General features: G+C 58.4%; 44 protein-coding genes (1 of these 44 only partly in view). 15 read left to right on the top strand and 29 right to left on the bottom strand.

Annotated elements, in window-relative coordinates:
- The 6 genes from L991_RS17730 to L991_RS09590 form a co-directional block, all read right to left on the bottom strand.
- Nucleotides 1–455 (bottom strand): hypothetical protein (locus tag L991_RS17730; RefSeq protein WP_231550526.1); only part of this gene is annotated, 455 nt, incomplete at its 3' end.
- A gap of 39 nt (nt 456–494) precedes the next feature.
- A complete protein-coding gene (locus L991_RS09610) occupies nt 495–1,052 on the bottom strand; it encodes a hypothetical protein (RefSeq protein ID WP_047394584.1) in 558 nt (185 codons plus the stop codon).
- Nucleotides 1,053–1,249: 197 nt separating this feature from the next.
- The gene (uvrA, locus tag L991_RS09605) at nt 1,250–4,108 is read right to left on the bottom strand and encodes an excinuclease ABC subunit UvrA (protein ID WP_052190785.1); all 2,859 of its coding nucleotides are present in this window, start codon (nt 4,106–4,108) and stop codon (nt 1,250–1,252) included.
- A 225-nt stretch (nt 4,109–4,333) separates the two neighbouring features.
- Nucleotides 4,334–6,748 carry a TonB-dependent siderophore receptor gene (locus L991_RS09600; protein WP_197053856.1) on the bottom strand — a complete coding sequence of 805 codons (2,415 nt, stop codon included), beginning with the start codon at nt 6,746–6,748 and terminating at the stop codon, nt 4,334–4,336.
- A gap of 125 nt (nt 6,749–6,873) precedes the next feature.
- Complete coding sequence (locus tag L991_RS09595; RefSeq protein ID WP_081986614.1) at nt 6,874–7,788, bottom strand: DUF4880 domain-containing protein; 915 nt, start codon at nt 7,786–7,788, stop codon at nt 6,874–6,876.
- A complete protein-coding gene (locus L991_RS09590; protein ID WP_047394577.1) occupies nt 7,776–8,294 on the bottom strand; it encodes a sigma-70 family RNA polymerase sigma factor in 519 nt (172 codons plus the stop codon). The genes L991_RS09595 and L991_RS09590 overlap by 13 nt, the downstream gene beginning before the upstream one ends.
- A 134-nt stretch (nt 8,295–8,428) precedes the next feature.
- On the opposite strand from L991_RS09590, the gene L991_RS09585 reads away from it, so the two are divergent.
- Nucleotides 8,429–9,793 carry an MFS transporter gene (locus tag L991_RS09585; protein ID WP_047394731.1) on the top strand — a complete coding sequence of 455 codons (1,365 nt, stop codon included), beginning with the start codon at nt 8,429–8,431 and terminating at the stop codon, nt 9,791–9,793.
- Nucleotides 9,794–10,303 carry a single-stranded DNA-binding protein gene (ssb, locus tag L991_RS09580; protein WP_047394574.1) on the top strand — a complete coding sequence of 170 codons (510 nt, stop codon included), beginning with the start codon at nt 9,794–9,796 and terminating at the stop codon, nt 10,301–10,303.
- 87 nt (nt 10,304–10,390) lie between these two features.
- Here the strand turns inward: ssb and L991_RS09575 are convergent, their stop codons facing one another.
- From L991_RS09575 to L991_RS09550, 6 genes are all read right to left on the bottom strand, one after another.
- Nucleotides 10,391–11,767 carry an MATE family efflux transporter gene (locus tag L991_RS09575; protein ID WP_052190783.1) on the bottom strand — a complete coding sequence of 459 codons (1,377 nt, stop codon included), beginning with the start codon at nt 11,765–11,767 and terminating at the stop codon, nt 10,391–10,393.
- Between the two features lie 58 nt (nt 11,768–11,825).
- Nucleotides 11,826–12,551 (bottom strand): DapH/DapD/GlmU-related protein, encoded by a 726-nt coding sequence (locus L991_RS17925; RefSeq protein WP_028448512.1) that lies wholly within the window; start codon nt 12,549–12,551, stop codon nt 11,826–11,828.
- The gene (locus tag L991_RS09565; protein ID WP_052190782.1) at nt 12,548–13,477 is read right to left on the bottom strand and encodes a glycosyltransferase; all 930 of its coding nucleotides are present in this window, start codon (nt 13,475–13,477) and stop codon (nt 12,548–12,550) included. The genes L991_RS17925 and L991_RS09565 overlap by 4 nt, the downstream gene beginning before the upstream one ends.
- Before the next feature lie 630 nt (nt 13,478–14,107).
- Nucleotides 14,108–14,893 (bottom strand): ABC-2 family transporter protein, encoded by a 786-nt coding sequence (locus L991_RS09560; protein ID WP_047394572.1) that lies wholly within the window; start codon nt 14,891–14,893, stop codon nt 14,108–14,110.
- Between the two features lies 1 nt (nt 14,894).
- Nucleotides 14,895–15,680 (bottom strand): ABC-2 family transporter protein, encoded by a 786-nt coding sequence (locus L991_RS16540; protein ID WP_052190781.1) that lies wholly within the window; start codon nt 15,678–15,680, stop codon nt 14,895–14,897.
- Nucleotides 15,677–16,675 carry an ATP-binding cassette domain-containing protein gene (locus L991_RS09550; RefSeq protein ID WP_052190780.1) on the bottom strand — a complete coding sequence of 333 codons (999 nt, stop codon included), beginning with the start codon at nt 16,673–16,675 and terminating at the stop codon, nt 15,677–15,679. Before L991_RS09550 ends, L991_RS16540 begins: the two co-directional genes overlap by 4 nt.
- A 119-nt stretch (nt 16,676–16,794) precedes the next feature.
- Between L991_RS09550 and L991_RS09545 the strand changes: the two genes are divergently transcribed.
- A complete protein-coding gene (locus L991_RS09545) occupies nt 16,795–17,664 on the top strand; it encodes an AraC family transcriptional regulator (protein WP_047394569.1) in 870 nt (289 codons plus the stop codon).
- Nucleotides 17,665–17,736: 72 nt separating this feature from the next.
- Here the strand turns inward: L991_RS09545 and mgtE are convergent, their stop codons facing one another.
- The 3 genes from mgtE to L991_RS09535 all read right to left on the bottom strand — a co-directional run bounded on the left by mgtE (nt 17,737) and on the right by L991_RS09535 (nt 21,355).
- Entirely contained in the window at nt 17,737–19,113 is a 1,377-nt protein-coding gene (gene mgtE, locus L991_RS09540; protein ID WP_197053855.1) for a magnesium transporter, read from the bottom strand.
- Entirely contained in the window at nt 19,107–19,235 is a 129-nt protein-coding gene (locus tag L991_RS17865) for a hypothetical protein (protein ID WP_255350784.1), read from the bottom strand. Before L991_RS17865 ends, mgtE begins: the two co-directional genes overlap by 7 nt.
- A 518-nt stretch (nt 19,236–19,753) precedes the next feature.
- Nucleotides 19,754–21,355, bottom strand: a complete 1,602-nt coding sequence (locus tag L991_RS09535) for a cyclic diguanylate phosphodiesterase (RefSeq protein WP_047394566.1) — start codon at nt 21,353–21,355, stop codon at nt 19,754–19,756.
- Nucleotides 21,356–21,767: 412 nt separating this feature from the next.
- Between L991_RS09535 and L991_RS16535 the strand changes: the two genes are divergently transcribed.
- The 6 genes from L991_RS16535 (at nt 21,768) to L991_RS09500 (ending at nt 28,197) form a co-directional block, all read left to right on the top strand.
- Nucleotides 21,768–22,679, top strand: coding sequence for an AraC family transcriptional regulator (locus tag L991_RS16535; protein ID WP_052190779.1), 912 nt, complete (start codon nt 21,768–21,770; stop codon nt 22,677–22,679).
- A gap of 131 nt (nt 22,680–22,810) precedes the next feature.
- Nucleotides 22,811–24,790: a TonB-dependent receptor domain-containing protein gene (locus tag L991_RS09520; protein WP_047394561.1), complete on the top strand. Its 1,980-nt coding sequence runs from the start codon at nt 22,811–22,813 to the stop codon at nt 24,788–24,790.
- An 84-nt stretch (nt 24,791–24,874) separates the two neighbouring features.
- Complete coding sequence (locus L991_RS09515) at nt 24,875–26,011, top strand: ABC transporter substrate-binding protein (protein WP_047394559.1); 1,137 nt, start codon at nt 24,875–24,877, stop codon at nt 26,009–26,011.
- A complete protein-coding gene (locus L991_RS09510; protein WP_047394556.1) occupies nt 26,008–27,096 on the top strand; it encodes an iron ABC transporter permease in 1,089 nt (362 codons plus the stop codon). Before L991_RS09515 ends, L991_RS09510 begins: the two co-directional genes overlap by 4 nt.
- A 3-nt stretch (nt 27,097–27,099) precedes the next feature.
- Entirely contained in the window at nt 27,100–27,870 is a 771-nt protein-coding gene (locus tag L991_RS09505; RefSeq protein ID WP_047394554.1) for an ABC transporter ATP-binding protein, read from the top strand.
- A gap of 18 nt (nt 27,871–27,888) precedes the next feature.
- Nucleotides 27,889–28,197 (top strand): DUF2218 domain-containing protein, encoded by a 309-nt coding sequence (locus L991_RS09500; protein WP_047394551.1) that lies wholly within the window; start codon nt 27,889–27,891, stop codon nt 28,195–28,197.
- 24 nt (nt 28,198–28,221) lie between these two features.
- On the opposite strand, the gene L991_RS09495 is transcribed toward L991_RS09500, so the two are convergent.
- The 3 genes from L991_RS09495 to L991_RS09485 form a co-directional block, all read right to left on the bottom strand.
- Entirely contained in the window at nt 28,222–28,755 is a 534-nt protein-coding gene (locus L991_RS09495) for a hypothetical protein (RefSeq protein WP_047394548.1), read from the bottom strand.
- A 143-nt stretch (nt 28,756–28,898) separates the two neighbouring features.
- On the bottom strand, nt 28,899–29,996 hold the full coding sequence (locus L991_RS09490) for an SGNH/GDSL hydrolase family protein (RefSeq protein ID WP_052190778.1): 1,098 nt from the start codon (nt 29,994–29,996) through the stop codon (nt 28,899–28,901).
- A 250-nt stretch (nt 29,997–30,246) separates the two neighbouring features.
- Nucleotides 30,247–30,945 carry a pirin family protein gene (locus L991_RS09485; protein WP_047394546.1) on the bottom strand — a complete coding sequence of 233 codons (699 nt, stop codon included), beginning with the start codon at nt 30,943–30,945 and terminating at the stop codon, nt 30,247–30,249.
- Between the two features lie 110 nt (nt 30,946–31,055).
- Here L991_RS09485 and L991_RS09480 point away from each other — a divergent pair, with 110 nt between their 5' ends.
- Nucleotides 31,056–31,967 (top strand): LysR family transcriptional regulator, encoded by a 912-nt coding sequence (locus L991_RS09480; RefSeq protein ID WP_047394543.1) that lies wholly within the window; start codon nt 31,056–31,058, stop codon nt 31,965–31,967.
- A 41-nt stretch (nt 31,968–32,008) separates the two neighbouring features.
- Here L991_RS09480 and L991_RS09475 read toward each other — a convergent pair whose 3' ends face one another.
- The 5 genes from L991_RS09475 to L991_RS09455 form a co-directional block, all read right to left on the bottom strand.
- Nucleotides 32,009–32,356, bottom strand: a complete 348-nt coding sequence (locus tag L991_RS09475; protein WP_047394540.1) for a gamma-glutamylcyclotransferase family protein — start codon at nt 32,354–32,356, stop codon at nt 32,009–32,011.
- Nucleotides 32,357–32,526: 170 nt separating this feature from the next.
- Nucleotides 32,527–33,057 carry a TIGR00645 family protein gene (locus L991_RS09470; RefSeq protein WP_028448526.1) on the bottom strand — a complete coding sequence of 177 codons (531 nt, stop codon included), beginning with the start codon at nt 33,055–33,057 and terminating at the stop codon, nt 32,527–32,529.
- 300 nt (nt 33,058–33,357) lie between these two features.
- The gene (locus tag L991_RS09465) at nt 33,358–33,918 is read right to left on the bottom strand and encodes a YceI family protein (RefSeq protein ID WP_028448527.1); all 561 of its coding nucleotides are present in this window, start codon (nt 33,916–33,918) and stop codon (nt 33,358–33,360) included.
- A gap of 36 nt (nt 33,919–33,954) precedes the next feature.
- Nucleotides 33,955–34,515: a YceI family protein gene (locus tag L991_RS09460; protein WP_047394536.1), complete on the bottom strand. Its 561-nt coding sequence runs from the start codon at nt 34,513–34,515 to the stop codon at nt 33,955–33,957.
- Nucleotides 34,516–34,665: 150 nt separating this feature from the next.
- Nucleotides 34,666–35,229, bottom strand: coding sequence for a cytochrome b (locus L991_RS09455; RefSeq protein WP_047394535.1), 564 nt, complete (start codon nt 35,227–35,229; stop codon nt 34,666–34,668).
- A gap of 206 nt (nt 35,230–35,435) precedes the next feature.
- Between L991_RS09455 and L991_RS09450 the strand changes: the two genes are divergently transcribed.
- Complete coding sequence (locus L991_RS09450) at nt 35,436–36,089, top strand: carbonic anhydrase (protein ID WP_028448530.1); 654 nt, start codon at nt 35,436–35,438, stop codon at nt 36,087–36,089.
- A 60-nt stretch (nt 36,090–36,149) separates the two neighbouring features.
- Here the strand turns inward: L991_RS09450 and L991_RS09445 are convergent, their stop codons facing one another.
- Entirely contained in the window at nt 36,150–36,686 is a 537-nt protein-coding gene (locus tag L991_RS09445; protein ID WP_047394532.1) for a glutathione peroxidase, read from the bottom strand.
- A gap of 23 nt (nt 36,687–36,709) precedes the next feature.
- Complete coding sequence (locus L991_RS09440; RefSeq protein ID WP_047394531.1) at nt 36,710–37,507, bottom strand: Cof-type HAD-IIB family hydrolase; 798 nt, start codon at nt 37,505–37,507, stop codon at nt 36,710–36,712.
- A 165-nt stretch (nt 37,508–37,672) separates the two neighbouring features.
- On the opposite strand from L991_RS09440, the gene L991_RS09435 reads away from it, so the two are divergent.
- Complete coding sequence (locus tag L991_RS09435) at nt 37,673–38,854, top strand: NAD(P)/FAD-dependent oxidoreductase (protein WP_047394703.1); 1,182 nt, start codon at nt 37,673–37,675, stop codon at nt 38,852–38,854.
- 539 nt (nt 38,855–39,393) lie between these two features.
- Here L991_RS09435 and dapB read toward each other — a convergent pair.
- A complete protein-coding gene (gene dapB, locus L991_RS09430) occupies nt 39,394–40,194 on the bottom strand; it encodes a 4-hydroxy-tetrahydrodipicolinate reductase (RefSeq protein ID WP_047394528.1) in 801 nt (266 codons plus the stop codon).
- Nucleotides 40,195–40,662 (bottom strand): outer membrane protein assembly factor BamE, encoded by a 468-nt coding sequence (locus L991_RS09425; RefSeq protein WP_081986612.1) that lies wholly within the window; start codon nt 40,660–40,662, stop codon nt 40,195–40,197. It lies immediately after the preceding gene.
- 103 nt (nt 40,663–40,765) lie between these two features.
- On the opposite strand from L991_RS09425, the gene fur reads away from it, so the two are divergent.
- From fur to L991_RS09410, 3 genes are read left to right on the top strand one after another with little or no spacing between them, the layout of a single operon-like run.
- Nucleotides 40,766–41,191 (top strand): ferric iron uptake transcriptional regulator, encoded by a 426-nt coding sequence (gene fur, locus L991_RS09420; RefSeq protein ID WP_047394701.1) that lies wholly within the window; start codon nt 40,766–40,768, stop codon nt 41,189–41,191.
- Nucleotides 41,192–41,194: 3 nt separating this feature from the next.
- Nucleotides 41,195–41,905 carry a leucyl/phenylalanyl-tRNA--protein transferase gene (aat, locus tag L991_RS09415; RefSeq protein WP_047394526.1) on the top strand — a complete coding sequence of 237 codons (711 nt, stop codon included), beginning with the start codon at nt 41,195–41,197 and terminating at the stop codon, nt 41,903–41,905.
- A gap of 9 nt (nt 41,906–41,914) precedes the next feature.
- Nucleotides 41,915–42,649, top strand: a complete 735-nt coding sequence (locus L991_RS09410) for an arginyltransferase (RefSeq protein WP_028448537.1) — start codon at nt 41,915–41,917, stop codon at nt 42,647–42,649.
- A gap of 46 nt (nt 42,650–42,695) precedes the next feature.
- Here the strand turns inward: L991_RS09410 and L991_RS09405 are convergent, their stop codons facing one another.
- On the bottom strand, nt 42,696–43,235 hold the full coding sequence (locus L991_RS09405) for an NADPH-dependent FMN reductase (RefSeq protein WP_047394523.1): 540 nt from the start codon (nt 43,233–43,235) through the stop codon (nt 42,696–42,698).
- A gap of 70 nt (nt 43,236–43,305) precedes the next feature.
- Nucleotides 43,306–43,318 carry the final stretch of an alpha/beta fold hydrolase gene (locus tag L991_RS09400; RefSeq protein WP_047394520.1) on the bottom strand. The gene runs 725 nt beyond the window's last position, so the window shows 13 of its 738 coding nt (coding positions 726–738); the start codon falls outside the window, past its right edge; the stop codon is at nt 43,306–43,308.

Raw genomic sequence — 43,318 nt, 5'->3', positions numbered from 1 at the left:
TTGGCAAGGCGCCGCAAAACTCGCTGCGCGCTAGCGTCGCGCAGCTCAAACAGGTTGCGGCTTAAAACCTTGCCAAGTGCCTCCCGAACGGCGCGGCTCCACGGGCGACTCGTGCTAACAAGCACAGGGGTATATCCACCAAACCAAATCCCAACAATGCCTTCAGCACAATACTGCCGCTGGTATTTGCTGCGCTGGTGAAGTTGGGGCTGGGGTTCCCGTGTAGCGAAAACCGCAGCGAGGAGGGAGACGAACGGTTTTATCGTTTGGCTCACGACGAAGCAAGGGCAGCGCGGAGCGCTTTTCGTCCGGCTCGCCTTCCTTTGCTTACTTTCCTTGGCGAAGCAAGGAAAGTAAGTGCCGCGGCGCATAGCCGCCAATCCGTGGTGGATGACAAATTGCAGGCAAATAAAAACCGCCGTGGATGGTGGTTTGGGGGTTGCTGCAAGCGGCATAATGCCTTCGGCGATTAGGCCCTACAGCGCTTAGGATGTTTACTGTACTGGGTGTTTGGAGTAAGTAAGAATGGCTTGCATATCGGCATTCTCGATCTTTGAGGTGGTCGCAAGTAAATGAACTGTAAATGGATCTGCGGCGCTGGATAAAGTGTACCCAACTTGATGGAAAGGCTGCCCCTTGTGATCGATTGAGTCTTGTTCAGTAGTTTTAGCTACTTTGAGCGCTGAATTCGCTTTTTGTAAAGCGTTTGCTAGTTTTGCTAATGTGTTCTCAATTTGCTCGGCATCAGCTTTTCTAGCCCAAACGGAGCATTGGTTGGGCTCTGTGAGTACAAGCAAATATTCTCCAATGCGGTTTGATGCACCGTAAACTACTCCTGTTCTTTCCTTTAAAACTTGTTTGCTAAATTCTGGATTTGCAATTTGCAGTTTACCTGCAGCCCAAGATTTGATCTTGTCATGGTTTCCTGCATGTTCGATGCAGGTCATACTAAAAATGCGAAAGGCTATGTCGGCTTGAATTGCGCTTGGTTTTTCCGTGGCAAAGACATTGTGTGTAAGTGCGAGTAGGGCGATGATTAGCTGTAATTTCATTTTTTCTCCAATGTTTCTATTTGTTTTGGAATGCAGCCATGTAGGGCGGGTCATGACCCGCGCTGAGCTGCTGGTTGAATCAATCACCTAATTGGCGGGTTACACCATCGGCTAACCCGCCCTATGCTAGTTCTGCATGGGTATATGTCTGTGGCCCAATCCAATCAATGGCCACCGCCATATACTGATAAAACAAATTACTTCCGCGCTATCCCCAGCGTCCGCGCCAGATACAACCCTGTATGACTGGCCTGATTGCGCGCTACATCTTCCGGCGTGCCGGTGGCGACGATCTGCCCGCCGCCGGCGCCGCCTTCTGGGCCGAGGTCGACGATCCAGTCGGCGGTTTTAATCACATCCAGATTGTGCTCGATGATCACCACAGTATTGCCGTGGCTGGATAGGCGCTGCACCACTTTCAGCAGCAGGTCGATATCATGGAAATGCAGGCCGGTGGTGGGCTCGTCGAGGATGTACAGCGTGCGGCCGGTGTCGCGTTTGGAGAGTTCGAGCGCGAGTTTCACCCGCTGCGCTTCACCGCCTGATAGTGTCGTCGCGCTTTGGCCGAGGCGGATGTAACCGAGGCCGACGTCGAGCAGGGTTTGCAGTTTGCGCGCCACGGTGGGGACGGCGCTGAAGAATTCGAGCGCGTCTTCCACTGTCATTTCCAGCACTTCGGTGATGTTTTTGCCTTTGTATTGCACTTCCAGCGTTTCGCGGTTGTAGCGCTGGCCGTGGCAGACGTCGCAGGGCACATACACATCGGGCAAGAAGTGCATTTCCACTTTCAGTACGCCATCGCCCTGACAGGCTTCGCAGCGGCCGCCTTTCACGTTGAACGAGAAACGCCCCGGGCCGTAGCCGCGTTCGCGGCTGGAGGGCACGCCGGCAAATAGCTCGCGAATCGGGGTAAACAGGCCGGTGTAGGTGGCCGGATTTGAGCGCGGCGTGCGGCCGATGGGGGACTGATCGACGTTGATGACTTTGTCGAAATGCTCCAGGCCAGTCACGTCGCGGTACGGCGCGGGCTCGGCGCTGGCGCCGTTGAGGTCGCGCGCGGCAATGGTGTATAGCGTGTCGTTGATCAGCGTGGATTTACCTGAGCCGGATACGCCGGTGATGCAGACCATCAGGCCGACCGGTAATTCGAGCGTGACGTCTTTCAGATTATTGCCGGTGGCGCCGATCAGGCGCAGCCATTTGTCCGCATCGGGTACGCGGCGCTGCTCGGGCTGGGTGATTTTGCGCTTGCCGGTCATAAATTGGCCGGTGATCGAGTCGGGATTATTAAATACTTCGTCGGGCGTACCGCAGGCAATCACTTGCCCGCCATGCACGCCGGCGCCCGGGCCCATATCCACCAGATAATCGGCGGCGCGCATCGCGTCTTCGTCGTGCTCGACCACGATCACGGTGTTGTCGAGATTGCGCAGGTGTTTCAGCGTGCCGATCAGGCGGTCGTTATCGCGCTGGTGCAGGCCGATGGAGGGCTCATCCAGCACATACATCACGCCGGTGAGGCCCGAGCCAATCTGGCTGGCGAGGCGAATGCGCTGCGCTTCGCCGCCTGACAGGGTATCGGCGCTGCGCTCAAGGCACAGGTAATCCAGCCCCACATTCACCAAGAAGCCCAGCCGCTCGCTGATTTCCTTGATGATTTTTTCGGCGATTTGCGCCTTGCTGCCTTCCAGGTTGAGCGATTGGAAGAAGTGGAGTGTATCGCGCAAAGCCAGCTTGGATAGGGCGTGCAGGGTATTACCCCCCACCTGTACATGGCGGGCTTCTTTACGCAGGCGCGCGCCGTGGCAAGCCGGGCAGGCTTGGTTATTTTGATATTTGGCCAGCTCTTCGCGCACCGAGGTGGAGTCGGTTTCGCGGTAGCGGCGTTCCAGATTCGGGATAATGCCTTCGAAATTGTGCACGCGCTCGAACTTGCTGCCGCGCTCATTCATATACACAAAGGCGATTTCTTCACGGCCGGAGCCGTGCAGCACGATTTGCTGAATGCGCTCGGGCAAGTCGCTCCAGGCGGTGTCGATATTGAAATCGTAATGCTTGGCCAGGCTGAGCAGCATCTGGAAATAAAACTGGTTGCGCTTATCCCAGCCCTTGATCGCGCCGGCGGCGAGGCTGATGTCGGGGTGCGCCACTACGCGTTTGGGATCAAAAAAAGTGCGCTGGCCCAAGCCATCACAGCTGGGGCAAGCGCCCATCGGGTTATTGAACGAGAACAAGCGCGGCTCGAGCTCGGGCAGACTGTAGCTGCAGACCGGGCAGGCAAATTTGGCCGAGAACCAGTGTTCTTGGCCGGAATCCATTTCCACCGCAATCGCGCGGCCATCGGCGTGGCGCAGCGCGGTTTCGAACGACTCAGCCAGGCGCTGCTGCAAATCGGCGCGCACTTTCAGCCGGTCGATCACGACTTCAATACTGTGTTTTTTGTTTTTATCGAGCTTGGGCAGCTCGTCCATCTCGAAGACTTCGCCATCAACGCGAACGCGGACAAAACCTTGCGCGCGTAGCTCGTCAAACAGATCGAGGTTTTCGCCTTTTTTGCCCATCACCACCGGCGCCAGCACCATCAGCTTGGTGTCTTCCGGCAAGGCCAGCACGTGATCAACCATCTGGCTGACAGTCTGGCTTTGCAGCGGCTGGCCGTGCTCAGGGCAGTAGGGCGTGCCGACGCGGGCGAACAGCAAACGCAGGTAATCGTGAATTTCGGTGACCGTGCCCACGGTGGAGCGTGGGTTATGGCTGGTGGCTTTTTGCTCGATGGAAATCGCGGGTGAGAGGCCCTCGATCAGATCCACATCGGGCTTTTCCATCAGCTGCAAAAATTGCCGCGCATAGGCCGATAGCGACTCGACATAGCGGCGCTGGCCTTCGGCATACAGCGTATCAAACGCCAGCGAACTTTTGCCCGAGCCCGACAGCCCGGTAATCACCACCAACTTGCCGCGCGGGATATCCAGATTGACGTTTTTCAGGTTGTGCGTGCGGGCACCGCGAATCCGGATGAGGGGCTGGTCAGACGACTGCAAAGCGGGGCGATACATGGGCGTAGTCCGGCGAACATGGAACCAAAGATTGTAGCGCGTTCTCTCGCTACTTGATAGTACATAGTACGATTGTTCACCTTGGGCGGTAGGCCGGGCGGCAGATAAAAAAAGACCAGCCGCGAAATGGGCTGGTCTATCAAGGGTATATGCCCCAAGTTATTTTAGATAAATGCTTTGGGGCTCATACCGGTCGGTGGTATATCGGTTTGGCGGTGTGCGGAATTACCAGCGATAGCTGACGCTGGCGCGCACATCACGCCCGTAGCCAATGGTGCAGAAGGTTTGGCCGCCGCGCTGCACGCTGCACTGGCTGCGGTATTCATGATCAAACAGATTGCTCACATTCAGCGCTGCGCGCCATTGTTTGAACTGATAAGCCAGCAGGGCATCGACCACGGTGTAGTTGTCATCCATCGGCTGCTGGCCATTGGCCTGGCGCACATCGCCCGGAATATCGCGCACATGGCGCAGGCCGGCGCCCAATTCCCACCCGGCCCAGCTGTATTTACCCCATACCGAGGCATTGTGTTTCGGCACATAGGCCGGGCTGCCGCCGGCTTCGCCCGGGCGATTGCTGCGGGTCACTTCGGCATCGATGAATGCGTAGTTGGCGATCAGATTGAAGTTCGGCAGCACTTCGCCTTTGGCTTCCAGCTCGAGGCCACGGCTGCGGATTTCGCCAGTTTGCACTTCCAGGCGTGGGTTTTCGGTCGACTGGGTGCGCACATTGCGTTTGGTCAGGTCAAAGTAGGAAGCGGTCAAGAGTGCATTCAAGCCCGCTGGCGCGTAGCGCACGCCGGCCTCAAGTTGCCGCCCGGTTTCCGGCTGGAACGGTGCGCCGTAGGCATCTACCGCCGTGGTGGTGCTGAGCACCGGCTGGAATGAGGTGGAGAAGCTGGCATACGGGCTTAGGCCACTGGCATGCTGATACACCACCCCGGCGCGGCCGGTAAAGGCTTCGTCGTCACGGCGGAACGTGCTGCGCTTGAAGGCATCTTTGGCGGTGAGGCGCGCATCGTAGTCAGTGTCGGTTTTCACCCGATCATAGCGGCCACCGAGGCTAAACAGCCAGTTGCCCAGCCGGATCTGATCTTGCAGATACAGGCCGGTTTGTTGCTGCTGGGCGATGTAATGGTCGGTGAGATAGTTGTCTTGCCAATTGGGCGCGCTGTACGCCGGCTGCACCAGATCCAGCGGCGCGACTTTGCCATTCAGGCTGAAAATCCGCAGATTGAGCGTTGAATCGTAGTAATCCACCCCGCTGGTGAGGGTGTGCTGCAGCGCGCCGGTGGCAAACTGGCTTTCCAGGTGCAGATCGCCCGACCACGATTGCTCGTCATCGGGGCGCACCATGCCCAGACGATTGATGCTGCGGCCGTCGCTGGCCAGCCCGCGGTTGCGGATTTCGTAGCGCTGGTTTTCACCATCCATATAACGGGCTTTGGCGCGCAGTGTCAGGCCCGGTTGCAGCTGATGCTCGCCTTCGGCGGTGAATGACCAGCTTTCTTTATGATGGCCCGAGCCGGGGCCGGCGACATTGAGGCTGTTTTTTGATGGGCCGGCCTTGGTCTCGAGATAGTAGGGGGCAATAAAGCCGCTGTCATCGCGCTGGTATTGCGCCAGAAGGGTGAGCTTGCTGCGCTCGTTCTGCCAGCTGATGGCCGGGGCGACGTACAGGCGGTTGTTTTCGAGGTAATCCCATTGCGTATTGGCCTCGCGCGCCAAGGCGGTGAGGCGGAAGAGCGTGCTGCCATCGCTGCTGAGCTGACCGCCCACATCTACGGCGCCTTGCCACAGCTGATGGCTACCGGCGGTGAGCTGGACTTCGTTTTGCTGCTGGGCATGCGGGCGCTTGCTCACGGCATTCACAATCCCGCCCGGTGCCGATTGGCCGTAGGTGACCGAGGCCGGGCCTTTGATGATTTCCAGCCGCTCTAGCCCATACATTTCCAGATTGGCCATAAAGCCGTTGTGCACATAGCGCATCCCATCGCGATACAGGCCGGCGCCGGTGAGGTTGAAACCACGCACCACCACATCATCATCGGTGAGCGCCGAATCAAACGGCCGCACCCCGGCGGTGTAGCGGGTGGCTTCACTCACGCTTTGCGCGGCCTGATCTTGCAGCTGGTCGCGGGTGATGATCGCCACGCCTTGTACGGTTTCGGTGACATCCTGCTCGCTTTTGCCCGCCGAGCCGGTCTTGCGCGCAACATAGCCGGCAACCGGGCCAGTGGCGCTTTCGGAATTGGCTTTTACCTCAACGGTGGGCAAGGTGACGGCGCCAGCCGAGGCCACCACGGCCAGCGGGCGAATACTGGTGACATTCACCACCGGCAGCGTGACCAGCGGGCGGGCGCGCAGGCTGAGATTGCCGTAGCTATCTTCCACGATGTCCAGCTCGGCATCCTGGATTAATTGTTGCAGGCCGGCGCGCGGTGCTACTTCGCCGTGCAAGCCCGCTGTGGTTTTACCCGCCAGCAAAGCGGCATCAACTGAGAGATGCAGGCCTTGTTGCTGGGCGTAGCGAGTGAGCGCGGGAGCCAATGGGCCGGCCGGAATATCCACGGGCGCAGCCAGCAGTGGCGCGCCCCAGAGCGCCAAAGTGAGGGCAAGGGGTGTGAAACGCAGATGCATTTTGGTGTTTTCCATCAACAGCGAGAAGATCCTCACTGCGCATGCCAGTGGCCGGCACTAAAAAGGGCAAGGCCGGCCGGGACGAATTGGCTAATGATTTGATCTTTAATTGAAAATAATTCTCGTTACTTTGGCTGTAGCCGATACCACCATGGCCAGCGCACCAGCCGCACCGGCAGCGCCAGCGTGAGGCTGGCCAGCGCCTGCTCGGGCTGATCCAGCGGCAACACCCCCACCACCTGCAACTGCGCCAGCTCGGGCGCGCAATCGATGCGGGCGTGGCTAAAGCGATCCAGCGCCGCACACACGGCGGGCAGCGGCATTTGATACGCCACCAATTGCCGTGTTTGCCAGCCCAGTGGGGCAGCCGCGAGGGATTGCGGTGGGCCTAACCCGCTGGCGCGTACTGCGCGCTGCTCGCCGGCTTGCACAAGGCCGCGTATACCAGCCAGGGTATCGACCTGTACACTATGCTCTTCAACGGCTAGCTCGTCATACCCTTCATCAAGGCGCAGGCTGAAGCGGGTGCCCAGCGGGGTGTAGCGGGCGTGCGGCGTACTGAGCTGCCACGGTCGCTGGCCGGTGCGCACGCCCACTTCGCCGGCCAGCAGGCGCAGCTGCACTTGGCTTGGGGTTTCGCTGAGCTGAATCTGGGTGGCGCTGGATAAATACAGCTGGCTGCCATCGGCCAGCGTCAGCGGCAAAATCTCACCACGCGCGGTGCGGTGCGTGGCTTGGGGCTGCTGCATTTCCCAGATCGGCCACGCGCCCGCACCCAGGCCCAGCGCCAGCAGCAGCAGGCGCTGGTTGACTTTGCGTCGGGCGGTACTGGCCAGCAGGCGGCTGCTGCCAGCGGGCAGGGCGGCCATCTGCTGGGTAATGGCTTCGACCTTGGCCCAGGCTGCCGCATGGGCAGGATCGGCCGCATGCCAGGCGGCCCATTGTGCTTGTTCGGCCGGGCTACAGTGTTCGTCTTGCAGGCGGGCAAACCAGTCGGCCGCTTGCGCCAACACCTGCGAGTGAGGGTCTAGTCGTTGCATGCATCCGCCAGACTGAGGCAGGCCAGCATCGCGCGGGCCATATGGTTTTTGACGCTGCGCTCGCTGATCCCTAACTGCGCGGCAATCTCGCGATAGGTCAGGCCATCGAGCTGGCTAAGCAAAAAGGTGTGCCGCACCACGCGCGGCAGGCTGGCCAGCAGGCGATCCACCTGGCAGAGCGCTTCCAAGATCAGCTGCTGCGCTTCTACGCTAGGGTGGTGTGCATGCGGCAGCTGGCTGAGTTCCGCCAGCCAGGCTTGCTCCAGATCGCGGCGGCGGCAGTGATTGACCAAAATGCCGTGGGCAATGGTGGTGAGCCAGGCGCGCGGCTCGCTGACCTGCTGCAATTCCTGCGCCGATTTGCCCAGCACCCGCACAAAGGTATCGTGCGCCAGATCGGCCGCTTGTGCCGAGCAGCGTAATTTGCGCCGCAGCCATTGGCTCAGCCAGCCATGGTGGGCCTGATACCAGGTGTCGATTAAGGGAGGAGGGGCAGACTGCGGCACGGCTTGCTTAATAATTGATAATCATTATCATCTTATCGCGAGCCGGCACTATGCCGCAAGCATGTTGCGTTCGCCGGCGCAGTTGAGCGGGCATTCAGGTAAAATAGTCCGCCTTGGGAGAATAAATCAGCATGATGAGTCGTTTGGAAATGCGCGCCGCCACCAGCCTGGCGGGTTTGTATGCGCTGCGCATGTTGGGCATGTTCCTGATCTTGCCGGTGTTTGCCGTCTATGCCGGCCAGCTGCCGGGTGGGCAGAACCATGCGCTGGTCGGGCTGGCCTTTGGGGCTTATGGCCTCACGCAAGCCTTATTGCAGTTGCCGTTTGGCATGTGGTCCGATCAGGTGGGCCGCAAAAAAGTCATCTACATCGGTCTGGCGCTGTTTGCGCTGGGCTCGGTGATGTGTGCGCTGGCCGATCATATTGTCTGGCTGATTATCGGCCGCGCGGTGCAGGGCGCTGGCGCGATTTCGGCCGCGGTGACGGCGCTGCTGGCCGATTTAACCCGCGAAGAAAACCGCACCAAGGCAATGGCGATGATTGGCGGCAGTATCGCCACTACTTTTGCCGTATCGCTGGTGGCTGCGCCTAAGCTCGCGGAGTGGATCGGCCTGCCGGGGATCTTTTTGATGACCGCCGTGCTGGCGCTGGCAGCTTTGATCGGGGTGTGGAAAGTCATCCCCAATCCGAGCGTGAGCCGCTTTCACTCCGATGCCGAAGCCAATACCCGCCGCTTGCCGCAAGTGCTGCGTCATCCGCAATTATTGCGGCTGAACTATGGCGTGTTTGCGCTGCATGCGGCGCAAATGGCGATGTTTACCGTGATGCCGCTATTGCTCACGCAGCGCGGTGGCCTGGATGTCGCGCATCACTGGTATGTGTATTTGCCGGTGGTGTTGCTCGGCTTTGTGCTGATGGTGCCGGCGATTATTTATGGCGAGAAAAAACATCACCTCAAAGAAGTGTTTCTGTTTGCGATTGCGCTGATGTTGCTGGCCCAGCTGGGCATGACCTTGTGGTTGCCCAATCTCAGCGCCATTGTGCTGTGGCTGGGGCTGTATTTCATCGCCTTTAATATTCTCGAAGCCACGCAACCGAGCCTGATTTCCAAAATTGCCCCGACCGAAGCCAAAGGCACGGCGATGGGCGTTTACAACACCTGCCAGGCCGCCAGTATGTTTCTGGGCTCGGCGCTGGCTGGCTGGTTATTTCAGCATTTTGGCAGCGCCACGCCGGTGTTTGCGCTGTGTGCTGGCCTGATGGGCATGTGGCTCATGGTATCGTGGGGCATGCAGCCGCCGCTGCCGGTGAAAACGCAAATGTTCCACATCGGTGAAGACTGGCAGGGCAATCCGGCCGAACTGTCTGCTAAACTAGGCGCCATTGACGGCGTAAAAGAAGCCGTTGTCCTGATTGAAGAACGCGTGGCGCTGCTGAAAGTCCTGCAAGATGGCTGGGATGCAGCAGCGGCACAACAATTGATTGCGGAGACCCATTAAATGGCATCGTTAAACAAAGTACTGCTGATCGGCAACCTCGGTCGCGACCCGGAAACCCGCTTCCTGCCTAGCGGCGGTGCTGTATGCAATTTCTCGATTGCCACCACCGAAAACTGGAAAGACAAAAACACCGGCGCCAAACAGGAAAAAACCGAATGGCACAACATCACCATGTACGGCCGTTTGGCTGAAATCGCCGGTGAATACCTGAAAAAAGGTAGCTCGGTGTATATCGAAGGCCGTCTGCAAACCCGCAAATGGCAAGATAAACAAACCGGCGCGGATCGCTACACCACCGAAATCGTGGCTGACCAAATGCAAATGCTCGGCGGCCGCGGCGGTGTAGGTGGTGGCATGGGCGGTGGTCAAGGTGGCTATGGTGGTGATGATTTCAATCAGGAATACAGCGCCCCACCACAACAGCAAGCCCAAGCGCCACGCCAGGCCCCAGCGCAAGCCGCGCGCCCAGCGAAAAGCTTTGATGATTTCGAGGATGATATTCCGTTCTAATGCGCCGTGTTTGCGCTTAGACCGCCAACAAAAAGCCCAGCGTTTGCTGGGCTTTTTGTTGGCCGGTGCGCTAGAGGGCGATTCGCTTTACGCAGCCACTAGCCGGTGTAGCCAGCGCCCGGAGGACATGCGCGCGACCGCGCCGCCAATTTTGAGTAGCTCTTCCAGTAGCATCAGCGCGTAGAGCCAGCTGGCAGGCCAATGCAGCGCCACCGATAACCACCACGCTAGTGGAATAATCAGCAGCCATTGCACGCTAAAGTCCAAACCAAGGCAAAAGCCATTATCGCCACCGCCCCGTAATACGCCCGCCAGTAGCATCATGGCGCAGCTTTTCACCACAAAACCTAATAGCATTAGCTGAAACAGAATTTCCAGCTCTGTCACCACCGGTTTGGCCAGGGCCGGGTACTGAGCCAGCAGCAAGGGCCAGGCAAGGCCCACCGCCAGCATGGTGAGCAGCCCCAAGACCAAACCTAGCCACAATGCCGCCCAGCCTTGTTGCTGGGCGAGGGCTTCATCACCCGCGCCCACGGTGGCACCAATCAAAATCGCCGCGGCGCACGTGAGCCCAATCAGCAAGGCCAACGAGAATGATTCAATGGGGGCGAGGATCGATAGCGCGGCCAGGGTCACCGGGTTTTGCCCACCGACAATGGCAAAAAATACCAGCGCCCCAAGCGCCCACAGCGTGCTATTGGTCGCCAGCTGCAGCGACAGTTGCAGCTGTGTGCGCAGTGCGGCCCAATCCGGCCACTGCCGGAGTGGAAGACGCGCTAGCAAATGGCCGCGCCAGCGCAAATGCAGATACAGCAGGCTGGCTTCAACTACACCACCCAGCGCGGTACCTAGCGCTGCGCCTTTGACCCCCAGCGCTTCGATCCCCCAGCCACCAAAAATCAGCCAGGCATTAAGCACAATATTCACCAGTACGCCGATCACCGAATACAGCGTGGCGATGCCCGGTTGCTGCATGGCGCGCAAGCCGCTGCACAGGGTGCAGGTGTAATTAAAGAGTAAAAGGCTAGGGCCCACGATCTGTAAAAACGCCCCTCCTTCATGCAAGAGGGCCGCCTCGGGGCTGACCAGACCGATGAGCCAGGCCGGGCAAAATACCATCAGCGCCACCAGTGGTAAGGTAAACAGCCATTGCAACCATAGCCCTTGCGCCAGCTGGCGGGGTAGCTCATCGGCGCCAGTCAGGCCGGCTTGGCGGGCGCCCCAGGCTTGGGCTGCGAGCTGGCCAGCGCCCATGGCGAGGCCCAGCAGGAAAATGCTGACTACAAACAGGATTTTGGTGGCAATCCCCGCGGCGGCGATTTCCGTGGCGCCCAGCCGCCCCAGCATCATGCTATCGATCATGCCCTTGCTGGAAAACATCAGGGTTTGCAAAGTAATGGGCAAAGCCAAGCTCAGCAGGCGCAGATAAAAGCTGCTCTGCCAGCGTTGCAGAATAAAAGTCATGGTTTGGATGTCCAGCAGGGCATCCGGCGCGGCGGCCGGATGCCATCGGTCAGGCGACTTACAGCGCCATGGTTAGCTCGGCATAGTGCGCGGCATTTTTGCGCTCATGCGCCGTGCTGATGCGTTTCACCAGTCGCGCTGGATTGCCCAGCACCACGCAGTAGGGCGGTACGTCTTCGCTCACGACAGCCTGAGCACCGACAATCGCGCCTTCGCCAATGGTAACGCCTTTCAGAATCGTGGCGCCGGTGCCAATCCAGGCGCCACGGCCAATGCGCACAGGGGCCGAGCGAATTTTCATCGCCTCGCCGGGCTGGCCGCGCCCCAATAGCGGGTGGCCGCTGCTATCCATGATGGTCACCATCGGGCCAAACATCACTTCATCGGCGATTTCAACTCGCTGGTAGGCCACAATGGCCACTCCTTGCAACACCACCCCGTTGCCGATGCTGATTTGCCCGGGGGCTTCATCGTTGATCTGCACACTGGTGAGCCGCGATGGCTGGGTGTGAAAGGCCGGCAATTGGCCTGATTCCAGATAGCAATTGCGCCCGATGCGGATGCTGCCGGCGAAATCTTCTGCGGCGATCTCGCTGGCAATCAGGCCATGTTGCTGCAAGCGGGCATCGGCCACACGGGTAAAGGCTACGCGTGGCGTGCCTGACACCACGGTACTGGCGTGAATCTCCACGCCTTGTGCGCTCAACACCGCGTGCGCATCGTGGACGGGTTGCCCCGCGGCCACCGGATCAAACAGGAAAATATTCTGATAGAGGGTGCTCATGCGCTCACCTCGGCGCTGTAGGCAATATCGCGCAGTTGGGGCGATTTTTTAAACCCTTGTTCGCGGAAAATTTTGATGACTTTATTGAGCGAGTATTTCTGGTCATTCAGATCGCGGCCGTAAAAGCTGGTGGTCCACAGATTGTATTTGGCGTGAATACGCTCGGCAGCGCTGGCGGATTCCTCGCGGTGGTCGGCTACCTCTTTCTCATGCGGCCAATGGAAAGAGCATGCCTCGCGTTCCATGGTGAACAGATTGTTGTTGATAAAGAGCCGCACGCCCAGATCAACGTCTTCGCCGCCCCAGCTGGTGAAAGATTCATCAAATAGCCCGGCTTTCAACAATTGCTCGCGCTCGGCCGAGACATGGCAAGTCCAGAAAATATCAAATGGTGCCGGCCAATTGGTGATGTTCTCACCCAGCTCGTCGTATTGGCGTTGGCGAATATCCAGCGCGCCCAAAGCACGTAGCTGGGCAATCGACGCGTCGGCCGATTTAGGGTTGATGAGCTCGCCCATTTGCTTGCTGGTGGCGTGGTCCACTTCAAAGCCATACACATAGCCAATCATCACGGTAGGGTATTGTGCGGCGCGATGCACGTCGTAATGCACTTGCAGGGTGTTGCTGCCCAGCAGGACGCCGGTATCGACATACACCACATACTGCCCCTGTGCGATGGCCGTACCGATATTGCGGGCTTTACCGGCCCGAAAACCCAAGTCTTCTTGCCAGAAATATTTGATGTTGAGTACTTCGGCGTAGCGATCAACCACCGCCTTGCTGTTATCCGAGCCGCCATCGTCAACCACAATCACTTCAAATAGCTCGACCGGTAGCGTTTGCTGGCATAGGGCATCAAGCGTATAGCCCAGCAGGTCGGCACGATTGTAGGTTGGAATCACAACGCTGATTTGTGGGGATGACATGATCTTTCCTTCTGAGTAATGGAGTTAAATTGCGTCTCCTTGGTGCTGCTTGTGCGTCTTGCGCCACGCAGTCTGTATGGCATCGTGTTGCAGCCGCGCAGGGCTGTTGCGATCACTGACGCAAACTTACCAGAAAAAAACAGATCATTTCTATTAAAGTAATGTGTAGTTTTGTTTCTTACAAAAACTCGATTTTGCGTAGTAAAAAGTAATTTCGCTACAAATTAGCAGTGTGCGGCATCACCATTGCGGGCTGATTCATCCAAAACATGTGAATTCGCTCACAAAATAGGCTGTCGGTGAAAATGTAGTGCGCTCAGCCAGACACCGTGAAATGTGTCGCATCGCAAAATTACTTTTTTTAAAACTTACGGGTAAGTTGTTGTAAATTTGCTGCGCATGCAGCGAAATTGCTTGCGCAAATTCGCGCAGTTTTAATCACAAAACCGTTTGCACCCGGCCTCAGGGGTTGCCGAGCAGCGTGGCCCTGTGTGCCGCTGCGCTGATGCGGTAGGCAGTAAAAAACCCCGCTAGGCGGGGTTTGGGGGCGAGATAAGCAAGTCGCTTGCAGTTTAGTGTTGGGGGTATAGCGCTGTGGCCATTTCTATATATGCCTTGCGAGGTAATACCCTAGCCACCTGCACCGGCGTAGCGCTGCATGCCTGCGCGCCACAGCCACATCAGCGCGGCCACGCTGCCGCTGGCGATCAGCAGCATCAGTGGGGCCACTTGCCAGATTGGCTGTTGGCGTAGCAGCACTTGGCATGGCCACCAAACGATGCCGGCCAACGGGAGCAGCATAAACACCTGCCGAGCCAGTTTGGGAAAAAGCTCAAACGGGTAGCGCGACATATCGGTGAGCTTGCCCACGGTGTGAAACACCGGTGAATACTCGCCAAAGAAAAAGCAGCTGGCGATCGCCATCTGGTTGATCGCATTCAGGGTAATCGAAGCCAGCGGCAGCAAGATCACCAGCTGCAGCACAAAACCTAAGGACCACACGCCCGGCAAATGCGCCAGCGCAAAGCCCATAAAAGCCAGCCCTGTTGCGGCTACCACCAAGCCCTGCGGGTGAAAACGCTCCAGCAGCAGCATTTGCAGCGGGTGAATCGGTCGCAGGTAATAGCGCACAAAATTGCCGTTTTTGAGCCAGCTTTCCAGCATATACATCGCATTGCAGCAGCTGCTTTCAAACACATAGGTTAAGAACATAAACCCCTGCATAAAAATCAGCTCGTAGCGGTTGTAGCCTGCGATCTCGCCGGCGTTGCCCAGCATCAGATACAAGCTGGCGCCGCTGCTCACCGAGGTGAAAAACATGCCGCACACAATCAATGCAAAATCGGCCCGGCTTTCGAGTTTAACCTTGCAATCAGCCAGCGCCAGCCGGCGCCAGGCGGTAAAAAACGCACTCATCTCAGGCTCCAAACACAATCAATTTGCGCTGCACCCAGCGCCCGGCCAGCTGGGCCAGCCCCCAGAACACCACTACCCACGCTAGCTGCAGATACAGCGCTTGCGGGCTTGTCAGCTCGCCGGTGAGGTAGCCCACCGGGGTATTAAAGAAATGCGCAAACGGCAACCAGGTGAGAATGGTCTGGATGGTGGGTGGGAAAAACGCCAAGGGAATCAAGGCGCCGCCCAGAAATTGCACCACCGCATCTTTGCTGGCGGTAATGCCCCATAAATCGGTGGCCAGAAACCCGGCTAGCCCCACCATAAAGCCCAGTGAATACAGCAAGCTAAAACTACACAGCACCGACAGCAGGGCCAGTGGCCAGCTCGCAGGGGTGAGGCTTAGGCCCGACCACAGCAGAAAAACCCCAAACGCCGGCAACATATACAGCGCCTTAGCGCCGGCCACGCCGAGCGAGAGCGCACCATGGCGCAGGGGCAGATTCATCGGTTGTGTGAGCTGGCTGGCTACCTCGCCCGAGCGGATTTCGCGGGCCAGCCGCCAATCGGCGCCGGTGGTGATAATGGCAAACAGCGTTTGCGCCGTAACCACATGCAAAAGCGCACGGGCAAAACTGAGCCCGGCCCGCTGCGGATCATCCTGGTACAGCCCCTGCCACAGCCAGTACAGCAGCCACATGCCCAGCAAATAGCCCAGGCAAATGATCAGCCGGCCTTTGCGATCGGTGGCGGTAATCCGGCCATTGGCCACGGCCAGCGCCCAGCAGGCGCGTAATGTCGCCCTCATAGCCGTTCCGCCTTGCTGGTGAGATAAAAACGGTGCAGCAATTCTTCCAGCGATTGCGCGACCGGCTTGATTTCATGAATGGCAAACGGCGCCAGTAGCTGCAACAGCTCGGCAAAGGGCAGGCTGTCATGTCGGGCCACTTGCAGCCACTCATCCTGAATGCGCACGGCCAGCCCGCTGGGGTGGCCGGCCAAGAGCGCATGGGCCGCCTGCAGATCACCGGCCAGCCGCGCCGCCCACCAGTTGCCATCACCAGCATGCGCCTGAAAGGCCGGCAGGCTGCCATCAAATTTCAGCTGGCCCTGATCGATCAGCAACATGCGTTGGCTAAGTTGCTCGATATCGCCGACATCGTGTGAGGTGATCAGTACCGTGGTGCCGGCTTGCTGATTCAGCCGGCGGATCAGCCCGCGCATCCGCGCTTTCATTTCCAGATCAAGCCCGATGGTCGGTTCATCCAGAAACACCACGGCCGGCGCATGCAGAAAGCTGGCGGCGATTTCGCACAGCATGCGTTGCCCGAGGCTGAGCGTGCGCACCGGGCGTAGCCAGAATTCATCCAGCCCGGCTTCGCGGCGAAACAGCGTCAGCTGCTGCTGGTACACCGCCTCGGGTACGGCAAACAGGGCCTGCAAAATGCGAAAGGAATCTTGGACCGGCAAATCCCACCACAGCTGGCTGCGCTGGCCAAACACCACGCCAATGTGCTTTACGTACTCGCGGCGCTGGCGTTGCGGATCAAACCCCGCCACCTGTACGCGGCCGCTACTGGGGGCCAGAATGCCGGTCAGCATTTTGATGGTGGTGGATTTACCGGCACCATTGGGGCCCACCAGCGCCACACATTCGCCAGCGGCGATTGTAAAGCTGACATCTTGCACCGAATGGGTGGTGATCAGCTGTGGGCGCCATAGGCGCTGCAGACGCTCGCGCCAATTTTGCGCTGCCGCAGGGGATTGATAGATCCGGTTCAGTTTTTCAGCCTCAATTAACATTGATTCATTACCAATCTGGAAAGAATGTTCGTAATATATGCCCACGGCGGGTGGGCTGGAATGTTCCGGTGTCCCATCGCCCTTGTTCAATTCTCTCGTGACCGGGTGGGCCGGATCTGATGGCGGCAATTTATTACGAACGCTTTGATGTGGCGGATGAAGGTGTACCCAGATTGGTGGGCGCGCATGTGTATCACCGCGCGTCTTTTCCGGCCATGCGCCAGCACGGGATTTTTATGTGCGGCGTGGCTACGCCCACCGGCGCCTGTGAAATCGAGCGGGTTGAGGCGCCGTTTCATGTCTTGCTGGTGCCGCTGGCGGGTGAGGCCGAGCTGTTTCAGGGGGACGACATCTGGCCAGTGCGGCCGGGGCAATTTGGCGTGTTGCCGATTGGTGGGCAACGCGGTTTTCGCCGCGTGGGGGCAGCGCCCATGCCGCATGCCTGGGTGATGCTGCGCGACCATGATCGCTGGAATCCGCTGCAACGCGATACGCCGTGGGTGGGCGCTACCACCGAGAGCGCCGCACTATATGAAGCGGTATCGCTATTTCAGCGTGAGGCGGCGCGGGCCAATCAGGGCGAGAGTGATACGCTGGCCATGCCGGCGCTGGATTTACTCAGCCGTCTATTGCAGCGCATGCTGCGTACCGATGCTGCCGTTGACCCACGCCTGGCGGCTTTGCAAAGCTGGCGCGCCGCGGTGCTGCATGCGCCGGCGCAAGATTGGTCGATCGAGCGTTGCTGTGCGCGGCTCGGGCTGCGGCCGGCGCATTTGCATCGGGTGTGTCAGCAGCATTTTGGGCAATCGCCGGGGCAGATGGTGTTTGAGCTCAGAATGCGAGCCGCGCGGGAAATGTTGCTGGCCGGGCAGAAGGTGGCGGTGGTTGGGCCGGCGGTGGGGTATCTGGAAGTGGCGAGCTTTTCACGCCGGTTTCGCCAGCATTATGGTATCGCGCCCAGCGAGCTGCTGAGCGCGATGGCAGGCTGATGAGTTGAGATGATGCGGGGTATATGGTTGTAGGCATTGTTTATATTTGCCTACAGCCATATACCTAGATGATTACTGCAGCAGATGCCCCAAGAATAGATAGGCAAAGCCGAAGTAAATAAACACGCCCACCAGATCCATAATCGAGGTGATCAGTGGTGCAGACAGCGTGGCCGGATCGGTGCCGATTTTGCGCGCGCCAAACGGTAGCAAGGCGCCAATCAGCCCGCCGAGCACCGTGCAGGCCAGCATGCTCAGGCCCACGGTGAGCAAGACTTCGATCCCGACACCTTTGCTGAAATAGGCCAGAATGCATTCCAGCACCGCTACGGTGATCCCCAAGGCCAGCGCCACTGGCAGCTCGCGCAGGATGATAAAGCGGATATCCCGCCATTTCACTTTCAGCTCGCCCAGCGCCATGGCCCGCAGCACCAAGGTGGCCGACTGGCTACCGGCATTGCCGCCCATATCGACAATCGGTGCGATAAAGGCCGCCAGCACAATCGCCTGCGAGAGGATTTCTTCCTGCGCGGCAACAAAGGTACTGGTGAGAATGCCAAAGACCGTCAGTATCACCAGCCAGAAGGCTCGCACGCCAAACATGGTGCGCGTGCTGGCCTGCATGATATCCAGATCGGGGCTGGGGGCGAGCTGGGTGCCGCCAAAGCGCACCAGCTGGCTGGCCTGGCGCTCTTCTTCGATTTCCAGCGCGTCATCCACGGTCACAATGCCCACCATCTGATCGGCCTCGTTGCACACCGGCAGGGCCAGCAGATCGTAATGGCGAATCAGCGCGACCGCCTCGCTTTGCGGCCAGCCCACGCGGGCGTAGACCGGCTCGGGGCGCATCAGCTCGGCCAGCGGCGTGTCATCGCCGGCGGCCAGCAGCAGCGGCAAATCGATGGTGCCGCACAGCTTGCCGATGCTATCGAGCACAAACAGCCCCGGCACCGATTCCAGCAGCTGCGCACTGGCGCGCAAATGTTGCCAGGCTTGCGCCGCGGTCATCTCAAGCGTGGCTGCAACAAAACGGCTGGTGGTCACCGCGCCCACCGTGCCTTCGGCATAGGCGGCCAGCTGCAGTAAATCTTGCCGGGCGGCGGGCGTTAGGGCGGGCAATAAGCCGGCCTGCGCCGGTAAATCCAGCCGCTTGAACACATCGGCGCGCTCATCGGGCGGCATTTGCTCAAACAGCGCCACCGCGGCGGGCTGGGGTAGGGCTTTCAGGATGCCATCTTGCGCCAGCGCTGGCAGATGGCTAAACAGCAGCGCGCGCTCGGCGGGGCTTAGGCGCAGCAGTTCGCTGGCTTGTTGCAGTACCGGTTTTTCCTGCAAGGCCCCGGCTAAATCGGAAGGATGGCATTGATGCAGCAGCCAGCTCCATTCGGCTTGGGTCAGGGTTTGGTTAGGCGTAGCCAGTTGGACTAAGAGGTGGGCGCGATTCAGCATGATTCACCTCCTTGCGTGTGACGCAGGCGGCGTAGCCGGCGGGGCCAGCTTAAGGTCGCCAGCAAATGATCGGGATGATGATAGGCGAGCAACCAGCCCGCATTGAAAGCGTGTAGCAACATTGGGGTACTCCTGCTGGCCAGGCATTCCCCATGGGCGTGCCTAGGCCTAGCGGCAATGAGTCAGATGACTCGATCGAAACAAGATGAGAGCGGGTAGCTGGCGCGTGGCCAGCGGCAGACTCGGATCGGGGTCCATGTTTCCTCCAGGCTGAATGTCAGTCGGTGGGCTAGTTGCGTGCGGTGTGCCTAGCTAGCGCCCAGTGTGCGACGGCCCACCATGGGGCACGACGCAGCTGTAAGTATGCGCGGGGCGTGGGTTCACACCAGAAAGTCAGCAGAGCGGGAAAGGGCAGATTGCAGGGGGCAAAACTGCCGGCGCTTGCCATGCCAAGGAGGGCAAGGCAGCGCAGAAAAGCGCGAGTACCTTGCCGGTTAAATTGCGGCCAGTGGCCGCCAACTAGGCTGTTCCACAGAAAGTCACTCGGATTGATGATGCCCGGCAGTGTAGTGGCGGGCCGTAGCGAGCGGCAACCGGCAATGTGCCAGTGCCGCGCGGTAATTGTGCCTTGCGGTGGCGCTTAATTCACGGCAGGGGCCGGGCGCGGTGGCTGCTGTAGTAGTTGGGCAAACTCGGCCAGTGGCACCGGGCGGCTATACCAATAGCCTTGGCCAAAGCGCACCCCTTGCGCCCGCAGTAGCGCCGCCTGCTGGGCTGTTTCAATGCCTTCGGCCACGATCTCGGCCCCCACTGCCTCGGCAATACTGACGATTTGCGGGATCAGGCTGGCGCGTAGGGTGTCGTCCTCCAGGTCAGCCACGAACGAGCGATCAATTTTCAGAAAATCGGGCGCCAGATATTTGATGGTGCCCAGATTGGAATAGCCGGTACCAAAATCATCGACCGAAATCTGGTAGCCAGCCGCGCGCAACTGTTGCACCTCGGCTTGCAAATGCTCGCTCACGCCGTATTCGGTGACCTCGATATTCAGCTGCCAGCGCGGGTGTTGCCACGGATCGAGTAAGCCGCTGAGCTGGGCATGGCGGATATGCTCGGGGAAGAAATTCAGCGCCACTTTAAATGGGCGGCTGGGCGCGGCCGGCAGCAGCGTCGCCAGCTCCGCCAAGGCGCGCTGACTAACCGCCTGATCCAGCGCCCAGCTGAGCCCCTGCGCCTGCACCAGCGGGATCACCTGATCGGGAAAAATGGTGTGTTCGCCATCTTTGAGCCGCATCAGCACTTCGCAGCCGGCGATCTCGCCGCTGGCCAGCTCAACAATCGGCTGATACATGCAGTGAATATGCGCCGGCTGTAGCAGCTGCGGCAGCCGGTAGGCCAGCGTGCCGCGGCGGCGCAAGCTGCGGCTGACCCAGCGGCCACTAATGGCGCCGAGCAATACCGCCAGTGTGGCCAGCAGCGCGCACAGCGCCCAGTTACTACGCCAAAGCTCGGCCAGCGAGCGATAGTTCTGCACAAAGAGGCCGGTATTGGGCACATTGCTACCGACGACCAGGCGCTGCTGCGCCCAATCGATTTGCCAGCCCGAGCCCGGCCGGCTCAGTGCGCGCCAGCGCAAGTTCGTGGGCGGTTGTGGGTGTGCCGCCAGCGTCGGGCGCGCCCAGATCAGATGGGGGGGCGCGTCGGCGTAGCTGATCCAGACGGCATCCAGCGCTGCGCGTTGGAAAGTTTCAATCGACACATGGCCATCCACCAGCAAGAGCTGCGTGCCGCGCGCGGTGAGGGTGCTATTGACTTGCCCATTGCGGATCGGCAGTGGGTAGTCGTTCCAGATCTGCGTGCCTTGGGCATCAATGAATTGTGCCGGCGGCAATTGCATCGGCGGAGTCAGCTCGCCGTGACTGGTGAGGCAGCGCAGCTGGCGCTGCTCATCCAATAAGCCCACGCTGCGCAGATAGCGAAAATTCAGTAATTGGCTGCGCAAGCGGCTGAGGCTGTCGGCCTGGCAGTCGCGCAGTGGCTGGCGGCCAAGGAAGGCAAAGCCGCGCTGCACTTCGCTGGCCACCGTCGTGAGTAGTGCCCCGGCGCTTTGCTGTTGCAGGCTCAGGCGCTGCTGCTCCTGCTGCAGCACACCGGCCAGCGCCAAGAGCAAAATCAGCGCGGCGAGCAGCACGCCGGCCAAACTAGCAAGTAAAAGGTGAAAACGCGCAAGCAATAGATTCATGATGGAGATTCGCCGATGCAGGTTGGGCCGATGCAATGATGCCGCGATGGGGCTGCCTCATGGTACGCCAGCTCACGCTTGCTGTCAGTTCAATGGCTTTTTTACTGAAAGCTATGGGTGGGCAATCGCCTAGTATGGGCGCGCTATTGTCAGTGTGGTTGCAGTTAGGGGTATATCAGTACAGTTTATATTTCAATTTGTTTGTGGGCTTATACCTGCATTGGGTATATGAGTGCATGGCCGACCGTGTACCTGAGCAAGCGCGATTGCTACACGGAAGTTTGCTTCAAATCAAATGGTAATGATTCTCAATAAGTGGTGAAAATGCTAAGATGCCATTCCTTTGTCATCTTTGAGCGTCGCGCACCACAAGTCGCTGCGGCGCATGCAGCATTGCTGCAGGAGCCATCCCATGCCTGCTACCCGTTCGGCCAGCCCCACACCGGCAAGCTATACCGCCGGCTCGTCCATTTTGTCGTCTTGGCAGCAGCCGCTGGCGGATGGATGTTGTGTGGCAGCCAGTACTTTGCGCGGCGGGCATGCTCACCGTGCGGATAGCGAAGCGGGGCAGCGGCTGATTGTGCTCTTGCAGGGCGAGCTGACCTTGGGTTTTGGCGAGCGCCGCATACAGCTGGCGCATTCGGTGGCGCGGGGCGCGGAAGTCTTGCTGGTGAACCTGACCGAAGCCACCGAATTTGCCCGCGAGATCACCGATTGCACGCTCGAGCGCAAAGTGTGCCTGCATATTCCGGCCGGCTGGCTGGATGCACATGGCCTGCATGGCGCTGGCGAGCAGGAGGCGGCCTTGCAGCAATTTACCCGCCAGCATTTGGCCGTGCGGCAATGGCAGGCCGAGCCGGCCCTGGTGGCGCTGGCGGAGCAACTGTTGGCGGGGGCCAGCGCTTCGCCCTTATTGGCGCGTTTGCAGCGCGAAAGTCTGGCATTTGAATTGCTGGCCATGGCGCTGGGCCAAGTGCAGCCAGCCAGTGCGCCCAGTTTGCCGGCCCACATTAGCCGCCGACTCGAGGCGGTGCGCGCCTTGCTCGATAGTGGCGCGGCGGATGAGCTAAGCCTGAGTGAGATCGCGGCGCAAGCCTGCATGAGTGTGGCTACGCTGCAGCGACATTTCCGTCGCCAGTTTGGTACTAGCGTGTTTGATTATCTGCGCCAGCAAAAACTCTGGCAGGCCCGCCAGCGGCTGCAACGTGGCGAAGTCTCGGTGACCCGCGCCGCGCTGGATGCTGGCTACACCTCGCCGGCCAATTTTGCCACCGCCTTTCGCCGCGCCTTTGGCATGGCCCCCAGCGAGTGTCGCGCCGCCTAGCTTTGCGCATTTGCCAAAGCTGATCACGCCCTCCGCAAAAGTCAGCGGAGCTCGCCCACGGCACAATACGCAAACCAGTTGAGTTTGATTATCATTTCTTGCCCTTGGGTGAGAATTTCAGGAATTCAGTCATGCACACCCGCGCTCCATTCCCGCTTCGCCATCTGGCGGCCGCGATTCCCCTCACTTTGGCGCTGCACGCCCACGCGAACGAAACCAGTACCCAGCTGGCCACGGTAGAAGTCACCGCCAGCACGCCGACACAGGATGACACCTTGCAGCGGCAAACCCTGCTGGATCAGCAAGCCCAGAATCTCAGCGATGTGTTTCAGTCAGATGCCGAGATCAATATCGGCGGCGGTGGCAACCCGATTGCCCAGAAAATGTATATCCGCAGCATGGAAGAATCGCTGCTGAATCTGAGCGTGGATGGTGCGCAGATTAACAGCAAGGTGTATCACCACCAGACGGCGCTGATTCTTGACCCCCAGCTGATCAAGCAAGTGGAAGTCGAAAAAGGCACGGCCGCAGCCAGCGCGGGGCCTGGCGCATTGGGTGGGGCGATTCGCTATCAAACCGTCTCGGCGCGCGATCTCTTGCGCCCCGGCCAAACCATCGGCGGTAGCGTCACCGGCAGCGTCTTTAGCAATGATGGCTGGCGCAGCAGCGCCAATGTGTATGGCCAGGCCGGTAATCTGGATGCACTGCTTGCCGCCACCACCATGCGTACCGATGACTATCAGGCCGGCAATGGGCAAACGATTGCCAATTCGGGCACCGAGCAGGCCAATTACCTGGCTAAAGTGGGGCTGCAGCTCACACCACAGCAGCGCCTGAGCGCCAGTTTTCAGCGCAGTAGCGACGAAGGCGTGCGCACCGCGCGGGCCAATATGGTTGGTTTTGCTCATCCGGTCTTGCCGAACGATCCGATCCCGCAAAGTCTGGCTCGCGATACGGCCACGCTCAACTACAGTGGCCAGCAGTTAGGCTGGATCGACGCCGCCAATGCCACGCTGTATCGCTCCGAAGTCGAGAGCGAGCGCACCAATAAAAAAGGCCGTAGCTGGGGCGAAAGCCTAACCACGCAAGGCGCGGATCTGATGCTCAAGCAAGCGCTGGGCGAGCATCTGCTCAAATACGGGCTGAACTGGCGCGAAGAAAAATCCGCCGCCAATCGCATTGCCAATCCGTATGGCCTCACCGGTACGGGGAGTGAATCGATGCGCGTATGGGGTGGTTTTGTGGAAGGCGAGGCGAATTGGGCCAGCCTGACTTTCACCGCCGGCCTGCGCTACGACGATTACAGCTACACCGATAACCACCGCCAAAACTACACCAGCGACGGCGTAAGCCCAAGTGCTGGCGTGCGCTGGCAAGCCACCGATGCGCTGCAGCTGCGCGCCGGTTATGCCAAGTCCTTGCGCGGGGTGGGGCTGAAAGAAGCCTTTATGCTCGATATTGCCCAGTGGAAAAACCTGCCCAAAATCGAGGCTGAAAGCGCGCATAACACCGAGCTGGGCTTTAGCTATCAGCAAGGTGGCCTAAGCCTGGCCGGGAATGTGTATCGCCAGATTATTGATAACTACATCACCACCTTTAGCTGCGCCAACGCCAAAGGCGGTTGCCGCGGCAATCTGGGCCGCGCCACCATCGATGGCTATGAGCTCAGCGCGCAATACCAGCTGCGTGATTGGCAATTTGGCCTCAGTGTGGCCGATGGCCGCCCCGAGCTGGATGGCCGCAAATTTAACGATGCAGATCTGGGCCTCGGTACCAGCACCGGCCGCACCTGGGTGAGCAAAGTGGGCTACCGCCTGCCGGCGCAGCGACTCGAGCTGGGCTGGATGGGCCGCTATGTCGAGGCGCTGGATTACCTGCCGGTGGGCGGTAAGGCCGAGCAAACCAAGGCTGGCTATGGTGTGCACGATCTCTATCTCACGTGGCGGCCACTGGCGAAAGACACGCTGCGCCTGAATCTGACCGTGAAAAACCTGCTCGACAAGCATTACTACGATCAGGCCACTTATGCCTACAACGGCTGGCAAGGCAAGGTGCTGGGCTATCCGGAGCCGGGCCGCGATGTGCGGCTGGAAGCCAGCTGGCAATTCTAATGATTTTTTAAGTTTGCTCGCGCCACCGGCCTGCCCGGTGGCGCTGGCGTTTTGCTAAAGGAATACAAGATGTCGGAGTGCAAGATGTCGAAGTGGAAGATCTCGCTGTTTCGCCCCGCCGTGCTGGCGGGTTGTCTGTTAAGTAGCCTCAGTGTGGGCGCCTGGGCCGCCAGTGTGACCGATCTGGCCGGGCGCACGGTGGAAATCCCGGCCAAGATCGAGCGGATTATCGTCGGTGAAGGCCGCATGCTGCCGAGTTTGGCGATTTTAGATCGCGAGCTGCCCGCGCAGCGCGTGGTGGGCATGCTGGGTGATTTCGAGCAGCTCGACCCGGGCAGCTACGCCCAATACCGGCAGGTGTATCCCAAGCTCGATCAGATCGAGCGCCTGGGGCGCTCAAGCCAAAGCTTTAGCGTGGAAGAAGCCATTGCCCTGCAGCCGCAGTTGGCGATCTTTAGCCTGCGCGGCCATGGCCCTGATGTGAAAGACACCGCTACTTTGCAGCGGCTAAGTAAAGCCGGCGTGACGGTGGTGTACGTGGATTTCACCAAAGATCCGCTCAAAAACACCGAGGCTAGTATCAGGGTATTGGGCCAGGTGCTCGGTAAACAAAAGGCCGCGGAGCAATACCTCGAGTTTTATCGCAGCGAAATGGCCAAAGTGAGCGCGGGCCTCGCTAAGGTGAAACGTAAAACGCCGATGTTCCTGGAAAGTCGCGTTGGGCTGGGCAATAGCTGCTGCGAAACGCTCACGCACGGCATGCTTGGTACCTTTGTTAGCGCTGCGGGCGGTGCCAATATCGCCGACCCGCTGGTGCCGGGCGCACACGGCACGGTTAGCCTCGAATTTTTGCTGCAAAGCCAGCCCGAAGTGTATATCGGCACCGGCATTGGCAACCCGATTACCGCCCGTGATCGCAATAACCCCCGCATTGCGCTGGGCGCCGGCATTGATCGCGCTACCGCGCAGGCCAGCTTGCGCCATGCGCTCACGCGGCCGGGCTTTGCCCAGCTCAAAGCCGTGCAAACGGGCCGTGCGTATGCGATTTCGCATCACTTTAATTACAGCGCCGCCAATGTCGTGGCGGTGCAAGTGCTGGCCAAATGGCTGTATCCGGCCGAATTTGCCCAGCTGAACCCACAGGCCACCTTGCAAACCTTCTTCCAGCGCTTCCAGCCAGTGCCACTGGCCGGCACCTACTGGATTGAGGCCGGCCAATGAAGGCGGAAACTGCCCAAATCGCTGCGGCTGCCTCCAGTACGGGGGCCGGTGCGGGGGAGTTAGCCCGCCTGTATCGGCGGCAAAATCACTGGCGCTGGCTCTGCCTGCTAGGGCTGGGCGCGGCTTTGTTGCTCAGTTTGGCGGCCGATCTGGCCACCGGCAGCGCGCGCTATCCGCTGGCCACCGTGCTGGCGGGGCTGTTTGACCCCAGCGGGCTGGATGCCAGCTTGCGCGTGGTGATTTTTGATGTGCGCCTACCTTATGCGCTGATGGCGCTGGTGGTGGGCGGCGCGCTGGGCTTGGGGGGCGCGCAGCTGCAAACCGTGCTGAATAACCCGCTGGCCAGCCCGTTTACGCTGGGCGTTGCGGCGGCGGCCACCTTGGGCGCCTCGCTGGTGATCGTGTTTGAGCATCATTTGCCGCTGGTGCTGCCGCATGAAATCTTGCTGCCGGTGGGGGCTTTTGTGCTGGCGTTGGGGTCCACCGGGCTGATCTTGCTGCTCAGCCGCGCGCATGGTGGCGGTAGCGATACGCTGGTGCTGTTTGGGATTGCGCTGTTGTTCGCGCTGGAAGCCTTGGTGTGGCTGCTGCAATTTCTGGCCGATGCCAATGCGCTGGAGCAGATTGTGTTCTGGTCGATGGGCAATCTGGGCCGCGCTACGCTCACTCATGTGCTGATTGTGGCGGTAGCGCTGCTGTTGGGGCTGATTAGCGCGATGCGCCGTGCCTGGGCGCTAACGCTATTGCGCAGCGGCCCGCTGCAGGCGGCGAGCCTGGGGGTGCAGGTGGATAAGCTTAGCTGGCGGGTGCTGTTGGAGGTGAGTCTGCTCACCGCCGTGGCGCTGGCTTTTGTGGGCACCATTGGCTTTGTGGGGCTGGTGGGGCCGCACATCGCTCGCCTCTTGGTTGGCGAGCAGCATCGCTACTTTTTGCCGGCCAGTGTGCTGTGTGGCGCGCTGATGCTGTCGCTGGCGTCGCTGGCCAGCAAGGCGCTGGTGCCGGGCTTGGTGATCCCGATCGGCATCGTTACCGCGCTGGTCGGCGTGCCGGTATTGATTGCGCTGATTTTACGGCGGAGGGCCTAGGGTATGAGTCTGCAGATCAATGATTTACAGGTGATCCGGGGGCATACCCGCATTATTGATGGTTTGGATCTGGCGCCCTTGCCAGCTGGTAGTGTTACCACGCTGATCGGCCCCAATGGCGCGGGCAAATCCACGCTGATTCACGCCATTGCGGGCCTCTTGCCCGCCCGCGGGCAGCTGAGCCTGCATGGCCAGCCGCTGGCCGCGCTGAGCCCGGTGGCGCGCAGCCGGCTGGTGGGCTTATTGCCGCAAACCCTGCCGCAAGCGGCAGGGCTGACGGTGTATGAGTTGCTGCTGGGCGGTTTGCTCACCGGTGGCCTGAGCCGGGCCGAAGCCGAAGCGCGCATCGAGCATTATCTGGCCAGTTTGCAGCTCACCCCGCTGGCCATGCGGCCACTGGCCACTTTGTCGGGTGGACAACGGCAAATGGTGGCGCTGGCGCAATTGCTGGCGCGCCAGCCGGCTTTGCTGTTGCTGGATGAGCCCAATAGCGCGCTGGATTTGCACTGGCAGCTGGCGTTGGTGGAGGCGATCCGCAACGACGCCCGCGAGCGCGGCAGCATTGCGCTCTTGGCGCTGCATGATCTGAATCTGGCGCTGCGCTGCTGCGAGCGTCTGATTGTGCTGGATGGCGGCCAGTGTGTGGCCGATGGCCCGCCGCTCTCGGTGCTGAGCCCCGCGCTGCTGGCGCAGGTGTATGGCATTCATGGCCGGGTGGAAGCTTGCTCGCAAGGCCGGCCGATTTTTGTGCTCGACCAATTGGTTCGCGCCTAACTAAAGGATAAATACCCCATGACCGTAATTACCTCTAGCCAAGTTAATACCGAGCTTGGCAAGCAATACCTATTTAAACTCTGTAAACATTTCGCCCGCAAGATCCCGGTGGAGTTTAGCGAAACAGAGGGCGTAGCCCAATTTGGCCAGCCCGAACGCCCGCTGGGGCAGGTGGAATTTAACGCCGACGCCGAGCACCTGCGCTTTACCGTGCGGGCCACCGATGAAGCCGCCGCCCGCCAGTTGCAGGCGGTGGTGGAAAGCCACCTGCAACTGATGCGCAAAGCCGAAAACCCGGCGCTGGATTGGCAGCCCGTGGCGGGGTAAAGCGGGCGATGGGCTTGCTTGAGCTTATTTGAGTAGCAGCGCTTTATTCAGGCGTTTGAATTGGCCGGCATAGAGCGAGTCGTTAAACTGCAAGGTAAAGCTATCGGCTTCTACTTTGGTAATGCGGATCGGTAGCTGGCGATATGCCCGCCAAATCAGTACCAATAGCACCCCGGGCAATAAAGTTATGATCAGCATACCGATCGAGGTGCCGGGCCCATTACTGCTTTGGCCAAATAAGCTCAGCAAGCCGCCAATCAATAGAACAGGCCCGAGCAATAAAGACAGCGGGCCGAGAATAAATGCCATCCAGCGCAGCACGCTCACGCCAAGAGTTTTGCGGGTGAGCAAATTGGCAAATGATAAGCCTTTGGCATGCTCAGCGCAGACAGGGTAATTGAGTTCGAGCAACTCGCCGGTCATGGTGACGCCATTAAAGCCTGCGATACGCCCACCGCTCGCGTTGGCGGCGGTGAGGGTGTCTTCGCTGCGGCAGCGCGCGCAGCACCGTGGCCATTGCACTTCGCCCGTGTTGAGAATTTTGTACTTTTGCCCCATTTCCCGCTCCCTGTTTGCGTTTTGTGTAAGCGCAAACTGTGCCTGATGAGGCTGGTGGCGTCGATGGTGGGCGCTCAGGCCGCGAAGAATGCGCTCAAAACTACAACAGTCATTCTTCGGGCTGACAGATCAAGAAACTGACATTACCAATTCAACGGCAGGCCCTTGATGGTTTCCAGCAGCTGTTGCGCCACTTGCTGATGATCGGCGAGGTTGGGGTGCCACTGGCAGGCGGTGAGCTGCATCGGGTCGAGGTCAAGGTAGTGCAGGCGGGTATTGCCCGCTGCTTGCTCGGCCGCGAGCACGGCTTGCACGTTCGGGCGTTGCTGGTCATCCGGCCAGAGTTTCATCGCCAGCATAATGATCTGCGGCTGGCCGTAGCGGCTGTTCAGCTCTTTGATCAGCTGGCGATAGGCGGCTTGAAAATCAGTGGCGCGTTGGGCGGTGCTGCGCTTTTCACCCGGGTTGACCGGGGTAGAAAAATCGTTAATCCCCAGCCCAATCACCACCAGCTGTGGTTTCCAGCCGGTTTCGGCTGGGCTGCCCGGCGTGCTGCCAGGCTCGGTGTGCAGGCGGCGGGCGTAGAAGGTGCGGAAATCCCGATCGGGCAGATTGCCATTCCAGTTGCGAATCAGCCCCATGCCCGACATGGCATTGGTTTGCCATTGTGCGTTCAGGCTGCGGGCGACTTTGACCGCAAAGCCTTGGGTAATGTCCGTGCCCGCGGCAATGGCGCTGTCGGGGCAATCGCGGCGGGTGGTGAGATTGGCCAGCGCAGCGGTGAATGAGTCGCCAATAAATTCGATTTGCCGGCTGGGCGCCGCCGGTGCCGGCAGCCATTGACCTTGCTCCAGCGTAAAGCCATACACCTGGCCGACGTATTCGGGCGTTTCATTGCGGCGAATCAGCGCCACCGTGTGCTCACCAGCGGGTAAATCGCGCAGCCATACCGTGCGTTTGCCGCGAGCGGGCTCGATTTGCAGCTTGGGCTGGCCGTCGATTTCCACTACGTAATAGCTCGACTCGTCTTTCAGCACCACGCCCACCGCGCTGCCTTTAAAGCGCGCACTCAGCGTCACGCCGGGCCAGGTGGTTTGATAGGCATCACCGTTTTTTTGCCAGCGGCCGGCGAGGGTATAGCTGGGGGTGTCGGGATTCGTTGGCGTCGCGGCTGGGGCTGCCTGAGTATGCAGGGCCAGGCTGCTGAGCGCGGCCAGCGCGAGGGCGCGAGTGGGGTGCATGGGTCATCCTCCTTGGTATTGTGCATCGATTGTACGGCGCGGGAGGAGGCACGTCCTTGTCGGAATCTGGCTTAGGATTTGTCCGAATCTTGCCTTGGCGATTTGGCGGCGTGCGACGAGTGACGCTTGGCAAATCTCTAAAGGGGTATATGCGTGTAGGCTTTGTCAGGAAAAGCTTGTGGGGTAATACCCAAATGAGTATGCCCCGGCGGGGCCGGGGCATCAGCGGTGACGAGCGCCAAGGGGCGAATCAGAATAAATCAAATACCAGCACTTCGGCTTGCTGCCCGTGTTGCAAGCTCAGCTGTGCTTCCTGCGTGAGCATGGCCGCATCACCGGCCTGCAAGACCACGCCATTTACTTCCAGCTGGCCGCGCGCCACGTGTACATATTGCTTGCGCCCGGCGGGCAGCGCTTGTACCAGCGCTTCATCGCCATCAAATAGGCCGACATACAGACGTACATCCTGATGAATCAGCACCGAGTCTTGTTCGGCATCGGGGCTGGCCACCAGCCGCAGCTGGCCGCGTTTTTCCGCTTCGGCAAAGATCTTTTCTTCGTATGAAGGGGCAATGCCTTTCACGCCCGGCATAATCCAGATCTGCAGCAGATGCGTCTCTTCGCTCTGGCTGGGGTTGAATTCACTGTGGCGCACGCCGGTGCCGGCGCTCATGCGCTGCACATTGCCCGGGCGGATAATCGAGCCATTGCCCATGCTATCGCGGTGCTCGATCGCCCCGGCCAGCACATAGGTAATGATTTCCATATCCTGATGCGGATGCATACCAAAGCCCATGCCGGGGGCGATGCGGTCATCGTTGATCACCCGCAAAGCGCCAAAATGCATATGCGCCGGATCATAGTATTCGGCAAACGAGAAGCTGAAGTGTGAATCCAGCCAGCCGTGGTTGGCATGGCCGCGTTCGTCCGCTTTGCGTAGGGTAATCATCGTGAGCTCCTTCAATTCATTTGAATGGTGTATGCCATAATAAGCTTGCCCTTAGGCCATTGATAGCCAAAAGATCTGCCCAAATCATTCAAAAAATCGGAATAAGCCCCATGCTGCGTTTAAGTCTGGAAGCCCTCGAAATTCTCGATGCGATTGCCCGCCGTGGCAGCTTTGCCGCCGCTGCCGAGGAAGTTCACCGCGTACCGTCTGCCGTCACCTATATGGTGCGCAAGCTCGAAGACGATATGGGCGTGCAGATTTTTGATCGCAGCGGCCATCGCGCCCAGCTCACGGCTGCCGGGCAAGAGCTGCTCAACGAAGGTCGGCATTTGCTGCGCGCCGCCAATGAGCTGGAATGCCGGATCAAACGTGTGGCCACCGGTTGGGAAACCGAGCTGGGCATCGCCGTGGATACTATTATTCCGCTGGAGCTGCTGTACCCGCTGCTGCGCGAGTTTGATGCGCTGCAATCGGGCACCCGCATCCGATTTTTGCATGAAGCACTGGGCGGTACCTGGGAAGCGCTGCTGGATCGGCGCGCCGATATTGTGATTGGCGCCATCGCGCAAGGGCCGGCGGGTGGCGGGTATTCCACCCATGTGCTGGGCGATTTTCGCTCGGTCTTTGTGATTTCGCCGCAGCATCCGCTGGCCGAGAGCCCAGAGCCGCTGGCTCCGCAAACCATTATGCAGCACCGCGCGGTGGTGATACCCGATAGCGCCCGCCAGCTCACTAAACATTCCTTCAATATTTTATCCGGGCAGGAAATGCTGCACGTGCCCGATATGCGGCAAAAAACCCTCGCCCAAGTCGCCGCCTTGGGCTGCGGCTATTTACCGCTGGCCTGGGCCAAACCGTTTCTGGCCAGTGGCGAGCTCATCACCAAAGCCGTAGCCGAAGTACAGCCGCATGTGCGGCTCTGCCACGCCTGGCGCAGCCAAGACGCCGGCCAAGCGCTGAAATGGTGGGTTGATGCCCTCACCAGCGATCAGACAATTCGGCAGTGGTTGCAGGCGGGCTGATGGCTTCGTCGGTTCAAGCTTGCCAGCAGGCCATGTCCTAATTATTCGTGCAGACTATCCGCCGCTACATACACCCAGGCTTCACCACCGGTGCTCAGTGTTGCGGCGACGCGGCGGTAGGCGTCGACTTCGTAGCGGTCGGCGTGGGCGAGCTCGGCGTCGCTGATCTCAAATACGGTGCCACTCACTTGGGCGGCGGGGTCGCCGGTGTAGCGCACAATCGGGTGGTGAGTTTTGCCGCTGGTGCGGACAACTTCTGGATCATCAATCGCCACCATAGTCTGGCTGTAGCCCACAATCGCGCTGGCTTGGCCGCTGAGTATTCGGCCAAAGGTGGCCAGCTGCACATTCTCTTGCTGCAAAGTGCCATAGGAAAATAGTCGGGGCATATTGGGCTCGCTCTCGGTAGGGTGAAGCCAATTTAGCTTTGGTCGCAAGAAGCAACAAGTGACAGTCGGCAGGGGTACAGTTTTGGCGCTATTGCCTAGGGGTATAAGCAAAGAGCCATTGCATGGCAATGGCTCTGGCGCAATACATGTGCGGGTATGTCGGGTACTGTTTAGTGCGATGGGTGGCTGACCGAGTGCAGTAGTTTGTCGGTGTAGGCCAGCGCCGCGGCGGAGATCAGGAAGGCCAGATGGATAATCACCTGCCATTTCATTTGTGATTCGGGCAGCTGGCCGGCATTGATAAAGGTTTGCAGCAGGTGAATCGACGAAATACTGATAATCGCCATGCTGAGTTTAACTTTCAGTACGGTGGCGTTCACATGATCGAGCCACTCGGGCTGATCGGGGTGGCGATCGATACGCAGACGGGAAACGAACGTCTCGTAGCCGCCGACGGTGACCATCAGCAGCAGATTGGCAATCATCACCACATCAATCAGGCCCAGCACGGCCAACATAATCTGGGTTTCGCTCAGCGAGCCGAGATTGAGCATCATGCTGGTGAGGCCGGCCAGAAATTTGTAGGCATACACCCCTTGCACCACGATCAGGCCCAGATAGATCGGCAATTGCAGCCAGCGGCTGCCAAAAATAATTTTGCCCAGCAGCGGGGTGGCTTGATTGGTTTCTTGTTCTTGCATGCAAGGCGTCCTCGTGATTCTGATTGCGGCCCGTATTGTCGCCTTTGGCGGCGGCTGGCGGCAAGCGCAGGCAGAAAAAAACCCCTGCCTTAGCAGGGGTCAGGCTGCGGACAAAATGGGGGAACAATCTTTTTCAAGTCTCGGCCAAGCCGAGCCTAGGAAATAAAGGCGTGTAACCTGCAGCCTTGATGTTCTATTCCCACCCCTCCCGGCCCCTCCTTGAGGGGCGCCTCGCTTCGCGAGTGGGGTTTGTCATCAATCTGAACCCCTGCCTTAGCAGGGGTTGTTGGGTGAGGCAGCTTATTTGCTGGCTTCAACCTGGATGCGCAGTGTGACTTCATCACCCACGGCTGGCACATAGGCTTTCATGCCAAAGTCGCTGCGTTTGATGGTGGCCACCGCATCTGCACCGCAAGCTGGTTTTTTGCTCATTGGGTGTGGCGCGCATTTGAAGTTAGTGACGTTTAGGGTCAGTGGCTTGGTCACGCCCAGCAGGGTGAAATCACCGCTCACGCTCACCAGCTTGTCGCCTTCAAATTTGAAGTTATTGCTTTTGAAGGTCATGGCTGGGAATTTGCTCACGTTGAAGAAGTCTTCGCCCTTCAGGTGGTTGTCACGCGCTTCCCAACCGGTGCGCAGGCTAGCGGCATCAATGCTGATGTCGGCGCTGCCGGTTTTTTTTGCGGTATCCAGAGTGATAGTACCGCTGGTTTTTTCGAAATTACCGCGCTGAGTTGAGTAGCCCAGGTGGTTGATTTCAAAGCTGGCATAGGTGTGTGATGGGTCGATTTTATAGGTATCGGCCGCTTGTGCACCAATAGCTGCTACCGACAGTACAGACGCCAAAATCAGTTGTTTCATGAGTAATACTCCTAGTGGGTATGAGTTGAAATGCTTTTATTTGCCTGCTTTACCGGTCAATACCAGCTTATATTTCACGGCAACTTCGTTTGCTACCGTGCCGGTGTCGGCCCAGGCGCCATCACCGAGTTTGTAATTCAGTCGCAGTAGCGGCACATTGCCTTCCAGTACCAATTCAGCGCCTTGCTGTTTGGCGGTCATCTGGCCGACCACTTCTTTGGTAATGCCTTTGATGTTTAAAGTACCTTTGGTTTCAAATTTACCCCCGCCCAGCGCTTTGACGCTGGTGGCGGTAAAGGTGGCTTTCGGGTTGGTTGCCACATCAAACCAGGCTTTCTTTTTCGCCTCGGCATTGCCATCCGGGCCGCCGACATCAATGCTATTGAGGTCAACGATGATCTGCGCTTTGGCCGTTTCCGGTTTGGCCGGGTCAAAATCCACCGTGGCGGTGTAAGCCTTGAACAGGCCTTCTGTGGGCGTGTTCATCTGGCTAAAGGTAAAGCCCAGACGGCTTTTGGCCGGCACCAAGGTTTGTGCGGCGTGGGCGCCGAGAGTGGTCATCAGCAGGGTGGCTAACAGGGTAGCGCGTACAAGCATGGGTTTTCTCCAGTGGGGCTGGGGTAGGCCAGCCAATCAAGTTAAATCCGGTCGCTGAGTCTGGCCGAATTGAGTCTAAATCTCGTTTAAAGTTCAGTTTCTGGCCATGGGCCAGCTCACACTGCCTGCACCGTGCAGGTGTGGTGAGGTTTATTTCCGACGCAGGAAGGGCAGCATCCGCGCCAAAGTGCCGTCTTTCTCGATTACGTGGTGTTTGATGGCGCCTGCGGCATGCAGGCCGATCAACACCAGTAAACCGTTGGCCAGTAATTCGTGGACTTCACGCAGGGTGTGGCCTAGTTCTTCATTTTTTCCCACCAGATCAGGCAATTGCACTACGCCAAACAGCAACACCGGGTAGCCTTTGGCCGAGCTAAGCATCCAGCCCAGTAGCGGAATCGCCGCCATCAACAGATACAGCAGGTGATGCACGCCAATGGCGATCTTGCGTTGCAGCGGGTCGGTGGCTGGATCAATCTCGGGTGCACCGCGCACCAGTTTCACGATCAGACGCACCACAAATAGCGCCAGTACGGTAATACCCACCCATTTATGCCAGGCAATCAGCTGTAATTTCAGCTTGAAGGTATCGGGCGCCAGCGGGGTATTGCCAAATTGCCAGATCAGAATAAATGCGGCCAGAATCAGGGCCGCCACCAGCCAGTGCAGGCCGATTTGCAGCGCGCTGTATTGGGCGGGAGCAGGTTTTTTCATGAAAAGTCCTTGTTCAGTTATTCTGAATACGCATTGCATCATAGTGGGCGTGCTAAGTGATTGATAGCGAAATTACTTGTATTGACTATTCAAAAAAATTGAACGTCTTTTGTGCTTCTACAGGATGTACTGTATTTGTCCGCCCAGTGCACAGTGAAAACCAGTAGAATTACGCCCGGATGAAACATCTAGCCTTGGGGAGAAAGATGGAAGATATAGAAAAATTCATCGGCGGTTTCCGCCGCTTCCAGCATAAGTACTTTGGCGAACACCAGACCTTATTTGATGAGCTAAAGCAGGGCCAAAACCCAAAGACACTGCTGATCGGTTGCTCTGATTCGCGGGTCGATCCGGCGCTGTTGATGGATTGTGATCCGGGCGATCTATTTGTGGTGCGCAATGTGGCCAACCTGGTGCCACCGTATGAAGTTGATGGCGCGTTTCACGGGGTATCGTCGGCGATTGAATATGCGGTCGAGCATCTGGAAGTCAGCAAGATTATTATCTTGGGGCATTCGGCCTGCGGCGGGATTCGCGCGCTGATGCAAGAGCCCGAATCGAAAACCGAAGCCAATTTTGTCGGCCGCTGGGTGCAAATCGCCGAGCAGGCGCGCGAACATGTGCGCCGCGAGTTGGCGCATAAAGATGAAGAGCGGCAGATTCGGGCCTGTGAAATGGCGGCGATTATTGTTTCGCTGGATAATCTGATGACGTTCCCGTTTATTGCCAAACGGGTTGAGGCGGGCAAGCTAAGCTTGCTGGGCTGGTACTTCGATATTCAGCAAGGCGCGCTGTTTGATTTTAACCAGGAAACCAATGCCTTTGGCCCGCTGGTAACGTCGTTATCGCCGGCCCTTTAAAGCGGCCTCTTAAAGCAATACCACACAGTAAAAACCTGCCGGAAGGCAGGTTTTTTTTTCTTATTTTTTACCGAGCCAGCCCTCGATCTTGCCAACGATCTCGGGGTCATCCGGTTCGGTCATCGAACTAAAAGCAGTTACGGTTTTGCCATCGGGGGCGATCAGGTATTTGTAGAAATTCCATTTCGGCGTGGTACCCGATGTTTTGCTGAGCTGCTGATACAGCGGATTGGCGCTTTTGCCCCAGACGCTGGTTTTTTCCATCATCGGAAACTCGACCAGATAGGTGAGTTTGCAAAAATCGCCAATTTCCGCGTTGGTTTCGAGTTCTTGCTTAAAGTCATTGGAGGGAAAACCGATCACCAGCAAACCACGACCCTTATATTGGTCGTAGAGCTTTTCCAGCTTGGTGAACTGTTTGGTAAAACCGCATTTACTGGCCGTATTCACGACCAGAATGGGCTTGCCAGCATAGGCGCACAGATCAAACGGCTGGCCTTGCAGGGTTTTAAACTGGTGATTGAGCAAAGGGCTGCAGGCAGCCCAAGCCGAGCTGGTCATCACACTGAAACTAACAGCAAGCAAAAAGCGGCGCATCGGTTATTCTCCATGGCGGTGGCCTAGAGATTAAACATCTTCCGCAGCTGGCTGGCAACGCCATGTTGTTCATTGCTGCCGATCACGGGCAGGTTCGGATGGGCGGCTTTGAGTTTGGGGCTGGCATTCGCCATCACAAAGCCCTGGCCGGCGACGGCCAGCATTTCGATATCGTTTTGCCCATCGCCGAAAGCGCAGCAATGCTCGGCATCAATGCCTAGGCGGGCCAGTACGGCGGTGAGGGCGTGGCCTTTGGATACAGTCGGAGCCATGACTTCGAGGCAATCATGCGCCGAAAAGGTGATATATACCTCATCGCCGTAGCGCGCCAGAATGCGGCTTTCGATCTCGGTGAGCGCCTGATGTTCGCCAATGTAGAGAATCTTGGCGATGCCTTCGCCGCTGTGCGCCGCCAGATTGCAGACCTGATAGCCAAAGCCGGAGTCTTTGTAATACACCCCAACCAGCTCTTCACACTCGCGCTCAACCAGCCAGCCCTCATCCACATAGGCATTCAGCAAAGAGCCACTGGAAACATCGGGCTGCATCAGTGCGCGCGCCAGCTCAGGTTCGATATTTTCAGCATAAATTTCGCAATCTTCCGGATCATGAACCCGTGCGCCATTTGAGGTGATCAAATGGGCCGGTACGCCCAGCGCAGCGCGAATGCCGCGCACATCGAGAAAATGGCGGCCAGTAGCAATCGTAATGGCGTAACCCTGTGCGGCCAGCGTTTGCAGGGTCTCGGCGGTAAAGGCATCCACTTTGTGCTCTTTGTCGAGCAAAGTGCCATCAAGATCACTTACTATCATCGTCCGCATTGCCAGCTCCGTCGGTGGGGAAATCAAGCCGTTATTTTACGCTAGGCCATGGGGGCTTGGCCTTCGTAATAATGCCAATCGGGTTTTGCTGTATAGACCGGTAAGCTGCCGGCCGCAGAGCCGCTGCGGTTTCACGGTACAATGCCGCGCAACAAGGAGTGGCAAATGCAACGATGTGATGTGGTGGTTTTGGGGGCCGGGGCGGCCGGAATGATGTGTGCAGCAACGGCTGGGCAGCGTGGGCGCAGTGTGGTGCTGATCGATCATAGTCTCAAGCTGGCCGAAAAGATCCGCATCTCGGGTGGTGGGCGCTGTAATTTTACCAATCTCAATATCAGCCCTGAATGCTATCTCTCGAATAACCCGCATTTTGTGAAATCGGCGCTGAAGCAATTTACCCAGCATGATTTCATTGCGCTGATGTACAAACACGGGCTGAGTTTTCAAGAGAAAACCCTGGGCCAGCTTTTTTGTGATCAGCACTCGCAAGGGGTGATTGATTTACTGAAAACCGAAGTCGATGCCGGTGGCGCCCAGTGGCGGCAGGGGAGCCGGATTGTGGCTGTGGCGGGGCATCCTGACGGTGGTTTTGTGGTGCAGACAGAGCGCGATGACCAGTCGGAAAGCTGGCAGTGCGAATCCCTCGTGGTGGCGACCGGCGGCTTATCCATCCCGCAAATCGGTGCTACCCCGATTGGCTATGAGATTGCCAAGCAGTTTGGTCTGCGCATCGTGCCGCAGGCGGCTGCGCTGGTGCCGCTGACTTTTCAGGCCGAAGATTTATGGACCGAGCTGGCTGGCGTGGCGATTGAAGACGCGATTGTGGCGTGCGGCCGACAGCAGTTTCGCGAGGCAATTTTGTTTACGCATAAAGGTGTCTCCGGCCCGGCGATTTTGCAAATTTCCAGCTATTGGCAGCCGGGCGAGAGCCTGGTGATCGATCTCTTGCCGAGCGTGCAGTTGGCCGATATTTGGCCGACGGCCAATCGTGAGGCTTTGCTGAGTACGATCTTGGCAGAATGGCTGCCTAAGCGTTTCTTGCAGGTATGGCTGCAGAAATACGGTGAAATAAAGCCTCTCAAGCAATACTCACCCAAGGTATTGCAGCAAATAGCCGATGATCTGCACCACTGGGAAGTCAAACCCTCAGGTACACAAGGCTATAAAAAAGCCGAGGTGACGCGAGGTGGGGTGGATACAGATGAGCTGCAATCCAAAACCATGATGGCGCGCCAAGTGCCGGGCTTATTCTTCATTGGCGAGGTGGTGGATGTAACCGGCTGGCTGGGCGGATACAATTTTCAGTGGGCCTGGTCATCAGGATATGTTGCAGGACTGCACGTTTAGGTCTAAATTAATACTACGGCAACAAAAGAGGAGTTCGTGGTTTTCCGCAAGGACGTTATTGTTGACTGCTGTACTTACAGAGGAGATGAATTTGCAGATCTGTAATCGCAGTTTAGGTAGCTCGCCTCTAGGCAAATCCTGATCATCCGTGATCTCGTTCTACCGGCAACGGCCCGCAGGCTGACATGATTCAAGCCTGAAGCAATGAATGCCGACCGGTAACGAAACGAAACCCGTTTCGTTGTTCTTTATGTGCTCTTTAGCTGGCCCGATTGTTTAGGCAACATCGTGTTGTCAGGCTAGGTGGCTGCAATCCATGTGGGCAATCTGCCCCGCAGCCCGTGCCAAGGGTAGTGAGTTGTAAGATAGGAAGCAGGTAGTACGCAGTAGTAGGTGCCGTACGCAGTTGAAGTTTCCGATCGGGCAGACCACCTTGGCTGGTGGATTGGGATATGGGTATCCCCTCACCAACCTGCAGAGTACAAAAAAGCGAGGCTTTGGCCTCGCTTTTTTCATATCTACCGCTCTACTGAAGTGGCTTATTTCAGCCCTAATACATCCTGCATATCATAATGACCGCTGGTTTTGCTGGCCAAAAAACGTGCCGCGCGCAAGCTGCCTTGCGCATAGATGGTGCGGTTGCTGGCTTTGTGAGTGATTTCTACGCGCTCACCGGCGCCGGCAAAGACCACCGTGTGGTCGCCAATCACATCGCCGCCGCGTAAGGTGGCAAAGCCGATGGTGCCATCTTTGCGCTCGCCGGTAATCCCTTCGCGTGACCACACGGCAATGTCTTTCAGGGCTTTATCCCAAGCGCGCGTCACCGCCTCACCCATGGCAATCGCGGTGCCTGATGGGGCGTCAACTTTGTGTTTGTGGTGCATTTCCACGATTTCAACGTCGTAGCCCTGGTTCAATACCCCTGCCGCAACTTCGAGGAGCTTGAAGACCAGATTAACCCCCACGCTCATATTGTAGGCCGACACAATCGCGATCTGGCTCGCCGCAGCCGCGATAGCAGCACGGCCGGCTTCGTCAAAACCGGTGGTGCCAATAATCATGTTCACGCCGAATTGCTGACAAGCCGCGAGATGCGCCAAGGTGGCTTCCGGGCGGGTGAAATCAATGATCACATCCGCACCTTGCAGGGCGGCCAGATCGGCGGTGATGGTGATGCCGCTGGTTTGGCCCAGAAAGGCGGTGGCGTCTTGGCCGATGCTTTCGCTGCCCGCGCGATCTAGGGCGGTATGCAATTGGGCATCAGGTGCATTCACGACGGCTTCGATCAGCATGCGGCCCATGCGGCCAGAAGCACCGGCAATGGCGATTTTCATCGTCATTTAGAATCCTTTATCAATCAGAGGTTTGACTTCGACTTGCTTGCTGTCTGGCGCACCGGGATTCACCTTGCTGCGCATCAGCTGATCATCGCTGACCACGGCGCTGGCTCGCACGCGCGCTTCTTTGCGGGCGGCCGGCTCAGGCAGTACTTCACCTTCCCAACGGGCCACCATATTATTTTCAAAGATGATCGAGAAACGCTTGTTCACTTTCACATCACCGCTTTTTTCATCGCGATAGATGTATTCCCAGCGGTCTTGATGGAAAGGATCGACCAACAGCGGGGTGCCGAGCAGGAAGCGAACCTGACTTTGCGTCATGCCGACTTTCAGATTTTCCAGCTGATCCATGGTGATCTGATTGCCTTGTGGAATATCCAGCTTGTAGGGCGTGAGAAAATTGACCACGCTGCAGCCGCCCAGGAAGAGGCTGCTCAGGAGGAGTGCAGTAGAAATTCTAGCCTTCATGCGTTTGCGCTTCACTGTATGGATCGGTGCGCGGCACCGCGAAACGCTATATGATAACCCTATTGCGCCAACACCGCACAGTGACACACGGGAAAAAATAACCATGAGCAAAGCCGCAGAATTGAAAGGGATGGGGCTGAAAGCCACCGGTCCGCGCCTGAAAATCCTGAATTTGTTTGAAACCAGTACCGAACGCCATCTGACGGCCGAAGATGTCTATCGCATGCTGATCGCCGAAGAAATCGATGTCGGTCTGGCCACCGTGTATCGCGTACTAACCCAATTCGAACAAGCCGGCATCCTGGTGCGCCATCATTTCGAAACCGGTAAATCGGTGTTTGAATTAAATCACGGCGAACACCATGACCATCTGGTGTGTGTGAAATGCGGCAAGGTTGAAGAATTTTACGATCCGGAAATCGAAGCTCGGCAAGATGCAATTGCCGAAAAACATGGCTTCCAGATTCAGGAACACGAGATGTATCTGTACGGCACCTGCGGCGATTGCCAGAGCAAGAGTAAAAAATAAACGATGATCCCGTGGCTGGATCATCGGCTGGAATTTCCGCCCCTGAGTCAGGCCTTGCCCGAGCCCAATGGGCTACTGGCTGCCGGTGGCGATTTAAGCCCGAACCGCATACTTGCCGCGTACCAACGCGGCATTTTTCCTTGGTTTATGCCGGGCGAGCCGATCTTGTGGTGGTCGCCCAACCCGCGCATGGTGCTGTATCCGGCCGAGCTGCATGTGCATCGTTCGCTTGATAAAGTGATTCGGAATAAAGCCTATCGGGTTACCTTTGATACGGCCTTTCACTTGGTGATGTCGGCGTGTGCCGAGCCGCGCGCGGGTCAGCCGGGCACGTGGATTTCGGCCGAAATGCTAGCGGCCTACACCGCCTTGCATGAGGCCGGTTTTGCCCACAGCATCGAATGCTGGATCGATGGTGAGCTGGCTGGCGGCCTGTATGGCATGGCCATCGGCAAAATGTTCTATGGTGAATCCATGTTCGCCCGCCGGCCCGATGCTTCAAAAATCGCCTTTGTGCATCTGGTGCGCTGGCTGGACGCACAAGGCTACGGCCTGATCGACTGTCAGATGTATACCGACCATTTGGCCCGTTTTGGCGCCCGCGAAATCCCCCGTGCGCAGTTTATGGCCAGTCTGGAGCGCCTGACCGCCCAGTATGTCGATCCCGGTCCGTGGTCGTACGATCACCAGGCCAGCGGCGCTGGCCCCGCGTAGGAAGCCACCATGAACGACACCTTTCGCAAACACACGGTGCAGCTGCAGTTTTACGCTACGGCGCCGTACCCCTGTAGCTATTTGCCCAATGAGTTGGCGCGCTCGCAGGTGGCGGTGCCCTCGGACCTGATCGATAGCGGTGTGTATAGCCAGCTGGTGGAGCAGGGCTTTCGCCGTAGCGGGCAATTTGTATATCGCCCCTGGTGTGATACCTGTAGCGCCTGTGTGCCGGTGCGATTACCGGTGGCAGATTTTCAACCTAGCCGCACTCAGCGGCGAGTGGCGCAGCGCAATCAGTCGCTGAAAGTGCGGCTGATTGAGCTTACTTTTCGCGAAGAGCATTTCCAGCTGTACCAGCGCTATCAGCGTCAGCGTCATCCGGGCGGGGGGATGGATCAGGACAACCGCGAGCAGTACGAGAGCTTTCTGCTGCGCAGCAATGTCTCAAGCGTGCTGGCCGAGTTTTTGCAGGATGGCGAAGTCTGTATGGTGAGCTTGATCGACCAGCTCGATGATGGGCTGTCCTCGGTGTACACCTTTTTCGAGCCTGATTGGCCGCAGCGCAGCTTAGGGGTGTACAACATTCTGTGGCAGATAGGCCTGGCGAAGCAGTTGGGGTTGCCCTATGTGTATCTGGGCTACTGGATCGATGGCTGTCGTAAGATGACTTACAAAACCCAATACCAGCCGATTGAAGGGCGGGTGAATGGGGTATGGCAACGCCTTGAGGGTATTGCCAGCTAGGCCTTGATTTAAAATAGCCTGCTGGCAATACATGGCGGGGTATAGCTTAATCTTTCAGCTTATTCGCCCACGCCGCCAGTGCGGCCAATTGCTGGCGGATATTTTCCTGCACTTTCTCATCCAGCACATTGCCATCCGCATCAAAGCCACCGGCAAAGGCATTGGCAAACACTTCCGGTTTATTCAGCGGATGCAAATCCACAAACACGCACACTTGGCGCAGATGATATTGCATACGCGAGGTACCCATGCCGCCGCCCGCGCCCATCAAGGCCACGGCTTTGCCGCCCAAAATGGCATTGCCTTCGGCGCGCGAGGCCCAGTCAATGGCGTTTTTCAGCGCTGGCGCGAGTGAATAGTTGTATTCGGGGCCAGCAAAAATATACGCGTCCGCTGCCTGCATTTGCTGCATTAGTTGCTGCACGGCGGCTGGCATCGGCGTGAGATCGGCGTTGTAAAACGGAATGGCCGACAGATCCGCGATTTCGATCTCCATGCCGGCTGGCGCATGGGCTTGGGCATAACGCAGCATGCCTTTATTGGCCGATTTTTCACGCAAACTACCGCAGATGGCGAGCACTTTCATGGTGGATATCCTGCTGTGGGGGAAAAGCTTAGCTTAGCCAATTCGGGTGACAGTACCAAGTCGGCTGCGCCTAGGCTGGCGCT

This window comes from Chitinibacter sp. ZOR0017 (assembly GCF_000799095.1).
Lineage (GTDB): Bacteria > Pseudomonadota > Gammaproteobacteria > Burkholderiales > Chitinibacteraceae > Chitinibacter > Chitinibacter tainanensis.
The sequence above is the reverse complement of the archived record's forward strand: the minus strand, read 5'-3'. Positions and strand labels throughout refer to the sequence as shown.

What these genes read in the sequence shown, in the direction of transcription:
- L991_RS09435 (WP_047394703.1), top strand. Translation starts at nt 37,673, where the DNA reads ATGCAACGATGTGATGTGGTGGTTTTGGGGGCCGGGGCGGCCGGAATG.
- L991_RS09505 (WP_047394554.1), top strand. Translation starts at nt 27,100, where the DNA reads ATGAGTCTGCAGATCAATGATTTACAGGTGATCCGGGGGCATACCCGC.
- L991_RS09510 (WP_047394556.1), top strand. Translation starts at nt 26,008, where the DNA reads ATGAAGGCGGAAACTGCCCAAATCGCTGCGGCTGCCTCCAGTACGGGG.
- L991_RS09425 (WP_081986612.1), bottom strand. Translation starts at nt 40,662, where the DNA reads ATGAAGGCTAGAATTTCTACTGCACTCCTCCTGAGCAGCCTCTTCCTG.
- L991_RS09465 (WP_028448527.1), bottom strand. Translation starts at nt 33,918, where the DNA reads ATGAAACAACTGATTTTGGCGTCTGTACTGTCGGTAGCAGCTATTGGT.
- L991_RS09485 (WP_047394546.1), bottom strand. Translation starts at nt 30,945, where the DNA reads ATGATTACCCTACGCAAAGCGGACGAACGCGGCCATGCCAACCACGGC.
- L991_RS09470 (WP_028448526.1), bottom strand. Translation starts at nt 33,057, where the DNA reads ATGCAAGAACAAGAAACCAATCAAGCCACCCCGCTGCTGGGCAAAATT.
- L991_RS09455 (WP_047394535.1), bottom strand. Translation starts at nt 35,229, where the DNA reads ATGAAAAAACCTGCTCCCGCCCAATACAGCGCGCTGCAAATCGGCCTG.
- L991_RS09410 (WP_028448537.1), top strand. Translation starts at nt 41,915, where the DNA reads ATGAACGACACCTTTCGCAAACACACGGTGCAGCTGCAGTTTTACGCT.
- L991_RS09460 (WP_047394536.1), bottom strand. Translation starts at nt 34,515, where the DNA reads ATGCTTGTACGCGCTACCCTGTTAGCCACCCTGCTGATGACCACTCTC.
- L991_RS09475 (WP_047394540.1), bottom strand. Translation starts at nt 32,356, where the DNA reads ATGCCCCGACTATTTTCCTATGGCACTTTGCAGCAAGAGAATGTGCAG.
- L991_RS09405 (WP_047394523.1), bottom strand. Translation starts at nt 43,235, where the DNA reads ATGAAAGTGCTCGCCATCTGCGGTAGTTTGCGTGAAAAATCGGCCAAT.
- L991_RS09495 (WP_047394548.1), bottom strand. Translation starts at nt 28,755, where the DNA reads ATGGGGCAAAAGTACAAAATTCTCAACACGGGCGAAGTGCAATGGCCA.
- L991_RS09535 (WP_047394566.1), bottom strand. Translation starts at nt 21,355, where the DNA reads ATGAATCTATTGCTTGCGCGTTTTCACCTTTTACTTGCTAGTTTGGCC.
- mgtE (WP_197053855.1), bottom strand. Translation starts at nt 19,113, where the DNA reads ATGCTGAATCGCGCCCACCTCTTAGTCCAACTGGCTACGCCTAACCAA.
- L991_RS09520 (WP_047394561.1), top strand. Translation starts at nt 22,811, where the DNA reads ATGCACACCCGCGCTCCATTCCCGCTTCGCCATCTGGCGGCCGCGATT.
- L991_RS09565 (WP_052190782.1), bottom strand. Translation starts at nt 13,477, where the DNA reads ATGTCATCCCCACAAATCAGCGTTGTGATTCCAACCTACAATCGTGCC.
- L991_RS09440 (WP_047394531.1), bottom strand. Translation starts at nt 37,507, where the DNA reads ATGCGGACGATGATAGTAAGTGATCTTGATGGCACTTTGCTCGACAAA.
- L991_RS17925 (WP_028448512.1), bottom strand. Translation starts at nt 12,551, where the DNA reads ATGAGCACCCTCTATCAGAATATTTTCCTGTTTGATCCGGTGGCCGCG.
- L991_RS09490 (WP_052190778.1), bottom strand. Translation starts at nt 29,996, where the DNA reads ATGCACCCCACTCGCGCCCTCGCGCTGGCCGCGCTCAGCAGCCTGGCC.
- L991_RS09575 (WP_052190783.1), bottom strand. Translation starts at nt 11,767, where the DNA reads ATGACTTTTATTCTGCAACGCTGGCAGAGCAGCTTTTATCTGCGCCTG.
- L991_RS09450 (WP_028448530.1), top strand. Translation starts at nt 35,436, where the DNA reads ATGGAAGATATAGAAAAATTCATCGGCGGTTTCCGCCGCTTCCAGCAT.
- aat (WP_047394526.1), top strand. Translation starts at nt 41,195, where the DNA reads ATGATCCCGTGGCTGGATCATCGGCTGGAATTTCCGCCCCTGAGTCAG.
- fur (WP_047394701.1), top strand. Translation starts at nt 40,766, where the DNA reads ATGAGCAAAGCCGCAGAATTGAAAGGGATGGGGCTGAAAGCCACCGGT.
- dapB (WP_047394528.1), bottom strand. Translation starts at nt 40,194, where the DNA reads ATGACGATGAAAATCGCCATTGCCGGTGCTTCTGGCCGCATGGGCCGC.
- L991_RS09595 (WP_081986614.1), bottom strand. Translation starts at nt 7,788, where the DNA reads ATGCAACGACTAGACCCTCACTCGCAGGTGTTGGCGCAAGCGGCCGAC.
- L991_RS17865 (WP_255350784.1), bottom strand. Translation starts at nt 19,235, where the DNA reads ATGTTGCTACACGCTTTCAATGCGGGCTGGTTGCTCGCCTATCATCAT.
- L991_RS09550 (WP_052190780.1), bottom strand. Translation starts at nt 16,675, where the DNA reads ATGTTAATTGAGGCTGAAAAACTGAACCGGATCTATCAATCCCCTGCG.
- L991_RS09445 (WP_047394532.1), bottom strand. Translation starts at nt 36,686, where the DNA reads ATGCGCCGCTTTTTGCTTGCTGTTAGTTTCAGTGTGATGACCAGCTCG.
- L991_RS16535 (WP_052190779.1), top strand. Translation starts at nt 21,768, where the DNA reads ATGCCTGCTACCCGTTCGGCCAGCCCCACACCGGCAAGCTATACCGCC.
- L991_RS09600 (WP_197053856.1), bottom strand. Translation starts at nt 6,748, where the DNA reads ATGCATCTGCGTTTCACACCCCTTGCCCTCACTTTGGCGCTCTGGGGC.
- L991_RS09560 (WP_047394572.1), bottom strand. Translation starts at nt 14,893, where the DNA reads ATGAGTGCGTTTTTTACCGCCTGGCGCCGGCTGGCGCTGGCTGATTGC.
- ssb (WP_047394574.1), top strand. Translation starts at nt 9,794, where the DNA reads ATGGCATCGTTAAACAAAGTACTGCTGATCGGCAACCTCGGTCGCGAC.
- L991_RS09480 (WP_047394543.1), top strand. Translation starts at nt 31,056, where the DNA reads ATGCTGCGTTTAAGTCTGGAAGCCCTCGAAATTCTCGATGCGATTGCC.
- uvrA (WP_052190785.1), bottom strand. Translation starts at nt 4,108, where the DNA reads ATGTATCGCCCCGCTTTGCAGTCGTCTGACCAGCCCCTCATCCGGATT.
- L991_RS09515 (WP_047394559.1), top strand. Translation starts at nt 24,875, where the DNA reads ATGTCGAAGTGGAAGATCTCGCTGTTTCGCCCCGCCGTGCTGGCGGGT.
- L991_RS16540 (WP_052190781.1), bottom strand. Translation starts at nt 15,680, where the DNA reads ATGAGGGCGACATTACGCGCCTGCTGGGCGCTGGCCGTGGCCAATGGC.
- L991_RS09500 (WP_047394551.1), top strand. Translation starts at nt 27,889, where the DNA reads ATGACCGTAATTACCTCTAGCCAAGTTAATACCGAGCTTGGCAAGCAA.
- L991_RS09610 (WP_047394584.1), bottom strand. Translation starts at nt 1,052, where the DNA reads ATGAAATTACAGCTAATCATCGCCCTACTCGCACTTACACACAATGTC.
- L991_RS09545 (WP_047394569.1), top strand. Translation starts at nt 16,795, where the DNA reads ATGGCGGCAATTTATTACGAACGCTTTGATGTGGCGGATGAAGGTGTA.
- L991_RS09585 (WP_047394731.1), top strand. Translation starts at nt 8,429, where the DNA reads ATGAGTCGTTTGGAAATGCGCGCCGCCACCAGCCTGGCGGGTTTGTAT.